A 55,833-nucleotide genomic window follows, 5' to 3' on the forward strand; every position below is an offset into this window, starting at 1 on the left:
CGGGAACGGCGTGGCGATTCCGGCGAGTTGGCCGTCGACCTTGATCTGGACCTCGCGGTAGGGACCCTGGTCCGCCTTGCAGGAGTAGGGCGCCGCGTCAGGCACGGTCAGGTACCAGTATTCCTCGCAGCCGCCGCCGGAGCCGGTGGCGTACACCTCGGCGACGATGCGTTCGCTGTTGCGCGGGGTGGTGAGGGTGGCGCCGTCGGTGAGGGTCAGCACGCGGTCGGGCGTCGCGGCCCGTCCACCCTCGTCGGACTCGTAGAAGGTGAGTGTGACCTTGACATCGATGACGCCGGTGTACGTGTCGTCGACGACGTTCCCGATGAGCATCTCGACTTCCTGGCCGCGACGGAACGTGTCGCTGTAGCGCGTGACGTCCTTCTCCACGGACCACTCGATGCCGTCGGGCGACGGCTCCGGTGTCGACGTACGGAAGATTTCCACACCGCCGACGTGCAGATAGCCGAGCCGGTCGAACTGCCGCCCCTTGACCTTGCCGTCGAGCCGCAGCACGACCTTGCTCCAACGGTCGCCGCAGCCGTCCGGGGGTGCGTAGGTGCCCTTGTACGGCGTGAAGTCACGGAACTGCGCCTCGGCGACGGTGACTTGGCAGGACTTGGCGTCCGGCTTGGCCACGGGCGGGGCGGCGGTGAGCGGGTCGTGCCAGTCGGTGCCGAACTCGGCGGGGACATCGGCGGACGGGGAGGGGGCAGCCGCGGCCTGCGCAGGCCCCGCCCCGATGAAGGCGCTCAGCAGGAGGGCCGCTCCGGTGAGCATGGACATGATGATCCGACTTCTCATGGCCGGTGTTCTACGGGGAGTTGGCCGCCGCCGCAATGAGGCCTCCCCCATGCGTACGGGACCCCCATGCGTACGGGACCCCCATGCGTACGGGACCCCCATGCGTACGGGACCTCCATGCGCTCTGGACCTCCGTGCCTACTGGCCCTCCACGGGTACTAGTAGGCCTCGAGGTCGGCCCTGTCTCCCATCACCACCACAGGATGCCGGTTCGGGTCGAGCGTGCGCAGCAGGTACTCCATGGCCGTTTTGGACAGGCTGACGCAGGCCGACGTACCGCTGCCGTGGTCCATGTGCAGCCAGATACTGCCGCCCTTGGCATCACCCTCGGGGCGGGTCGGGTCGTTCGGCGGGGTGCCCTTGACGCGGTTGTAGTCGATGGCGATGACGTAGTCGAAGTCGTGCCAGTGCGACCTGGCCCACCAGCGGGGGGCCGCGAAGTCGGCGGACCGGGTGTACGGGAGTACGGCACCGGGGTCCGCGAGGACCCCGCCGGCGTCGGTGAGCGTGAACACGCCGATGGGGCTGCGCTTGTCCCCCTCGCGGTGGTCGGTGGTCCAGCCCTTCTTGCCGTTGTGCGCGGGCCAACTGCGGGTGCGGTCCCAGGTGGAGCCGCGCTTCGTGTAGAGCACGACCGTGGAGTCGGCGGAGTCCCTGCCGTCCCCGTACACCGCCACGACCTGGCGGGACTCGGCGGGGATCCGCCGCTGAAGGCGCTCTGCGACGTCCGGGATGCGGGTCGGGTCCACGACACTCGAGCGGGTACGGTCCGCCTCGGCGGCGGATCCCGCCTCGCCACCGTGTCCCCCACCCGGACCGCTGCAGCCGGACAGTGCCGCCACGGTTGCCAGGAGGGCCAGGGTCGCCAGGGTCGCCGAGAGGTGACGGCGGGCCGCCGTCAGGACCCGCGCACGCCGTGCACCGCCACTTTGCATCGCCCCATCCTCGCATCACATTCCGGACGCTTGCGTCGGGTTGTGTACATCCAGGCCATGCCCGGCCGATCCGGATCGCTCGCCGTCGGTAGCCGGATCTGTGCGGCGCCCCGGAAAAACGGGTTGATTTTGACCACGCTCCGACGCGAACCTTGCACGGTTTGCTGCCGCGCCTCGCGGTTCCTTCGGTTTCCTTCCCTCCCCCCTTCCCTCCATCCCCTGACACGAGCCACTGGGACGTCATGCAGATTCAAGACCTTCCGTATCCCGACCCGGGTGTGCCGGACGCACGTTCGGGGCCCCGGTTCCTGTGGTGGCTCGGCCGGAACCAGCTGGGCGGTCAGTTCCGGGCGCTGGCCTGGGGACTGCTGCACTTCGTGTCCGTCTCGGCCCAGCCGTTCTGCGTCGGCTACGCCGTCCAGGCCGTCGTGGACCGCTCCGGCACCCGGCTCGCCCTCGCCGGCGGACTGATGGCCCTGTGCTGCGTCGGCATCGCCGTCGGCGACACGTTCCTCCACCGGGCCGCGGTCACCAACTGGATCACGGCGGCAGCCCGCGTGCAGCAGCTCCTGGCCCGCAAGGCCGCGCAGTTGGGCTCCGCGCTGACCCGGCGGGTCGCGGCCGGGGAAGTCGTGGCCGTCTCCACCGGTGACGTCGAGAAGATCGGCTGGTTCGTGGAGTCCGTGTCCCGGTTCACCGCGGCCGCACTCACCGTCGTGCTGGTCTGCGTGGGCCTGGTCGTCTACCAGCCCGCGCTCGGTCTGGTCGTCGCCGTGGGGCTGCCTGTACTGGCGCTCGCCGTGCTGCCACTGCTGCCCCGCGCCACCCGACGGGCCGACTTCCAGCGCGAGAAGGCCGGACGCGCCACCGAACTGGCCTCCGACACCGTCGCCGGCCTGCGCGTGCTGCGTGGTATCGGCGGCGAGGAACTGTTCCTCGACCGCTACCGCCGCGCATCGCAGGAAGTCCGCCACGCAGCCGTGCGCAGCGCCCGGATGTGGTCCCTGATCTCGGCGATCCAGGTACTGCTACCGGGTCTGCTGCTGATCGCCGTCGTCTGTTACGGCGTCCACCTGGCCCGCCAGGGCCGGATCACCGTCGGTGAACTGGTCGCGGTCTACAGCTCGGTCATGGTGCTCACCTATCCGCTGCGGCACTTCGAGGAGATCGCCATGGCGTACTCCTTCTCACGGCCCTCCGCCCGGCGAGCCGCCGGCGTGCTGTCGCTGGAGCGGATCACCGACACCGGGGGCTCGCGCGCGGCCGACGTACCCTCCGGCGACCTGTACGACCCGGACACCGGTCTGCTCGCACCCGCCGGCCGGCTCACGGCGGTGGTCTGCGGCGACCCGGACGCGGCGGGACGGCTGGCGGAACGGCTCGGCGGGCACCCGGCGGAAGCAGGCACCTCCGTCCTGCTGGACGGTGTGCCCCTGGACGAACTGCCCCTCGACACCGCACGGACGGCCGTCCTCGTCCAGGACAAGGACCCCGTACTTCTCTCCGGCTCACTGCGCGAACTGCTCGACGTACCCGCCTCGGGTGACGTCGACCCGCGCGAGGCGCTGGCAGCCGCACAGTGCGGGGACGTCCTGGAGGCCCTCGTCCAGGGCTCGTTCGACGCCGAGGACCCGATGGACGCCCGCATCACCGAACGCGGGCGTTCCCTGTCGGGCGGCCAGCGCCAGCGCCTCGCGCTCGCCCGGTCGCTGATCACGGACCCGGGGGTCCTCGTCCTGGACGAGCCGACCTCCGCCGTCGACTCGCACACCGAGGCACGGATCGCGGAGGGCGTGCGCCGGTTGCGGGCGGGCCGCACGACGGTGGTGTTCACCTCCTCACCGCTGCTCCTGGACCGCGCTGACCGGGTCGTCCTCGTACACGAGGGCGAGGTCGCGGCGGTCGGCGTACACCGGGAGCTGGTGCACACGGAGCCCCGGTACCGGGCGGTCGTGACGCGGGAGACGGACGAGGAGCGAGCCTTCGGCGCCGGATCAGAGGCCGTGCCGGAAGCCATGTCGGCCGTGTCAGCCCCATCGACCGCATCGGCCGGATCCGAAGACGAAGGTGCCTTCCGGGGCGCCCTGGAAGAGATCGAGGAGACCGCATGATCGGCGTGGCGCCACCGGCCTACGACCCAGCGGCCCCGACGACGGCAAACACCCTGCCTGTCGGCGCCCCCGCGACCGTACGCGCCTACGTGGCCGAACTGTTCCGCCGGCACCGCCGTGCCCTGCTGCTGCTCATCACGGTCAACACGGTCGCCGTGGTCACCTCGATGGTGGGCCCGTGGCTGCTGGGCAGCCTCGTCGAGAGAGTGTCGGACCGGGCGCAGGAGCTCCATCTGGAGCGCACCGCCGCCCTGTTCTTGATCGCACTGCTCGTCCAGGCCGTGTTCGTGCGGCAGGTGCGCCTGCGGGGCGCGATGCTCGGCGAGCGGATGCTGGCCGACCTGCGCGAGGACTTCCTCGTGCGGGCGGTCGGGCTGCCGCCGGGCGTCCTGGAGCGGGCCGGCACGGGCGACCTGCTCTCGCGGATCACCACTGACATCGACCGGTTGGGCAACGCCATGCGCGAGGCTGTGCCGCAGCTCGCGATCGGCGTGATGTGGGTGGCGCTGCTGCTCGGCGGGCTCGTCATCACCGCGCCGCCCCTGGCCCCAGCCGTGCTGGTCGCCGCACCACTGCTGGTGTTCGGCTGCCGCTGGTACTTCAAACGGGCGCCTTCCGCCTACCGCTCCGAAGCCGCCGGGTACGCCGCCGTCGCCGCCGCCCTCGCCGAGACCGTGGACGCGGGGCACACCATCGAGGCGCACCGGCTCGGGATCCGCCGCGTCGAGCAGTCGGAGCGCCGGGTCAAGGAGTGGACGGCCTGGGAGCGCTACACGCTCTGGCTGCGGTCGGTGCTCTTCCCGGTCATCACCGTCACCCATGTGACCGTGCTCACCTCCGTCCTGATGATCGGCGGGGTGTTCGTCCTGCACGGCTGGATCGGTGTCGGTCAGCTGACCACAGGTGCGCTGATCGCCCAGATGCTGGTCGATCCGGTGAACCTGATCCTGCGCTGGTACGACGAGCTGCAGGTGGCCCAGGTGTCGCTGGCCCGGCTGGTCGGGGTCCGGGACATCGAGCCCGACGCCGGAGAGGAGTCGGTGTCCCCCGACGGACGCGACGTCCACGCGGAGCGGGTGCACTTCGGCTACCGCGCGGGCGTCGACGTGCTGCGCGACGTGTCGCTGGCGGTCGCGCCCGGCACCCGGCTGGCGCTGGTCGGCCCGTCGGGCGCGGGCAAGTCCACGCTGGGCAGGCTGCTCGCCGGCATCTACGCGCCCCGGGAAGGCCGAATCGCCCTCGGGGGCGCCGAGCTGTCCCGGATGCCCGCCGAGCGGGTGCGCTCGCACGTGGCCCTCGTCAATCAGGAGCACCACGTGTTCGTGGGTTCCCTGCGCGACAACCTCCTGCTCGCCCGTACCCACGCGGCCGACGCCGAGCTGTGGGCCGCACTGGGCGCGGTCGACGCCGACAGCTGGGCGCGTGCGTTCGACGACGGCCTGGACACCGAGGTCGGCTCGGGCGGTCTCACGCTCACCCCGGCCCAGGCCCAGCAGATCGCGCTGGCCCGGCTGGTGCTGGCCGACCCGCACACACTGGTGCTGGACGAGGCGACCTCGCTGCTCGACCCGCGGGCCGCACGCCACCTGGAGCGCTCCCTGGCCCGCGTCCTCGACGGCCGTACGGTGATCGCCATCGCCCACCGTCTGCACACCGCCCACGACGCGGACGTCATCGCCGTCGTGGAGAACGGCCGCATCAGCGAGCTGGGCAGCCACGACGAGCTCGTCACAGCGGACGGCGCGTACGCGGCTCTGTGGCGGTCCTGGCACGACTGACGGTGGTGGGGGTACGGGGTACGGGGTACGGGTGGTCGCAGGGCGGCTGACAGGGTTCGGACATCGTGTCAGGGCCGCCTTTGCCGGACGACTGACCGCGGCGGGCCATGAGGGCCCTGTGCCTGAAGCGGGAAGGATCGTCGGGTCGGTCAGCCGGACCCAGCATGGAACGGCGCCCGTCGACAGGCCGGCAACCGGCTCTCGGCATGGAACGACGCCCGTCGACAGGCCGGCTCCTGGCTCCCGGCTCCCGGCGTGGAACGGCGCCCGGCGGCAGGCCGGCGACCGGGGCTCGGCGCGGATCGGGTGCACGGCTGACCAGGGTCCGACGTCAGCCGTGGGCGGCCGTGCGGGGCCGGCCGCCGCTCCGGGCGGAGTGGACCACCGGGCCTGTCCGCTCGGGGGCGGCCGGGAGTCCGGGTGCGGCTCGCGCGGGGGCAGTGGCAACGGGGGCAGTGGAAATCGGGGCCAGTTCCGGTAACGGGCTTCTCCTCGCCGTCTGGCGTTGCGCAGTCCCGAACCCGGGTGGAACGCTGGAAAGCGGCACAGGTTCGGGAAGCGCCCGGGAATCCACCGGGGCGTGCCGCGTGCAGCCTGCGCCCCGTGCGGCGGCGGCCCGTGGCCGACCGCGGTGCGAGCGGGCCCGTTCCCACCACCTGGAGGTACCCGTGAACAGCGCCGACGGATGGGGAGACGACGTCTACCAGCCCGACGGATCCGAGATCCAGGCTGACGCGGGGCTCCTCGACGTGGAAGACACGCTGGAGAACGACGGCGTCGGTGATCCCCTCGACCGAGGCTGGTCCCCTCCGGACCGACCATGGGCGGTGGAGCGCGCCGATGTCACGGCCGAGGAGCGGCATCGGGGCGAGACCCTCGACCAGCGCCTGGCGGAAGAGGTGCCGGATCTCGAGGTCCCCGACGGCGACGGCATCGGCGACTGCGAGGGCACCGACGGGGAGGCCCTGGACAACGAGGTCGGCGACCTCCGCTCCGGCCGGCTCGTGGCTCCCGACGAGGGCGCGCACGAGGACGAGGAGAGCGCACTGGTCGCCACGGACGTGGGCATCGACGGTGCGGCCGCCTCCGCCGAAGAGGCGGCGATGCACATCGTCGACGAGGACACCCTGTCCGGCTGAGCCCGCCGCCCCCGGCCTGCCGGATTCCCCACCGCCGCACGAGGAGCAGTCATGCAGCAGGACAAGCAGCCCGACTACCACCCCGTCGTCTTCCGCGACCGCGCCGCCGGCTACGCCTTTCTCACCCGTTCCACCGCTACCAGCGACCAGACCGTCGAATGGGACGACGGTGAGACCTACCCGGTCGTCGACGTGGAGATCTCCTCGGAAAGCCACCCGTTCTACACGGGCAAGGCACGGACAGTGGACTCCGAAGGCCGCATCGCCCGGTTCGAGCGTCGCTACGGCGGTGAGGGCGGGCAGGGCTCCGGCGGCGGGGCAACCTGAGCAGCCACCGGCGCAGCCGACGCCGCCGGCTGACTCCGTCGGACGATCAACGCCCCTCAGATGAAGTTGAGCGCCGCGGCGCCACCCACTCCGCCGAGCAGCATGAACACCGGCATCAGCACCCTGAGCTCGACCCAGCTGCCGGCCCGGAATCGCATCGCCTTCGGCGGCCCGAGCGGGTACCAGCGCTTGCGGCCCAACGGGATCGGCCACAGGATCGGGCAGCCGGAGACGGTCAGGGCGTCCCCGATGTCGTGCACCAGGGCGCCGAGCACGATCGGCAGTCCCAGCCACAGGTACTCCTGGCCCGGCGCCGTGAACAGCCAGTCCGAGCCGTTGCCCGGCTTGTCCAGGACACCGGCGAGGATCCACGCGCTGGTCGCGGCCAGCAGCCACACCAGAACGTCGCTGCTGGAACCGCGGGCCGCCCGCCACAGCAGGCCCTCGATGGCCAGCACCATGTGCACGAAGAGGATCGCCAGCACTGCCCAGCGGCCACCGGTGATCGCCACAGCCGAGGTGCCCGCGCCGATCAGGACCGCCCACAGCCAGGTGTGCGTGAGCGTGCGATGTCCACCGGAGCGACGCGGGTCGCCCTGCTTCTTCGTGGCCTTGTAGGCGGCGTACGAGAGCTTGTCGACGATCTCGCAGAGCCAGCGCGAGACCGGGCCGAACGCCCGGGAGATGGTGGCGGCCTTGTGGTCGAGGTCCGGGGCGAGCGCGGCGCCGGCGCAGATCAGAGCGCCGGAGAGCAGGACCGGCCAGGGCATCGGATGCCCGGCCGCGGCGGTCGCCGCCCCGACGCCGAGCCAGGCTGCGGCGCCCGACAGTGAGTGTGCTGGTCCCATCATGGTCGTTGCCCGCCCCATTCCTCGTGTGCCGCTGTCCAGTTGACCGGGTGCGTTGACGCTCCGTCGGCGACACAGCGTAGCGGTCGTGATCTTCGGACTCGCATCCGATTCCCGCATCGGGTCCAAGGCCAGGCAAGATGGGTGCGTGACCCTCATCGATCAGCTGCCGCCGACCCCAGACCCCGACGCCCTCTACGAAGCCTTCGAGTCGTGGGCCCAGGAGCGCGGTCTCACGCTCTACCCCCACCAGGAGGAGGCGCTGATCGAGGTGGTCTCCGGCGCCAACGTGATCGTCTCGACGCCCACCGGCTCCGGCAAGAGCATGATCGCGGCGGGCGCTCACTTCGCGGCGCTCGCCCGGGACGAGGTCACCTTCTACACCGCCCCGATCAAGGCGCTGGTCTCCGAGAAGTTCTTCGAGCTGTGCAAGATCTTCGGCACTGAGAACGTCGGCATGCTCACCGGCGACGCGTCCGTCAATTCCGACGCGCCCGTGATCTGCTGCACGGCCGAGGTGCTGGCGTCGATCGCGCTGCGCGACGGCAAGGACGCCGACGTCGGCCAGGTCGTCATGGACGAGTTCCACTTCTACGCGGAGGGGGACCGCGGCTGGGCCTGGCAGATCCCCCTGCTCGAACTGCCGCAGGCGCAGTTCGTCCTGATGTCGGCCACGCTCGGCGACGTCTCCTTCTTCGAGAAGGACCTCACCCGGCGCACCGGCCGCCCCACCTCGGTGGTCCGCTCGGCGAACCGCCCCGTGCCGCTGTCCTACGAGTACCGGTTCACGCCGCTCACGGAGACGCTCACCGACCTGCTGGAGACCAAGCAGGCACCCGTCTACATCGTGCACTTCACGCAGGCGCAGGCCGTGGAACGCGCGCAGGCGCTGATGAGCATCAACATGTGCACGCGGGAGGAGAAGGAGCAGATCGCCGAGCTGATCGGCAACTTCCGCTTCACCACCAAGTTCGGCCGCAACCTCTCCCGTTACGTGCGGCACGGCATCGGTGTCCACCATGCCGGCATGCTGCCCAAGTACCGGCGCCTGGTGGAGAAGCTCGCCCAGGCTGGTCTGCTGAAGGTCATCTGCGGCACGGACACGCTCGGCGTCGGCGTCAACGTGCCCATCCGCACGGTGCTGTTCACGGCTTTGACCAAGTACGACGGCAACCGTGTGCGCACCCTGCGCGCGCGTGAGTTCCACCAGATCGCGGGCCGCGCCGGGCGGGCCGGCTTCGACACGGCGGGCTTCGTCGTCGCGCAGGCGCCCGAGCACGTCATCGAGAACGAGAAGGCGCTCGCCAAGGCCGGCGACGATCCCAAGAAGCGCCGGAAGGTGGTCCGCAAGAAGGCGCCCGAGGGCTTCGTCGCGTGGGCCGAGACCACCTTCGACAAGCTCATCACCTCCGACCCGGAACCGCTGACGTCCCGCTTCCGGGTGACGCACACGATGCTGCTGTCGGTGATCGCCCGGCCAGGCAACGCCTTCGAGGCGATGCGCCGGCTGCTGGAGGACAACCACGAGCCGCGCAAGCAGCAGATCAGGCACATCCGGCGCGCGATCGCCATCTACCGCTCCCTGCTGGACGGCGGCATCGTCGAGAAGCTCGACGAGCCGGACGCCACCGGCCGCATCGTGCGCCTCACGGTCGATCTCCAGCAGGACTTCGCCCTCAACCAGCCGCTCTCCACGTTCGCACTGGCCGCGTTCGAACTCCTCGATCCGGAGTCGCCGTCCTACGCGCTGGACATGGTGTCCGTCGTGGAATCGACACTGGACGACCCGCGGCAGATTCTCGCCGCCCAGCAGAACAAGGCGCGCGGCGAGGCCGTTGCCGCGATGAAGGCGGACGGCGTCGAGTACGAGGAGCGCATGGAGCGTCTCCAGGACATCAGCTACCCCAAGCCCCTGGAGGAGCTGCTCTTCCACGCGTACAACACCTACCGCAAGAGCCACCCGTGGGTGGGCGACCATCCGCTGTCGCCGAAATCCGTGATCCGTGACATGTACGAACGTGCCATGTCCTTCACGGAGTTGGTCTCCCACTACGAGCTGGCGCGTACCGAGGGCATCGTGCTGCGCTACCTGGCCAGCGCCTACAAGGCCCTCGAGCACACCGTCCCGGACGACCTGAAGTCCGAAGACCTTCAGGATCTGATCGCCTGGCTCGGCGAGACGGTGCGCCAGGTCGACTCCAGCCTGCTGGACGAGTGGGAGCAGCTGGCCAACCCGGAGGAGATGACCGCCGAGGAGGCACAGGAGAGGGCCGACCAGGTCAAGCCCGTCACCGCCAACGCGCGTGCCTTCCGTGTCCTCGTCCGCAACGCCATGTTCCGCCGCGTCGAGCTCGCCGCTCTCGACCAGGTCGAGGAGCTGGGCGAGATGGACGCCGAGTCCGGCTGGGACGCCCAGGCCTGGGGCGACGCCATGGACAAGTACTGGGACGAGTACGAGGAGCTCGGCACGGGCCCGAACGCCCGCGGCCCCAAGCTGCTCCTGATCGAGGAGGAGCCACAGCACGGCCTGTGGCGCGTCCGGCAGATCTTCGACGACCCCAACGGCGATCACGACTGGGGCGTCAGCGCTGAGATCGATCTCGCGGCCTCGGACGCCGAGGGCCGCGCTGTCGTCCGCGTCACCGACGTCGGCCAGCTGTGAGCCAAGGAGAATCCCACGCATGACGAACCCGGCCGAGAGCCTCGTCGACCTGCTCGACCTGGAGCAGATAGAGGTCAACATCTTCCGCGGCCGCAGCCCGCAGGAGTCGCTGCAGCGGGTCTTCGGCGGCCAGGTGGCGGGCCAGGCGCTGGTCGCCGCCGGACGCACCACGGACGGCGAGCGCCCGGTGCACTCACTGCACGCGTACTTCCTGCGCCCGGGCCGGCCGGGCGTGCCGATCGTGTACCAGGTCGAGCGGGTCCGGGACGGGCGGTCGTTCACCACCCGCCGGGTCACCGCCGTGCAGCAGGGCCGCACGATCTTCAATCTCACCGCCTCCTTTCACAAGCCTGAGGAAGGTCCCTTCGAGCACCAGCTGCCGCCGGCCCGCAAGGTCCCGGACCCGGAGTCCCTGCCGACGGTCGCGGAGGAGATCCGGGAGCATCTGGGCGCGCTGCCCGAGCAGTTGGAGCGGATGGCGCGCCGCCAGCCCTTCGACATCCGGTACGTGGACCGGCTGCGCTGGAGCGCCGAGGATGTCGATGGCGCCGAACCACGCAGCGCGGTGTGGATGCGTGCGGTTGGTCCGCTCGGCGACGACCCGCTGGTACACACGTGCGCGTTGACGTACGCGAGCGACATGACCCTCCTGGACGCCGTTCGCATCCCGGTCGAGCCGCTGTGGGGTCCGCGGAACTTCGATATGGCGTCGCTGGACCACGCCATGTGGTTCCACCGCCCTTTCCGCGCGGACGAGTGGTTCCTGTACGACCAGGAGTCGCCGATCGCGGTGGGGGGCCGCGGTCTTGCCCGGGGCCGCATCTACAACCTCGCAGGGCAACTGATCGTGTCCGTGGTACAGGAGGGACTGTTCCGCAAGCTGGGCTGACCTGGGGTTTTACCGATAGTCGACCGGCCCGCGTCACGTCTTGCGACGCTCCGCGGGCCGGTCGTTACGACGTTCTTGCCGAGAACGAAGCAGGGGTCGTGGCCCGAGGCGCACCCCACCGCGTCTCATCGCGTTTCGTTGCACCCCACAGCGATTGTGCCAATAGTGTGCCAGCGGGGACGTATGGTCTAGTCCACTTCGCCTGACGCCCCGCCTTCCCGATCTTCACTGAGGGCATCGATGATGCGCTGCACCATCTGCTCCCGCTGGCCGTGGATGCACTTGTAGTACGTGTCCATCAGGATCGCCACGCTGTGGCCCGCCATCTCGGCCACCTCAGCGGCGGGGACACCAGAGTTCAGCCACAGGGAGACCGCGGCATGACGCAGGTCGTACGGCCTCCTTGCAAGGAGGGAGTCCACGAGATGTGGCGGGAAGGCAATGCGCCGCGCCTTGTGCCAGACATCGAGGTATCGCGTGGAGTCCAACCGGCCTCCGCTCGGGCTGCGGAAGAGCCGACCGTCCTCCGCCGTCCCGAACTCGTCGACGTACGCCCGCAGTATCTGCACCAGTTCAGGGGAAACGGGTACGAGACGTACGTCGCCGCGAGCCCGATGCTTGAGCCCTCGCTGCTCGTGCGCTCGTGCTTTCGCCCGTCATCCGTCCATGCGGAGCCGGCGCGTGTGCTGGCCTGATGCAGCGTGAGGAGGCCCGGCCCCTTCTTCGGGAGCTGGCAATCCTGAAGTCTCAGCTCGACCGCCTCTTCCGGCCGCAGGGCCGCGAAGTACAAGGTGGCGAAGAACGGCATGAGGAGTCGCCCTCGCCCGTGCGCCCAGGTGCCGACGTAGGTGACCGCGGTCAAGAGTTCTCTGGCCTGCCGTGGACTCACCACCACGCGCGGGTCCACCTGGCGAGTGAGACGTGGAGCACGTCCGCCAATCCTGCTGAGAGGGTTTTCCGGGAGGTCGCCCTTTTCCACCGCGTATTCGAGCGCGTTGTGAAACACAGCCCGGATCCGTTGTGAGTGGCTGGGACTCGCAGGCGTTCCGTCCAGACGGAAGCTGATGGACCGCAGGACATGACGACCGACATCAAGGTCCTTCAAATCCGCCACCGGCCACGAGTGTTGCGCGACCCATTCCAACGCGGCTGCCACGTCGGCTTCCGGTGCTTCGCTCCGCGCTGTCAGCCGGAAGGCCCAGTGAGTCAGGGCCCGACGCATTACTTGCGAGTCCGGCGCCACCACACCCCTTTTAGGTTCGACAAGCAGTTCAGTTGTTACACGAGCCAGCGCGGAAGCCGTATTCTTGCGCGTATTTGCCGCCGCACCCGACCATTTCATCTCTGCGTAGGCGCAAGCCAATTGATACCACGTCAGCGCCTCCGTCTCCGGCTGCATCGACACAGGGAGCCCTGTCTCGGTATCGAAGACCTCGCCACGGTTCGCAGCAGCGACAAGATTGACACGGAAGAGCTCAGCGTGGGCAGAGGAGCGGTAGGAGGCATAGAAGGCTTTTCCGTCAACAGCCCAACGAACCTGGTACGGCTTCGGCCGACCCTTTCTATTTTGAGTTTTCCAAAATTGAACGTTCGCGATTCGCAACTTCCACCATCAATGCAGAGGGGTTAGGTCCACAAGCATGAGCCTTACATCCACGCGGGGCGAGCGCTCAGCTCTCTAGGCTTTCGAACCAATTCTTCAAGTCACTCCGTCTGATGCGAACTTGACCGTTGGGAAGTCGCATCGTCTGCGGCCCAGGGCCAGTTGCCCGCCAGCGATGAAAACTCGATCGATGAATGTTTCCGCCCAGGAGCGCCAGGACTTCGGTGATGGTCAACAGGTCGTCAACGGGTTCGGCCACGTACGGCATTCCTTCCACTGGTGCATGCAGCCGCGCGATAGCACGCGGCACGATCCACTGCGTCCGCACGGCCCCACCGCCAAGCACAGCCGAGTGCGAACGACAACAATGATCTGGAGGATTCCCGGTTTCGCTAACCGGGGATCGTCGCCTATATTGCGCACCTCGACGGCGGCCAGGGTGCCAAGCGGTGCCCCGGAAGAACCAATGTCCTGCCGTCCGTCACCATGGCAAGGAATCCCTGATCGATGAGCCGGTCTGAGGTCACGCTTTGCGACGCGCTCAACAGGACCAAGCTTGGCGACCTGCCAGAACTCGGCACAGGGTAGGCGGCGATGTGCGCCAAAGCTGCGCCAGCGCGACGGTAGACGCGATACACCAGGTCTTCGGCAATGAGTCCGGTCGGGCAGCCACAGAGACACGGCGCAGTGGCCAGGGCGGCCCGGGCCTAGCCGTTACTGGGCGGTGAATGCGTTGAGGGCGTGAAGGGTGAACCGGATCGGGACTGTGAGATGTAGGGCCGAAGCGTGCCGTTGGACAGGTGGGCTCCTTGGGTCGGGCCTCAGGGGAGGCAAGGCTCGGTGCGCAGGCCAGGCGACATCAGGACACGAGGCGACGGCTGTGTTCGCCACAGACCCGGATGCCCGTGCTTCTTCGCTGACCTGGTGGTTTTGGGGGACGTTGTACGTTGACATCGTCCCAGCGGTAAGTTCCAGTCCTTTACGGCTCTTTCTCGTCTGCTGTAGGCGAATCGGTGTCCTTGGACAGCGAAGTCAGTCGCTTTGTCATCCAATCGGGCTGCTACAGCCTGGGCGACGACACCCTGTGGGGCACCACCCGCCGGCGCAAGGGCGCCGACCACACCCTGACCGCGCTGAAGAGCATCCGAGCCGCCCGGCCGGACGGCGCCCCGATCTACGTGATCGCCGACAACTGGTCCGGGAACAAGACCCCCGCCATCCGGGTCTGGGCCGAGAAAGGACGTCGATTCGTTGCCAAGGACTCCTGTCACTGAGCTCTTTCCGACTTGGCTGACAGGCGGGTGGCAGGGGTGGCATGTGCGGGAAGAGGCGAGCCTGTCCGCCTGGAGTTTCGTGTGGTTGTCTGTCCAGGGGAGATGGCTGGTGACACCATCGGGCGGATGACTGATGATGGAAAGCGTCCCTCGATCTTGCGTCATCGCGAGTTCCTGCTGTTATGGGGTGGCCAGACGGTCAGCGAGATGGGGTCGCAGATCACCGTTCTCGCTCTGCCGTTGGTCGCCGTCGTGTTGTTGGATGCCTCCGCGTTCCAGGTCGGCCTGTTGGCTGCGGCGGAGACGAGTGCGTATCTCCTGGTGGCGCTGCCGGCCGGGGCCATAGTGGACCGGGTCCCCAAGCGCCGGCTGATGATCTGGTGCGACCTCGCGCTGTTCCTGGTGATCGGCTCGGTGCCGTTTGCCCACGCCGTCGGGGCACTGACGCTCGCCCAGCTCTACGTCGTCGCGTTGATGTCCAGCGTGTTCTCCGTGTTCTTCTCGGTGGCCTACCAGGCGTATCTGCCGGTGCTCCTCGATCGCGACCAGCTCATGGACGGCAACGGCAAGCTCGCCGCCTCTCGGTCGGTCGCGCAGATCGCCGGGCCCAGTACGGGCGCTGGGCTGGTGACGCTGGTCGGTGCCGCGGGGGCGATGGCCGCCGACGCGCTCTCCTTCGCGTTGTCGGCGTGCTCGCTGACGGCGATCCGTACCCGCGAGCCCCGTCGGCCCCGGGCCGAAACCGGCCGGGGACCCACGCTGCGGTCGCAGATCCGTGAGGGCCTCGACTATGTCGTCCGGGATCCCATCCTGCGCAACTCGGTGGCGTTCAACGGCACCGCGAACTTCTTCGTCATCATGGTGGAGACTCTCGGCCCCGTGTTCCTGATCCGCACGCTGCACCTGCGTCCCGGCCTGGTCGGGCTGCTGCTGGCGCTGGGGGCCGTCGGCGGGGTAGCCGGCGGCGTGGCGGCACGGTACCTCGCGCAGAAGTTCGGCTCGGCGCGCATCAGCTGGATCGCGATGACCGTGCTGTCGCTGCCCGGCCTGCTCATCCCGCTTGCCGGGTCCGGCTGGTGGGTCCTGCTGTTCGGCATCGGCTGGATCTCGTGGACCTTCTCTTCCACCGTCGCGAGCATCTCGCTGACCAGCTACCGCCAGGCCGCCTGCCCTGCGGACATGCTCGGCCGCGTCAGCGCCGCCGCTCGTTGGATCACCTGGGGCACGCTGCCGCTCGGCGGTCTGGCCGGCGGCGCGCTCGCCACCGCCCTCGGCGTCCAGACCACGTTGTGGATCGCCGTCGTCGGCGGCTGCTGCGCTGGACTGTGGCTGTTCTTCTCGCCGTTGCGCGGCCTGCGCGACATCCCTCTCGGAAACCTTGAGCCCGAACCTGTCGGTGGAACTGTTGAGCAGCGGTGAGGGCCCAGCCTCGCCGTGAGTGTGCAAGAGAAATGACCGTACTGCTGTCCGCCGGTGGCGGTTTGGCTGACTGGTCCACCGGGATCGTTGCCCGAGGCAAGGTCGCCAGCCCATCGCAGTCCTGTGTCAACGGCGGGACGTTCACGGATCAGTAAGCCGCGTCGGGGCCGTTTTCTTCCTTTCTGCGCTTCCTGCAAGAATCACGTGTATGGGGCAAGGAAGTGTGCTGGTCTCCCCGCCCGACGAGCTGGAGCCATTGGTTGTCGTAGCGGCCGCGATCGTTCAGAAAGAGCGTCTTCTGGTGGTGAGCAAGCAGGCGGCTCCAGAGGTGTTCTACCTCCCCGGCGGCAAGCCTGATGCTGATGAAGAGCCGATGGAAGCGCTGACGCGGGAGCTGGATGAAGAGCTCGGGGTCCAGCCCTTGGAGCCGCGTTTCCTGACTGACGTCGAAGCCCTGGCAGCCCTTGAGGGTGTGCCCATGAAGATGACGGTCTTTGAAGCGCGCATCAGCCGGACACCCCAGCCTGCCGCTGAACTGGCGGATTTGAAGTGGGTTTCTGGCCATGAAAGTGATCTGCGGCTTGCTCCTGCCGTACGGGACCATGTTCTGCCGTTGCTCAGGCAGCGTGGCGTGCTGCCTTCAAAGGCGACATGAGACGGTCGGAGCCCGGATGTGTTGACCGAGCGGTGAACCCGTCAGGAACTCTCCGTCCTCCGGTCGTCCCATGACACGCCCCGGGCACGTAGTCGGCGGCGCCACGAAGGATCACAGGGCTCGGTCGATCCATCGGCGGAGCGCGACGTGGGTGGTGTCGTCCAGCGCGCACAGGGCCTCGATGGCGTCAAGGTCGCCCGGCGCAGGCGCGATGCCCGCTGCGGTGAGAGTGGCATGCAGCTCCAGCCGGCGGCGGTCGGCCGGCCGGCACTAGAGGATCGGACAGGTGCCTCGCCGGCTCCGGCGCGGGCAGAAGGTAGTCACCGAACTCCATGACGCCACGCCTCATGGACGACTCCTCGGGTCGGCTGTCGATGGGCACGGCGGGGAAGCGGTACGGGTCGAGATCCGGCAGCGCAGTGGTGCCTGTGGTGAAACTCTGGAACCCAGTCACAACTGCCTCCTTCAGTCGTCACGCAACTGAAGGAGACGACCGCAAAAGGACCGGGGGCAGTTGCGGCGCACGCGGTACTCCACCCGAATGTCCCCTACCCCATCTCGTCACAAGAGAGATGAACCGACGGACGCAGCCGCCCAACAGCCGGCCATCATCTGGAAGTCCCGGTGACATGCGGCGCCGGTACCACTGAACGACTCCGGCGAGTGCGGGATCAACCGCCTCAAGTGCCACCGTGCGGTCGCCACCCGATACGGGAAACTCGCCGTCCGCTACGAAGCGACCGTCCTCAGCGTAGCCATCGACGACTGGTTGTGGCCCTTTCATCTCGCCTGGGCGGGGTGTTGGATGCCACGAGCCGCGGCCGGGTGTCCCACGGAAGATCACCGATGCGGATGTCAAGCGGGTGAGCGTCAAACTTGTCTCCCCGATCACTGTCAGGGAGCTTGTTCTACCTCCTGATCAACAGCTGAGAGCAGAGGGCGTCGTACGTCCATCGCTCCCACTTGTCTGCGGGCCATGCGCGGTCACGGGTCAGGACCAGGAAGAGCTCCGGACTGAGCATTGCGTAGATGATGTCAGCCGCCTCTCCTGCGGAGAGGGCGGGGCGGGCGCCGGGCTTCACTGTCAGAGCCTTCGCGGCTGTCGAGATGACCGTGTAACGCGGGTCGCTCTCGTCCGGCCACAGCTCCCGGATCTCCGGGTTGGTCGCTGCCGCGGCGCGGACCATCTCGTCGATGGCCGCGACACGTTCGAGCGTCCTGAGGGTGCCGGCGACGAGTGCGGCGATGGCGGACTCGGCGGTAGGTGCAGCCGTGACTTCCGTGAACCAGGGCCGGTCCATCGTGGGCACGGGGTCGTCGTCGCCTGCGATGGCGACGTCGACCAGTTCCTTGAGCAGCGAGGGCTTGTTCCGGAAGACGAAGTAGATCGTCTGCACAGCCACGCCCGCCCGGTCGGCGATCTCCTGCAGCTTGGTCGCCCCATAGCCCTGCTCGACGAAGAGTTCGGCGGCTGCGTCGATGATCCGCCGACGTGTCTCCCGAGCCTTGTCGCCCCGTTTTCCCTTGACCTCAGTCACGACTGGAGTCTATATCTAGAGTTGGACTCTAGAGTTTGACTCTAGTCAATTGAGGGGTGAGTCATGCGCGCCATCGCCAACCGTCAGCAGGCACAGGCATGGAACGACTGGGAGGGCATCCACTGGGCCGAACACTCCGAGCGCTACGACGCGATGATGGGCTCGTTCAACGCGCCCTTGTTCGCCGCCGCGGGCATTGCGGCCGGTGACCGGGTCCTCGACGTCGGCTGCGGCACCGGCCAGACGACGCGCATCGCCGCGCGGCAGGCGTACGACGGAGACGTTGTCGGAATTGACCTGTCCGCGCCCATGCTGGAACGGGCCCGCCGTGACGCCGCCGCGGAAGGCATCGGCAACGTCACCTTCGAACAGGGCGACGCCCAAGTGCATCCGTTGCCCGGCCGAGGCTTCGACGTCGTCCTGAGCCGCGGCGGTGTCATGTTCTTCGCCGACCACATCGCAGCCTTCACTCATCTCAGGCACTCGCTCGTGCCCGCCGGGCGACTTGCGTTCCTCGGCCCACAGCCTGCGGGCCCGGACAGCGCCTACGCCCGTGCGACCGCTGCACTCTCCCCGTTCCTGCGCGAGGCATCCCCCGCCGCCAGGGGCATGGGGTCCCTCCTCGACCCCGCGCGCATCCGTCAGATGCTCACCGCCTCCGGGTTCACCGACATCGACGTAGCCCCCGCCGAGGCTCCCATGACCTTTGGCGCCGATGCGGGCGACGCCACCGACTTCATCCTCGCCATGGGCCCGGTGCGCTACAACCTGCGCGATGTCGACCCGGAGACCACCGCCCGTATCCGCTCCGAAGTGCGCGACGCCCTCGCGGAGTTCGAGACCATCGACGGTGTCCGCATTCCCGGGCACGTCTGGATCGTCACCGCATCGCCCGGGTCGACGCCGAGGGCGGCATCGCCTGAGACGCCTCGGTCGACTGAAGCGTGATACGCGCCGCCGCCGTTGGCGGATTGTGGGTTATCGAGCGGACCATGCCCTGCCCGACTGGGTATCGCCGGCTCAACCACCGCTTCGAGCGCAATCCTTGCAACTACCTGGCCTTTCTCGGCTTCGCTCAGCCTTGTGCCGCTACAGGCGGCTCACTCCGACTCACCGCGTAGGGCCCGGTTTCGCGCCGTGGCTTACTGGATTCGGGAGTGCAGGGTCTGTTCGAGGGTCTCTCTGCTCCGGAAGCGGAGAGCGGTCCAGCCTGCGGCGCGTGCTGCGTCGGTGTTGGCCGCGCTGTCATCGATGAAGAGGATGTCGTCGGGGCAAGCGCCCAATTGTTTCGCGGCGGCGTCGAAGGCTGCCGGGTCGGGCTTTCGGTGTCCGAGGCGGTAGCTGAACAGTAGGTGGCCGAAGCCGTCGAACATCGTGGGGTACAGCCGCATCAGCGCCTCCTGCTCCAGCGGGCCGTTGTTGGTGAACAGCGCCAGGGGCAGGGAGCCGCGGTGGCGCTCCAGTGCCTCCCGGACGGCATGGTCGGGCCGGAAGGCACTGCACCATGCGGCGTCGAGGTCATCGTCAGTGCCGGTGAAGCCGGTGGCAGCCCGGATACAGTCCCGGATCTCCGCCGCGTGCGGGTACTTGCCCGAATCGCAGTCGGCGCTGAAGCCGGACCGCCACAGCAACATGTCGATTCGGTCTGTGGGGAGCGCAAAGACATCGGCCAGGCGTTGCAGGCGATGGGCGTGGTCGAAATGGAACAGCACGCCGCCGAGGTCGACGACCAGGTGCTGAGGACTCATGAGGTGACCTCCCGCGCAGCGGCTCGGATTTCGTCGAGCAGGACGGTCAGGTCGTCCTTCGTGGTGCCCGGGTGGAGGACGCAGGCGCGCAGGGCCGCGGCACCCGAGATCCGCGTGCCGGTGAGGAAGGCGTGCCCACGGCGCTGCACGGCGGCCGGGATCGCCTCGTTCAGTGCTTCCGTGCGGTCTGTGTCGAGGGCTGGAGGACAGTGGCGGAATGCGGCGACGGAGGTGACCACCGGGGCGAGCAGCTCGAAGTCGTCGGAGGCTTCGATCAGCTCGGCGAGCGTGCGCGCGAGCCTGGTGGTGTGCTGCACCAGGTCAACGATGCCGTCCCGTCCGAGGTGGGCGATCGTGGCCCATACCCGCAGCGCGCGGAACGGGCGGGTCTGTTCGGTGCCGTACTCGGAGAACCAGCCCAGCTCCCCGGCGTTCTCGTCGCGCAAGTAAGGGGGAACCAGGCTGAAGGCGTCGCGCGGGCCGGCCGGTTCACGGAAGAGAATGCAGCCGGCATCAACGGGGACGCCAAGCCACTTGTGTGGGTCCAGAGCCAGCGAGTCCGCCCGTTCCAGTCCCGCATAGCCAGGTGCGGCGTCGTCGGCGAGGACGCCGAGCGCGCCATAGGCACCGTCGATGTGGAACCACAGTCCGTACTCGAGGGCGATCGCGGCGATGTCATCCAGGGGGTCGACGGCTCCGGTGTTGACCGTTCCCGCGCTGGCGGCGACGAAGAACGGCCGCACCCCGGCTCGTTGGTCGGCCGCGATCAGACGGCGCAGCTCGCCGGTGTCCGTACGAAAAGCCGCGTCGACCGGGACGGTGCGGAGGTACCGGGTGCCCAGGCCGAGAAGTTCTGCCGCCTTGCGCAGACAGCTGTGAGCCTCGGCGGACACGTAGAGCGCCAGCGGGCGATGCCCGTACAGGCCGGTCTCGCGCACGTCGTGGCCCTGGTCGCGGAACGCCTGGTGGCGGGCGGTGGCCAGTGCCACGATGGTGGCCATGGAGGCTCCGCTGGTCAGCAGCCCGGCCCCCGGGGGGTGGGGGAAGCCCACCAACTCCGCCAGCCACCGCACGGCGGTGCGCTCCAGTAGAACGCCAGCGTGGTCTCCGCCCGCGCAGCTGGGGTTCATGGCCGCAGCCAGGGGGGCCATCAGGACGCCGGCGGGGGACGGCGGGGAGTTGACCCAACCGAAGAACCGGGGATGCCCGTTGCCCATGGGATACGGCAGGATCCGGTCCCGCACCTCATCCAGTAGGTCCGCCAGCGGGCGGCTGCCGGCGGGCAGTGGTTGCCGGGTGAGCCATGTGCGGTCTGCCTCGGACACCGGCCGCCACACCGGGCTCTCGGCCACTCCTGCCAGGTGATCGGCTGCCAGGTCCGCTGCCGACCGGGCTGCTTTCCGCAGGTCATGCATCGTGCCCTCCCGGCTTGAGGTGGAGGTGGGAGTCGGCTGCCGGGGCCAGCGTCATAGCCAGGTAGTACACACACGCATCGGCGGAGTCGTTGGTGAAGGCGTGCCGGCGGTTGCCAGGGAAATAGGCTGCGTCCCCGGCCTCAAGCCGGTAGGCCACGCCGTCGACGGTCAGGTGCAAACACCCGTGTTCCACCGCCACGTACTCATGGGATCCCGGCGCGTGCGGGGAGAATTCTCCCGCGTCCACGCCAGGCTCCAGGGTGGTGCGCATGAACTCGAACTCGATGTCCGGCAGGACCGGGGAAAGGATCCGCCGTTCCCACCCGGCGGGGTCCCGTACCACGTGCTGCCGGTCAGCAGCCAGCACCACGACGTCGGGGCGCACCGGTTCGTCCAGGAGTCGAGCGATTGAGGTGCCCAGTGCGGTCGCCAGGCGATCGAGGACCAGCACGCTCGGTGTCTTAGCGCCGCGTTCCACCTCGGACACCATGCTCCGGCTCACACCGCTCAGCTCGGCGAGCCGCTCCAGGCTGATACCACGGGCCCATCGCTCGCCCCTGATCCTGGCCCCCAGCTCGGACATGGACAGACCGCTGGACAAGGTGATGCCGTCACTCATGTTTCCACGATAGCGAAGGGGATCCACTATTGAGAAGGGGTGGGATCCATGGCGCTCTACCTTGTGCCGCTCGGAAATACGAGTTGGTGCGGTGAGCTGTGGTGATGGGGTCCGGTCAGGCGGCGCGGGGGTACTCACCACCCATCACCCGCGTTAACAACGCTTCAGGTCAATACACCGTGCCGACCGAGTATCGGCCACTTTTCCCTCAGCTCGACCATCTGGTACGGGTGCGGATCCTTTCGGGCGGTGCCGGATGGGCTCGTTGATCGGGGAACTCGAGGCGAGGCAGGCGGCGGTTCGGGGCCGGGTGGAGGAACTCGAAGGACGGATCGCCGCGTTGACGGTCCGGTTGGAAGAGGAGCGGGGCCGACTGGAGCGGCTGACGGTGACGCGGGAGACTCTGGAGGAGCTCGCGGTCGAAGGGATCGTCCTCGATGCGTCGGCCCTGGCGGCGGAGCCGGTCGGGGCCGGGTCGTGGGGGTGCAGACCGTGACGGTCTGGCGGGAGGGGATGACCAGCGCGGATCTCCCGCCGGTCTATCGGGACATCGTGGACGTGGTCGATGACGCGCCGGGGCCGGTGCAGGCGAAGCAGATCGTGCCCCGGATCGGTCTGCCGGCCCAGACGGCGAAGATTTAGGGGACGCGGGGCAAGCTGAAACGGCTGGTCGAGCGGGGCTGGCTGGACGAACGGACTCCGGGGGCGACGATCGCCACCGTCCACGACACACACCCGGCCCTGCGCCGCCCGCACGACATCGTCCACCCGCCCGGCGGCCGCAGCGGCCTGCGCACACCGAGTCCCGGCCCGAAGGCCGTCAACCGGTGGTGCACCGCCTCCCTCATCCACGACCCGGCCGACGTGATCGCCGAGGCGTTCACCCAGGCCCACGACCGTGACCGGGGCCGTCACCGTCCCTGACTCGTCCTGGTCGATGGTGCCCACCACCAACTCGATCTCATCGAGGCCGAGGCGCGGCGCCGCAAGGCGACGATCCACGTCCTGATCGACTTCGTTCATGTCGCCGAATATGTCTGGACGGCCGCCCACGCCTTCCACCCGGTCGGCAGCGAGGCCGCGGAGACCTTCACTGCGGAGAAACTCACCGCGATCCTGCACGGACACACCGCCCGTGTCACCCGGGAGATGACCGCGCAGGCCGAGAAGGGCCAGCTCGGCGGTGCGAAACGGGGCAGCGTGGAGACCTGTGTGCGCTACCTGACCGGGCATCTCGACCGGCTCCGCTACGACATCGCGCTGGAGGCAGGCTGGCCGATCGCGACCGGCTCGGTCGAAGGAGCCTGCCGACACCTCGTGGGCGACCGACTCGATATCACCGGCGCCCGCTGGGGCCTGGACAGCGCAGAAGCCGTCCTCAAACTCCGGGCCGTCCAGGCCAACAACGACCTCAATGCCTACCTCGCCTACCACCACACCCGGGAACACCAGCGCACCTACCCCAACCAGCGTGACTACCAACTCAAAGCTTGATCAACGACCTTCCCCCAAAAGGATCCGCACCCAACGGCGAATGGGACACCTACGTCCTGAACGACGCCCATGTCCTGGACCGCACCTCACCCTGCGTGCAGGCCCATGTCACGCCCGACGAGAAGCAGTTCGCCGACACGCAGCTCGCCAACGGCTTCAAGGATCAGCGGGTGATCGACGCCGACCAGTTCGAGCTGACGTTCTCGTTGCCGGACACCGGTCCGCAGGCCGACTGCCTGAACGACCCCCCACCGATCAACTCGATTCCCAACGGCGACGGCTGGTTCTGGAACACCACCGAGGCGGTTCCTCTCGTCAGCCAGACCGACCCGGCGGGCGGGGGCGGACTGCGGCCGCCCGGGCGCAGGCATGCGTGGCGCGGGACCGCGGCAAGGGGACCGAAACCAGCAATGCCGTCACCGGCATGAAGGACGCGGAGGAATTCAAGAAGACGAACAACCTCACCTACGACCAGTCCCGGTGCCATCTCATCCCGAAGGTCCTCGGCGGAAAGGGCACGAGCAAGATCACTCGGTTCAACCTCGTCCCCTGCTGGCAGACCGGGATGAACACGGGCAAGCCCAGCATGCGGACCTACGAGACCATGGCGGAGGGCCTGGTCACGGGCGACATCGCCTATTTCGGAGCGAACGACGCGATCTTCTACCAGGTGACACCCGTCTACAAGGACGCGAACAGCACCATCCCGGTGGGCGTCACGATGAGCGCTGACATCCAACGGGCTGACGGGACGACCGAGGTACTGTTCCCCAACGTCTACGTCACCAACACCTACGCGAACACTGGGTTGTACAACCTCGGTAACTGATCCCACTCAGTTCGCGCCAACGGGAGCCGGCATGGGTTTCACCACCCCACCGCGGCCGTTCGACATCACCGCGCTCTTCCCTCAGCTGGCCCCGCTGGCGCGCTCGGCGACCCGGCTGCACCCGCGCCCCGGGTCGCCGACCGTGCACGACAGCTCCGTCGGCGGGCCGCTCCTGTGGCCCGCCGACGAGGCGTGGCCGTACTGCGACGAGCCGCACGACAGCCGCGCGGCGCCGGTGGTCCACTCCCCGGACGACATCCGGCTCCTCCGCCACGACCGCGCCGCAGCGGCCGAGCGACGGCGCCTCGACCCCGAGGCACCCCAGTGGACTCCCGAGGAACGGGCGACGTGGGAGCGGCTCGCGGACCGCCCGTGGTTCGACGGCCCGATCCCCCTCCTCCCCGTCGCCCAGCTCTACGCTCGCGACGTCGCCTTCCCGCGCCCGCCCGACGCGGACCTCCTCCAGGTCCTCTGGTGCCCCTTCGACCATGAGATGGCCCACCCTCGGACAGCCCTCTTCTGGCGCTCCTCCGCCACCGTCACCGACGTTCTCGACGCACCGCCCGAGCCGCCCATCGTCCAGCGGGACTGCTACCTCCCGGAGCCGTGCCTGTTCTCACCGGAGCAGGTCACCGAGTACCCCAACCCCTTGGACCTGGACAAGGAGCTTCAGGACCAGCTGGACGACATGAGCCGCTGGGAGACGATCGACCCCGCGCGGTACAACACGTACGCGGACGACCCGGGCGAGCTCTACCTGAACAACCTCTCCACCGCCCCCGGCTGGAAGACCGGCGGCTGGACCCGCTGGGGCCTCACCGACCCCGAGCCCCGCCCCTGCCCCGAGTGCGGCACCGAGCAGGTCCCGCTCCTCACCATCGCCTCCTGGGAATGGGACGGCGGCAGCGGGACCTGGATCGCCGAGGAGGAACCGACGAATCCGGCCCCGCCTCCCCTGGGCGCCAAGGCCGGCAACTTCACCTTGATCGACATCGTCGGCGGCTACAACCTGCAACTCCACGTCTGCCCGGCCAACCCGTCCCACCCCCACATCGAACTGGTCCAGTGACCGGTCGCGCAGGACCGAACCTGCCGATGCCGGTCGGTATCTGCCCCGCCTTTGATGCACAGCAGCGGACGCTGTCGCTCCTCGAACCGGCAGTACGGTCCACCCGGACCGTCGGTTCCTCACCGGCGAGCGTCCGCTCGGCGGTCTCGGCCTGACTGCCGAAGAGCACCAGGTTGCTCAACCTCGGTAACTGATCACAGCCAGTTCGTGCCATCGGGAGCCGACATGAGTCCCACCACCCCGCCGCGGCCGCTCGACGTCACCGCGCTCCTCCCTCAACTGGCCCCGCTGGCGCGCACGGCGACCCGGCTGCATCCCCGCCCCGGGTCGCCCACGCCGCACGACAGCCGGCGGGCCGCTCCTCTGGCCCGCCGACGAGCCGTGGCCGCACTGCGAAGGACCGCACGAGTGGGACCGGGTGAACGAGATCCTCTCGCCGGGAGACGTGCGCCGGCAGCGGCGCATCCGGGCAGCAGCGGCGAGCCGGCCGTACGAAGATCACCCACTGTCCCGGTACACGCCTGAGGAGCGGGCCATCGTGGAGCGGATCGAAGTGGGCCGCCCGTGGCCCGAAGGCCCGATCGCCATGCTGCCCGTGGCCCAGCTGTACGTACGCGACATCCCCCTGCTGCGCCCGCCGGATCGTGGCCTCCTTGCCGGTGGAGGAGGGGCTGGGACTGGCGATTGCCAACCGGCTCCGCCGCGGGGTCCCGGCCCAGCGCGTGACCAGCACCGACGCCGTGCCTTCAAGAAGCTGTTTCCCGACCGCGGCTGCGTACGGCCGAAAGATGCAGGAGATGTCATCGTTGACGGCGTCGGCGACCGTGTGGCCTGCGGTGGCGAGGGCCTCCATCCCGCCTTCCCGCCAGGCACGCGGCCAGCGTTCCACCGACCGCTCGCTCACCTGCAGATCCTTCGCGATCACCACGTTCTTCTCGTCGCGTGTGAACCGTTCGCCCGCCTCGTACCGGTTCCGCTCCCGAAACTGTCGCCGCTCGGCGGTCAATCCGCCGCCCTGCGCGTACCACATGCCACCGGCCTACCGAAGGGATCAGCACCCGACAACAACCCGAAAAGATCAGTAACTCCCCATCCCTCACACCAACGCGGGGGCGAGGTGCCGGGGGAGGCCTCGGTGATGTCGCGTCTCGCCGCTTCCCTCAGGCTGCCACCACAGGGAGCTATCCGCTCGTCCACCCGTTCGGCAGCACGCCGCGCCTGCGGGCCGGGGCACCCCTAGCATGCTGACTGTGCGACCCATTCTCCCGAAGATCGAGGGCGGCCGGGTACAGGGCCTCCTGCAGCTCATCGAGGACGGCATCCACCTCGTCGTCGCGGCGCTCCTCGTACTGCTCGCGGGGCTCCTGACCGTCGGGGTCGTCCACGACGTCGTCAGGTCGATCCAGGGTCCGTACCGCGAGGAGACGGTCGTTCTCTCCGCCCTGGACAACGGCCTTGTCCTGTTCATCGTGGCCGAGCTGCTCCACACCGTCCGCCTGACCATCAGGAACCAGACCCTGGACGCGGAGCCGTTCCTCGTCGTCGGCCTGATTGCCGGCATCCGCAAGGTGCTCATCGTGACGGCCGAGGCGGAGAAGTCCTTCCGGTGGAACGTCGAGGGGATCGAACTGCTCATCCTGGCGGGGCTGATCCTCGTGATGGCGACAGCGGCGTACGTGTGGCGGCGCTCGACGCGGCCGGGAGACTACTTCCCGCTCCAGGAGGCGCGGCGCTCCCCGTCGCCGGAGCCGTCACCCACCCCGGTGCGCGGGTCCTGATCCGTCACCTTCCGCCGCCACGGCCGCCCGCACCCGCTGCTCCTCGCGAGCGGAGCCGACGTCCCGTTCCAGGGGTGTGCGGCTCACGGCCGTCGCGAGGTCCTCCAAGGCTTGCTTCTGCAGTTCCGCCCCGCGCCGCACCACCGGGCTCCGGTCCCCGGCGGCGGCGCCCTCCCACGCATGGAGCGCCTCCTCCACGCGCCCCCAGTCCGGATTCCTGTGCTCGCGCACGTCGACTGCCGCCTGCGCGGTGTCCGCCTCCAGGGCCTCGGCGAACCGCTCCGCCTCGGGGACGACACGGCTGTCGGCCCGCGGGACGTGGCTCTCCATGAGCATCGCCGCCCGGCCGAACCCCTTGAGCGCCTCCTGCGCCTCCTCCGCCTCGCGCGACGTCAGACCCCTGGGGCGGACCGGTTCCTGCCTTGCCCGGTCGTATGCCTCCTGCCAGGCGGCACGTGCCTCCCTGCTCGCCAGCAGTGCCCTGCGCATGTCGGCGTGATGCTCCTGGGTCGGTTCGGCGTAGCTGCGGAGCACCGCGGCCGCGTAGCGGCCGTCGGCGGCGAGCCAGTCCGCAAGCCGGCCCGGCAGCCGGGGTGTCTCCCATGCGGGGAACACCACGTACGCCAGCATTGCCAGGGCCCCGCCGAGCAGGGTGAGCACCACCCGCTCCGGGACCGTCTGCTCCCATGCCTGGCCGCCCATGCCGAGCAGGAAGACGACGTACGCGGCAGTGAAGCACTGGGAGTAGGCGTAGCCGGTACGGTTCAGCGTGTACGACAGGCCCGCCGAGGCCACCGCCAGCGCGCCGAACACATGGGCGTCCGGGCCCAGGGCCCGCACCATCCCGGTGGCGAGCGCGACCCCCGCCAGGGTCCCGGCGAGACGGGCCACCGCGCGCGCGTACGTCCGGTGGAAGTCCGGCCGCATCACCATCACCGAGGTGATGGGCGCCCAGTAGCCGTGGCCCAGGGGTAGCCGGGCGGCGATCAGGTAGCCGAGCGTGGCCACCGCCGCCAGGCGGACGGCGTGCCGGAACACGGGCGAGTCCCGGCGGAGCTCACGGCGGACCGCCCGGACGACGACCGGGACCAGCCGGAACATTGTCGGGCGCACCAGGAACTGGGCGCTCGTCGAGCCGGGCGGCGTGGGCGTCCTCCCGGAGACGCTGCCGCTCCCGGCGATCTCCAACGCCTCGCCGAGCAGTTCCACGAGCCGCTCGGCGGCCTGCCTCGCGGGGCCCTCCAGCACCTCGTGGTCCTCGTCGACGCGTAGGACGTCCGTGCTCCTGGGCGGCACCTCGGCGGGGGTGCCGCGGCGGATCGAACGGGCGGCCGCATCCAGGACGTCGGCGGCCGCGTCGAGCAACTCCCGCGCGCGGTCCCGCCCGGGTCCCTCTGCCGGGGCGCCGACGTCCGGGTCGGCGAGTGCGGCGACGACCGGCCGAATGCGCTCGGCGAGTCCCCGGGGGCCGTGGAGGACGGGGACGGGTGCGGGCCTGTGATGGCGTCACGGCTGCCGCGTCCCGGGCTGTCATCAACGGTTCCGGGTCGAACGGGGCGGTCGGGTCGTGCCGCAGCCGGCGGGCGTAGTCCGCCACGGCGGCCAGAGCGTCGGCGAGCGCGTCACGATGCGCCCCCCAACGCCGGATCGGGAACAGCAGGATCAGCACGGCCTGCGCCACGCCTCCGAGCGCGATGACCCCGGCGTGCTCCAGGGCTCGCCCGACGCTCGTGGGCAGGGTGATGGTCACCAGCATGCTGCCGACGGTCGTCGCTGCGACGATCCCAGCGGTCGATCCGACGGCCCAGGCCATTCCCGCGGCAAAGGCCCATACGGCCAGCAGTGGGAGGAACGTCACGAGTCGCCCCGCCGCCAGGTAGCCCACGAAGGTGCTGAGCGCCAGGCCCGCGCCCGCGCCGAGCGCGATCACCTTGCGTGGACGCCAGGTGCGCTGGAAGGTGGCCCCACCCGCGGAGTAGGCGCCGAGGGCGGCGGACGCGGCATACGCAGGGGAGACCAGCCACAGCGCCGGCCCGATGACGATCGCCACCCCAGCGGCCGTGCGCAGCGCGAGCAGGGGCTCCAGCCGCGTCTCCTCGATCGTGAGCCCGGATCGCACGACCTCCCCGAAGGCCCGCAGCCACGTCACGGGTGTGAGCCTAGCCGGAACGTTCTGCCGGGTCGCGTCGGCCGCGCGCCCCCGGGCCGACCTACACCCACAAACCGGCACCCTCGCGTACAGGGCAATCGATGACCGCACCCCCAGCGTCGCCTGTTCACCCCCAGCGGCCGCGGCTCGACGTCGTCCTCGTGGCCGATCCGGGATGGCCGACGGAGGTCGCGAAGCGGCCGAGGAAGGGTGACGGACCTGTCCTACCGGGACAACACCCGCCCCGTCATCGCCATGATCGGCCCGCCGGAGCACATCGCGCTGCTGTCGCTGCCCATGCTCAGCCTGATGCGCGCCGCCCACCGGCTGAGGGGAGCGGCCCTCGGCGTGATCGGAGCGCTGATCCCGGAGTCCGGCAACGCCCTGCCACCCGGGTGGATCCAGTACACCAGCGAGGCACCGCACGTCCGCGGGCGGTTGCGGCTGCTAAGCAGGCTGGTCCGCGTCAACCGGCCCTGGCTGCTGTTCACCGGCCTCTTGCGAGCGCTCCCTGGCGTGTTCGCCACCGCGGCGTTCGGCTTCATGAGCAGTGACATCTGGAGGCTCACCCTTTACGTGGGGCCGCTCCGCGACGCGGTGTTCACCCTGCTGTCGATCCGCACGCCCGTCCGACTACCCGGGCAGTCGGACACCTGGGCCTGGCAGGGCAACACAGGGAGGCTAATCGGGCCCGACATGCGCATGCGTTCCCGCGTCCCGTCGGCCAGGCTGAATGGGAAGCCCAGGGGCCGGGAGCCACCCCGGCGCCCGCAGCCGGAGGTTGCCGTCATGACCGTGATGTCCATCGCCAGGTTCGAAAGGTTCTTCCGCGCGGCCGCTGGGCTGGACATCGACAAGAACGATCTCAAGCGCTACAGCGACTTCGTCGACGCCAAGCTCTACGATCTGCTGACCGTCGCCCAGGCCACTGCCAAGGCCAACGGGCAAAGTGGAACTCAAGCCGATCCTGGAACAGCTCGCCACCCACCCCGCTCTGGACCGCACGCCCGACGAGGAGACCGAGGCGGCCTATCCGGACATCATCGGCGGACTCAGCCTGGCCCTTGCCCAGAGCTTCAAGATCCTCCACCCCGACCTGAAGAACCCCCAGACCCAGCACTGGGACGAGGCCCGAGCCGTCTTCGACCTCCTGCTGTGAGTGGCGACCGGACCAGGCGGTGCAGGCCACGGCCACACAGCGTCAGCGCGCTCTGCTTCCTCGGCTGCCGCAACGATCCTGCTGGCCGCCGCAGGGCCTCGTCCACGTCCAGGGTGCTGCCAAGAGCGGTCGTGACCTCCGCCAGCAGCGCCAGGCGGTCCAGAGCCTGCGCTGCAGCGCCGCGTCCACGTCGAACTCGTCCTGCGGTGGAGCGCAACGCCCGACGCGCGCTGGGCAAACAGCCCTTGGGGCGGCTGACGCACCTGGTCGGTGAGCCGGCCGGGACCGCGGCGGGCACCCGCTGGCTGCTGGAGCAGACCGCCGTGCGGCTTGCGGGGATCCGCACGATCCCCGACCGGCTGGTGTCGTAAGCCGATCCCGAAGCCCGACCAACCGTAAGGGCAAGCCCCAACACCCCAGGCTGATCGGCCCACATCTCGGGTGTCGGAGGGCTCAGATTGTGGCGGCTCGACCTCGCAGGGATCATCGAAGGCATGGACAGGAACATGTCCGTCGGGTCCGGGGAGCGGCTGCTGGAGGAACTGGTCAGAGCAGCCCAGCTGGCATCACCTGCGGAACTGCCCGTGGTCCTGAACCGGTATGCCGAGGCCATGGGTCTGGGCAGGGCCGTTATCTATCTGGTCGACATCCAGCAAAGACTGCTGGTGCCGCTTGTCGAAAGCGAGCCGGAACTGGAGCTCGACACTTCGCTGGCCGGATGGGCCTACCGCACCGACTCTCTCCGAGTGGAAGAAGGCCCCTCCGGCGGGCTGAACGTATGGCTACCCCTGGCCGACGGGGCGGAGCGGCTGGGCGTCGTGGAGCTGAACATGAGCACCCTGGACGGGCTCAAGATACGGCGTTGTCGAACGACGGCGCTGCTCCTCGCACTGATCATCACATCCAAGCGCACCAACAGCGACACCATCGCGCAGCGCATGCGTACCAGGCCGATGCACCTGCCCACGGAGATGGTGAGGGCTTTTCTCCCTCCCCGGTCGATCGGCACCGGGCGGGTCGTTTCGACGGCGGTTCTGGAGCCTGCGTACGAACTGGGCGGCGATGCTTTCGACCATGCGTTCACCGAGGACGTTCTGCACGCCACAATCCTTGACGGCATGGGGCACGACCTGGCGTCCGGACTTGCCACCTCTGTCGCCATGGCAGGCTGCCGTAACGCCCGGCGCAGCGGGGCAGACCTGCACGAACTCGTGGGCACCGTGGACGAGGCTCTGGCGAAGTGGCTTCCGGAGCAGTTCTGCACGGGTGTCTTCGCCCAGTTGCACATGCCCACCGGTGTGCTGCGCTGGTGCAACTGCGGCCACCCGCCTCCGTTGCTCATCCGTCGCCACCGCCTGCTCCATAAGGCCTTGGAGCGGCCACCTGAGCCTCCTTTGGGTCTGCCCGCCAGTCTCGCCGGGACCGCCCGTCAGGTGCACGACGTCAGCCTCGAACCCGGTGACCGAATACTGCTCTACTCAGACGGCGTCGTGGAGTCACGCGATGATGCAGGCGAAGAGTTCGGCCTGGAGCGCTTCACCGACTACATCATCCGGTCGACCGCAGCGGGGCAGAGCGCCCCGGAAGTGCTACGCCTGCTCATCCATGCCATCCTCGAGCATCGGCACAACAAACTCAGCGACGACGCCACGATCTTGATGTTCGAGTGGCAGCCCACTGATCCGTGACCGCACGAGCCGGAGAGCGCAGCCGTGGCGCCGGTGTGATCTCGTCGCCCGCTGGGTGTCATGCGAGCCAAGCGGACTCCTTCGGACGGGTGTGCGGTGAGCTGTCGGTGCCGCCGTGCGCGGCCGTGTGGCCCAGGTAGCGGTGCACGAAGTGGATGCTCATCGCGCCTTCGCCGACCGCGGAGGCCACACGCTTCACCGAGCCGCTGCGGACGTCGCCGGCGGCGAAGACGCCAGGCAGGCTGGTCTCCAACGTCAGGCAGTCGCGGCCCTGGCTCTGCCACAGTTCGGGAACGGAGCACGCCTGCGCCTCCGCGCCGGTGAGCACGTAGCCGCGTGCGTCGAGGGCGAGCGCGCCGGACAGCCAATCGGTGTGAGGGTCTGCGCCGGTGAAGACGAACAGGGCCCGCACCGCGAGGTGGCGATGCTCGCCCGTACGGTGGTCGACCACGGTGACCGCCTCCAGCGCCTTGTCGCCGAATGCCTCGGTCATCTCGGTGTGCAGCAGCACGCGCACCCGCGGGTGGCGCTCGATCTGATCGATCAGGTAGCGGGACATGTGCGCCTCGAGGCTCGGCCCACGGACGAGCAGATACACCTGCGGTGCGTACCCGGCCAGGAAGAGCACGGCCTGGCCCGCGGAGTTGCCGCCGCCGACCACCGCCACCGGGTCGGTACGGCACTGCTGGGCCTCGTAGACGGTCGCCGAGTAGTGGACGCTCGCGCCCTCCAACGGTTCGATGCCGGGCGCATGGAGGCGGCGGTAGCGGGCGCCGGTGGCCAGGACGACGGTACGGGCGGTGATCTCGCTGCCGTCGGCGAACCTGACGGCGTAGTGGCCGTCCCGCGGTTCGAGCCGGGCCGCCTCCGCCGGGACGCTGATCCGGGCGCCGAACTTGCCCGCCTGGAGCACCCCGCGCTCGGTGAGTTCGGCGCCGGAGATGCCGGAGGGGAAGCCGAAGCAGTTGTCGATGCGGGAGGACGTCCCGGCCTGGCCGCCGGTGGCCATCGCCTCGACCACGGTCGTGCCGAGGCCCTCCGAGGCGGCGTTCACCGCGGCGGCGAGACCGGCCGGACCGGAGCCGACGATCAGGAGATCGCCGCGGCCGTTGCCCGACGGCAGGGGCGGCAGGCCGATGAACCGGGCCAGTTCGGCGTTGCTCGGATTGCGCAGCAAGGTCGTGTCCCGCCAGATCACCAGCGGCGTCTGCTCCGGACCGACCGCGAAGCGGCGCAGCAGCGCTTCGGCCTCCTCGTCCGTCTCCAGATCGATCCAGCGGTGCGGCAGCCGGTTGCGGGCGGCGAACTCGCGCAGCCGCCGGGTGTCGGGCGAGTAGCGCGAGCCGATGATGCGGAAACCGGCGCCCTGCCCGACGAGCAGGGCACGGCGGCCCAGGCAGGCGCGCAGCACCACATCACCAAGGGTGGAGTCCCGAGTCACCAGGTCACGCAGCTGCTCCATGGACAGGGTGAGGATCTCGCCGGGGTCCCTGACCACGGCGGTGTAGAAGGCCACCTGTCCGTTCAGGAGGCCGAGTTCGCCGATGAAGCGGCCAGGGCCGTGCACACGCAGCAGGCGTTCGCCGGGTGTGCCGTAGCCCTCGGCGATGGCGACCGAGCCACTGAGGACGACGTAGAACGTCTCGCACCGCTCTCCCTCCCGGATCAGCACGTCACCGGCGTCAACCGGGCGCCTCCGGCCATGGTGCGCCAGGCGGGCCATCTGGTCGTCCGGCAGGCGGGGATAGGCGCCGTAGATGTCGGGCGTCTCGAAGGGGACGCTCTCCTCCGCCTCGTCCGGCACAGGCGCTGCGCCCGGCCGCGTCTCGTCGCCGGGCATCACACGAACGCCTCGTGGACGAAGCACCACCGCCAGTCCTCGCCGGGCTCCAGCGACGCCACGATCGGATGGCCGTCGTCGGCGGCGTGACGGCGGGCGTGCCGGTTCGGCGAGGAATCGCAGCAGCCGACGTGGCCGCAGGTCAGGCAGAGCCTGAGGTGGACCCAGGGGGAACGCGTGGCCAGGCATTCCTCGCACCCCGGGGCGCGCGGGGTGACGGGGCGTACGAGGGCGAGGTGGGGGTCGGTCCGTACGGTCATGGCCGATCACCCTTTCCCGGCCGCTTCGCGGCCCGCGATCGACTGCTCCACCCACCGCCGCAGGGCAGGGGCAGGTGCGGCACCCGCCTGCCGGGCGATGGTCTGTCCTTTGTCGAGGACCAGCAGCGTCGGTACCGCCTGGACCTCGAACCGCCGCGCCAGGCGCGGGTTCTTGTCGATGTCGACCTTGACCAGCTTGATCGTTCCCGCGAGATCGGCGGCGACCTTCTCCAGCGCGGGGCTCACCATGCGGCAGGGACCGCACCAGGTGGCCCACAGGTCGACCACGACGGGGACGTCGGCCCGCTCGGCGACCTCGGTGAAGTCGTCGTCGCCCGCGTCCACCATCCACGGTAGGGGCTGCTTGCAGTGGCCGCACTTGGGGCGGCCCTCCGCGGCCACGGGCACCCGGTTGGTGCGCCCGCAGTTCGGACAACTGACGGTCGTCGCCTGCATCGTGCTCATGCCGCCCGCGCTCCCTTCACGTCCTCGGGCTGGGCGTAGGTGACCACTGGGTCTGTCCAGCCAACGGTGTAACTCGGGTGATGTGAGTTAGCGGCGGCCGACGGAGAGTCGGCCGTCGAAGGCGATGTCGAAGGCCTGGAATGCGGGCTTCCAACGCATGGTCCAGGGTTTGCGTCCCTGGCCCGTGGGGTCGAGGCTCATGACGGCCATGTAGACGCATTTGAGGGCTGCGGCCTCGTTCGGGAAATGCCCGCGGGCCCGGACGGCACTCCCGTGCTGGCGCCGGATCTGCGGGAGCTTGTTCGGGGGCGTCTTTACAACCGGCACCCGAACAGTGAGCCGCTGCCGCCGTACGACGAAATCGCCTGGGCAGGGCTGACCCGTGCGGCCCGAATGATCGCCAAGGAGTCCTGGGCTGCGTACCGGGCGGCCAGAGCAACGGCGGAGTCCAGCGCGGATCCTTACGCGCATGGCTGGACGCGGGAGAACATCTTCTGGTTGATGGTGCACCACGGCCCGGTGACAGCACGGGAGTTGGGGCAACGCGACGGATTCTCGTACGAGGAGATGCGCCACCGGATCGGCCGTGACCGTCAGCGATTCTTCGTGGAAGCTCGTGAAGCGCTCTTCCCCAGCCCCCGCGTCATCATCGCCTACCAGGTGCTGTTCGGCGTGTACAGCGGCATCGTGCCGGACGGCATCGCTGATCTGGGCGTCGACGGACTTGACTGGGCCGGCGACAGCACCGTCCTGGTCCGATACATCAAGGGCCGTACGTCCGAGGAGAGCATCACGCTGCCGAGCAAGGCGGTACGGCTGCTGGAACGGTGGCTCGAGTATGTCGAACTGACGAGGTCACACTGCCCACCGCAGCTGCGCAACGGGCTGTGGCTGTGGCTCGCCTACACCTCGCGTCGCACGGGCGAGGAGGGCCTCGGGCCGTGGCGGTACGGGCGCCCCTACAAGTCCACCACCGTCGACTGGTCCCGGAATTCGGAAGTGATCGACGCCAACGGGGCGCCGGTGACAGTGCACCGTCACCGGATCCGCACGACGTTCGAGTCACACCGGGACCGCTCTTCCTGGATCGGCAGCCGGCGCTCGACGATCGACCCCAACCACACCCCGGGAGTGGAAGGCGACCACTACCTGTCCTCCATGACCGAGGCCCAGCAGAACGCACTGGAAGACATTGCCGAGCAGGCCCAGGGCGATCTGCTCCGCAGGGGTCAACCGCCCATGGTGCTGTCGGACGAGCAGGTCGCCGACCTGGCCCGTCAGTTCCCGCAGCTGGTCAGCGAACTGCAGTTGGACGGGCGTCTCCCCACAAGCCCGGACACGGCGAGGGATCCCGTCGACACTGCCAACCGTGCTCCCTCGCCGTCCGCCCCCTCGTTTCACCGCGATCACACCTCGGAGGTTCCACCGGCTCGGACCCGGACCAGCACCTGGTCGGCCAACTTCTGCGGTGTCAACTCGCCATCCAGGAACACGGTGTCACCGGGCAAGGTGTCGGCAGCGGCCATGCACGGCGAAATCCTTTCCTTGCACCAGCGCCGAACCTTCTCGTCCTGCTCTGGGCTGTCCGGGGTGAAACTGCGGTCGTCGATCCGCTGCTCCAGAACCTCTCGGGAGACCTTAAGGAAGAAGTGGTGGACGTCGATGCCTGCATCCTTCAACGCGCCAAAGATCTCACCGACATAACCAGGATTCACCAAGGTCATCGGGATGAGGACCGGGCGGCGATACTCCTCGATCAGTCCCACCGCCAGGTCAGCGACCTGGCGCCGCCACAGCCGAAGGTCCTGGAAGTCGCCGGTCGGCACCTCCACGATCTCTCGCAGCACATAGCCGACCATCTCCGGGTCGTAGACCAGTGCCTCGGGCCAGCGCGCACGCAACTCGTCTACCAGGGTGCTCTTTCCGCTACCGAACGCACCGTTCACCCAGACGATCAACGCGATCCTCCCCGCCCCGTCGCCGTGCCCGCGACCCGGGCCCGGCATGGCGTACCGACGAAATGGGGCTGTGTGGGTGACGAAACGCAGTCCGTCGTCGGCCGGGCGATTGGGCTGACGCCGATCCCACCGAAGGCGGCTCCCGTGTGCGGGAACTTCTGCGTATCTGCGCGGGATGCACGCCCTGCTGGACTTGCTGGCCCACCATGCCAGCGCATTGCGTCGGTGGCCCTATCGCCCATGTGCATCGACGCGCAGTACCGCTGGCGAGCTTCCTTGACGTCCTCCGGGAAGGCGTCCACCAGGCCGAAGTCGGTGATCGAGTTGTCGAGCTCCTCAATCGCCGTGTGCACTCTGGAGGTTCGCCACGGTCCCAGTCTCGGGCAGTGCGGCCTCACGCCGATGGTCGGCGGCTCCTTACTCTCCCCCGTCGGCTGAATGGAGCTGGAAGTCGACGACGACGCAACCAACCTGTCCGTCATCGGTGCGGCCGATCCAGACGGGGTAGGCCCCGTCGCCCTGGCCGGCACGGAAGGCGATGAGGTTCGGCTCGGGCTCCGTGCTGGGCAGTTCGACGGTGAAATGGCTGTCGAGGGGTATGAACAGGTCCTCGTCCAGCTGGCCTTCGATCACCGTCCGAGTCGCATCCATGAAAGCCGCTGTGCCGGTATCCACGCCAACCCCGTAGAACTGGCCCTCGCCGAGCAGCCCCAGGTCCTCGTCGGGCCGGAGGGCCATTTCCCACTCGCGGGGCGGGATGTCCAGGAACGTCACCCTGGCCGCGGCGACACCGGCCCCGCGTGTCGTGCGCAAAAGCGACAGCGTGACCGGGAACTCGCCCGGTGGCACAGCGACGGTCCGCGGGGTCTCTCCGATCCAGCCGGGGTCCGAGACCGCCAGCTGCCCTGACGTGATCCGCAGCAGGCCGGCGTCAACGGGCTCGACGACGGCCGGCCCATCCGGAGTGTCACACGCGCCCGGACTGAACAGTTGCTCGATTCCGGTGGCGCGCAGCGGTCCCGATCCTTCGTCCACCGACACGTCGCTCAGGGCTACGGTCGTGGCGGGCTCGTGGCCCTGCTGGGCGAGGAACGGCGCGAACACCTGCCAGTCGCCGAATTCCGGTACGGGGCAGAGGAAGCTTTCGACGGGCGCCGGGAACCGCCGCACGGGGACGCTCGACGGGCCGGATGCTCGAGCGTGCAGTGGCTCCGTCGACGCTCCCCTCGGCCCGGCGAACTCGGACCTCACCTCGACCTGCCCGTCGGCCGAGACGGTCGTGGTCTCCTGAACATCCCACTTCCCGGACGAGTGCTCCTGCTCGTTGGAAAACTGCCATCGGGTGTTCCGGTGAGCCAACAACATCCCCGTGCTGTGCGGCTTGAGGTCGATCATCTGCATGCGCCAGGACCTGTCGTCGAACAGATACATACGCCACATCCGGCGCGGCCAGTATTCGACCAGTGCCAGCGGTCGCTCCCGCGCGGACAGCAGAACCGCGTAATCCATCCCGGCAGCATGTCTGCGTGCCGCGACCGCGCGCGACATCGGGTCCGGATGGGTCATTCCCCGATGGGAACCCCACATGTCGCCGTACGACACATCAAGACTGTCGAAGATCACAGCCGCGCATCTCCCCCCGTGGCACCAGCCACCCCCGAGCAGTGGCGCTCGACGGGTGACCCTGCCGCATCGCGCTGCCCTTCCGAAGCTTCGTTGTGCCGCCAGTCTGCCACTGAGGTGTGACACATAGGATTGTGGGAGGCCAGCAACCTGGGGTTACCGACGAAATGGGCCGCCCCAGGTGACGAAACACAGTCGGTTCGGCGGGCCCCATCGGTGATGCGTGCGTTCGCGTCAGCGCCGACGCTCAGGGGCGGGAACGTGGGCACTCCTGCGCGGGAATCCAACCCGGCGGAAGCCACGTTACGGCTGGTCAACGAATTCCGTCGGTTGCCCGGCATGTCGGATCAGCATGCCGCCTCCACCCGACACCTCTCAACCGATGACAACGCTCAATCGCTGCGAGAGGCCACCAACGCCCCCTACACGAGAGGCCCCTGTGGTCGAACCCATACCTTCGCCTATCGTTCCAGCTGACTTAGCACCCCCACGCAGACATGATCTCAGTCACGCAGCCGTGCAGGGCAAAGGGACAACATGCCTCGCTACAACGCGACACGACGAGGACCCTCGACCCTCGCGTAAAGCGACATGGCCTGCGTGGGACACGGCGTCTGCCGTCACAGACTGCGGGGCGGCTGGAGCAGGGCACTGCACGTCCTCGGCATGCGCGACGTCGGACTGGAATGGGACCAGTGGGCGTGCAAGGCCCGCGCTGCGGCTGGCCAGTTGACCATCCGCACCGACGTGGCGAGGTACCCGACCTGGCCCTTCATCGGCCGCACCCGCGGTGTGATCGCCTCGCCGCCGTGCCAGGCGTGGAGCATGGCCGGCAAGCGCCTCGGCCTGCTCGACCAACCGCTGGTGCACGCGGCGGTCGAGGACCTGGCCGCCGGTCGCGACACCCGCGAACGCCTCCTCGCCGCATGCCGCGACGAGCGCTCCCTGCTCGCCGCCGAGCCGATGCGCTACCTGTACGCCCTGAACACGGTCGGCGAGCCCGACTGGGTCGCCATGGAGGAAGTACCGGACGTCCTGCCCTTGTGGAAGGAGTACGCCGCCGTCCTGCGCGGGTGGGGATTCTCCGTCTGGTACGGAATCCTCAACGCAGCCGACTTCGGCGTCCCGCAGACCAGGAAGCGAGCGATCCTCCTGGCCTCCCGCGTCCGTACAGCGCAGCCGCCCACGCCCACGCACTCCCAACTCGCCGAGCTGGCGCTGTTCGGTCCGGGCCGCGCCCGCTGGGTCAGCATGGCCGAGGCCCTCGGATGGGGCGCGACCGACCGGCCCGTCCCCACCGTCTGCGCGGGCGGCGGGCCCGGCGGCGGCCCCGAACCGTTCCCGTCAGGCTCCCGCAAGACGCTGTCCGACGCCCGAGAGCGCGGCACCTGGATGCCCCGCCCGGACGGGGTGGTTCTGCAGTCCCGTCGCGAAGGCGCCGGATGGGCGGCCCGGCACGGCACACGCGAGAACCGGGCCGCCGACGCTCCGGCGCCGACGTTCACCGCCGAGGCGCACCGCTGGTCCTGGTCCCTGCGCAGCAACAACCAGGCCAACGCCACGGTCCGTCCGCTGTCCGAGCCGGCCGGCACGCTGTTCTTCGGACACCGCGCGAACGAGTGCACCTGGGTCGCCGAGCCCGCATCACCGTCGGCCGAAGAAACCGATGCGCCAGCCGTGCCCGAGCCGATCCGGATCACCGCCCGCGAGGCCGGCCTCCTGCAGACCTTCCCCGCCGACTACCCCTGGGCCGGCAACAAGGGCCAGCAGTTCTCCCAGATCGGCAACGCCGTGCCCCCGCTGCTCGCCGGCCACCTCCTCGCCCCACACCTCGGCGTCACCCTCGAACCCGACGACTTCACCCTCGCCGCCTGATGCCCCACGTCCCCGAACCCGACGAAGACGACCTCGACGCCATCGCACCGCCCCAGCCGGTGTTCCACGTCGAGCAGGCCCTCCTCGGGGCCCTCCTCCTCGACCCGCACCGTCTGGACGACGTGAGCGGCATCGCCGCCGACTCGTTCTCCACCGCCGCGCACGCCGCCTTGTACGCCGCGATCACTACCTTGCCGCGGCCCGACCCCGCCGAGCACGCGAAGAACACCAAGTGGCTCGACCGCGTACTCGCCACGGGCCGGGAGCAGGCGCGCGGGCTGACCGCCTCCTACCTGCACACCCTCGTCCAGGTCTGCCCCTGGCCCAGCCACGCCGCCACCTATGCCCGGATGGTCGAGAACACGCCCGCCGCCGCCTGCAGACGGCCGCCGAACGCCTCGTCCACACCGTCCACGACGCCTCCCTCCCGCACCCCGTGCAGACGGTGCTCGCCGAGGACGACGCGCTCGCCGCGGTCGTGGACGACATCGCGAACCGCTTCCCGCCACGCGCAGGCGTGCTGCCCCGCACCACGGCACCGCCGCCGCCCGCCGCGCCCGACCCCGCAGAGGCCGTCGAGGAGGAGCAGATCCTGCTCGCCACTGCCACGGCCTACCCTCCGACATCGAAGCCGTCCGGTGGCTGCTCCCCGACGACCTCACCCTGCCGCTGCACGCCGGCCTGTGGCAGTGCCTGACCGCCCTGGCCCGCCGCCGCGAGCCCGTCGACCCCGTCACGGTCCTGTGGGAAGCCCAGCAGCGCGGCCTGCTGGACGACGGCAGTGAACCGGGCGGGGTCCTTCGCCTGCTGGCCGAACCGGCCGGTTCCGTCGAGCACTGGGGCGAGCGCGCCCTGCAGCGCTCTCTCCTGGCCACGGCCGCGCACACCGGCCGGCGGATCGAGGCGTACGCCGGCGACCCGGCGAACACTCCGTTCCAGCTCGTCGTCGGCGCCCGCCGCGCCCTCGCCGATATCGGCGCTGTCCGCACCCGCTGGCAGCACGCCACCGGAGCCGCCCCGCCACAGCGGCGGCGACCGGCGCCCACCACGCGCGCCGGCCCGCCGACCACCTCGGCCGCGCACACCGCCCGCGCCACACGAGCAACCCGATAGCCCCCGCGTACACCGGTGGCCGGGGCCGAAGGCCCGGCCACCGGCAGAAGAGACGAGACCCCACCGTGACTCCCGCCATCGACGCCCACGTCCGCCTCGACACCCACCCCACTCATCCCAGCGCCGTGACAGCCGTCCTGACCGGCACCCAGGCCCGCGTCGCTCTCATGGCTCTGGAGGCTGCCGACTGGAGCGTCGCCGCCGACAACGTCCTGGTCCTGGCCCGCATCGATCATGAGGAGCCCTACTGGGCCGAGGACGCAGCCAAGCACCTGATCGCCGAAGGCATCACCGTCGAGATCACCCCTCGGCTCCGGGATGCCATGGACGAGGAATGGACCTGGGCGAACTATCCGATGCCGTGGTGCACCCGCAGCGAAATCCGCGAGGTCTCCAATCAGGCGCAGAAGATCCACGACGACATCCGCCGCGGCCAGCTCCTCATCCACGCCCACGCCCACGACGGCCACACCACCGTCGCGGTCGGCACCTACGTCGGCCCAGGCGGCAAGTCCGTCTACCTGCACGGCGAAGACCACCTGCGCCAGGTCGCCGACACCTTCGACTCACCCGCGCAGGCCCTGCTCGCCTTCGAGAAGGTTCACGCGGCCGAGATGCGCCCCGGCCCGGCGCCCCTGACCGACACCGAACGCGCCGCCATCGAGGCCCGCTCCGTCTTCGACATCACCACGGCCAGGTCCGAACCCTCCCGCCCTGAGCCGGAGACCGTCCCCGTCTACCTGGCCGACGCCGGCGACCACGACGCTCTCCTCGACGCCTTCCTCTACGCGCACGGCGAGTTCGAGAAGTGGCAGGCCTTCCCTGTTGAATCAGCGTGTTGAAGCTGATCCAACAGGGGTGGCTCCATGCCAGCTTGGCGGGCCCCGGTCGCTGTCACAGTGTGATGGGGCCGAGGTCGGCGGCGGTTTGGGCCAGTGCGCGGATGGTGGGGCTGTCAGCGCTGGTGCGCCAGGTGAGCGCCCATTCGAGGGTGGGGGCGTCGTGGAGGGGCAGGAAGACGATGCCGGGGGGCTTGTTGTAGCGCGCGGCGATTTCGCCCAGCGGGTGGACGCAGCGTCCGGCAGCGACCAGGGAGAGGATCTCGTGGAAGGTCCGCGCGGCAGGCCCGCGGGGGATACGGCGGCCGAGCGGGGTGCGGGTGGGGACCATGGAGGCGACCCAGTACTCGGGGGCTTCGGGGCCGAGGTCGACGACGTGGTCATCGGCGAGGTCTTCCAGGGACGCGGTGCCGCGTTGGACGAGCGGATGGTCCGCGGCCACGGCCAGCACGCGGCCTCCGGTGAGCACGGTGGGGCCGACGGTGAGGTCCGGTTCGGCGACGGGCAGCCACAGCACGTGCGCGTCGTGCTCTCCGGTGCGCAGGGCCGTGAACGCGTCGTTGCCGTTGATTTCGCGAAACTCGATGTCGCTGCCGGGGTAGCGGGTGCGGAACGCGTCGACGAGGGGGCGTAGTTCGTGTCCGGCGTGGCCGAAGACGCCCAGCCGCAGGGTCCGGCCCGCGCCCGGGCCGGCTGCTTGGGCGCGGGCGAGTCCTGCGTGGAGGAGGTCGAGGGCCTGCTGGAGGTCTTCACGCAGGCGTCGGCCGACAGGGGTCAGGGCCACGCGTCGGCTGGTGCGATCGAACAGGGCCACGCCAAGGCTGCGTTCTTGTCTGCGGATGGCCTGGCTGACCCGGGCCTGGGACACGTGAAGCCGTTCGGCGGTGCGCCCGAAGTGCAGCTCTTCCGCCAGTGTCAGGAAGATCTCGATGTCGCGCAGCTCCATACATAACCCCCACATTATGGATAGCTCCACGGACTCTACATTGCTCAGCCGCTGACCTGCATCGATGCTGGACACATCACCCACCGACAGGCGGTAGACGCCTGACTGACGCATCGGTAAGGCAGGGAAATTCGATGAGCGCTATGCAGGCCGTCGTCGATCGCTTCGAGATCGAGGGGCTGCGCGCCGAGGTCACCGACGCTGTGATGATGCGCGACTTCGACCGCGTCGCCTCGCTGTTCACTCCCGACGGCGCCATGCGATGGCCGCACATCGACAAGGAGTTCGTCGGCCGCGAGGAGATCCGCGCGGGGATCGAGTGGGGGCAAGGACTGTGGGAGTTCTTCATACAGCACGTCCACCCCGGTGTCATCCGGCTCGACGGAGACACCGCGGCCGGGCGCGTCTACATCCAGGAATTCGGGCGGATGCACGACGGCAGATCACACCTGAACTACGCCCTCTATCACGACCGTTACCAGCGCACGTCCGACGGCTGGAAGTTCAGCGAACGTGTCTACGAGGTCAGGTACCTCGACTCCACCCCGCTGACGGGCTCACCGCCCCGACACCTGGGGCACAGGCGCGTCTGACAACCACCGACGGGCCGACCGGGAGGCGCATCAACCACCCTGGCCGCATCGCGTGGCGACTGCCCTTCCCCGAGTCCACAGACACCCATTACTAGCACTCGACCCGATCGGGACGGCTCGCCATGACCGACGACCGGCGCATACCTCCATCCTCCGCGTCAACCGAACTCAGCATCGAGTAAAGGAGTAACTGTCATGATCCTGATAACTGGAGCCAACGGCGTCGTCGGGCGTCAGGTGATGAACCTGCTGCTGCAGGAGAGCACGGCCATCACTGCGGTCACGCGCGGTCCCGGCTCGGCCGCGCTCCCGGACAGCGTCCAAGCCGTCAGCGGCGACCTGTTTCGCCCACAGTGGATCGAGGCGGCGCTGGAAGGAGTGGAGGCCCTGCAGATCAGCCCGCGCGCCACCGGCCCGGGACTTGGCGAACTCCTGCGGCTCGCCGTCGGACAGGGCGTGCAGCGTGTGGTGCTGCTGTCGGCCACCACCGTGGAGTATCCCGCGGGGGAAGCCCGCTTCGCCGCGCAGTTCCGGTACGCCGAGGACCTCGTCAGCAGCTCCGGCCTGGACTGGACGGTCCTGCGCCTGGCCGACTTCGCGGCCAATGCACTGGCCTGGGCGCCGCAGATCAGGTCCGGTGACGTGGTGCGCGGCGCGTACGGCCGAGCCGCCACCTCGCCCATCCACGAAACCGACATCGCGGCGGTCGCCGCACGCGCCCTCCGCGGCAGCGTTCCCCCGGGGTCAATCCACACGCTGACCGGGCCACAGTCACTGGACCAGGTTGAGAAGGTGCGCCTCATCGGCGCCGCGCTCGGCCGGGCGCTGTCCTTCCAGGAGCTCCCGCCGGAGCACATACGCCAGGGCATGCTCGCGCAAGGGCTGCCCGAGGAGGTCCCCGACCGCCTGCTCGGCTCCCTGGCCGACTACGCCCACCGCCCAGGACCCACCTCCAGCACCGTGGAAGACCTGCTGGGCCGACCCGCGCGCACCTTCGCCGACTGGGCACGCGACAACGCACCCGCCTTCGGCGGCTGATTCGCCGCCGATTCCCACGACACCGCACTCACCTCACACAAGACTGGGAGTCCACCCATGAACCTCGCTCTTTGGATCGCTGCCGGACTGCTGACCGCAGTCGCCCTGGCCGGCGGCATCAGCAAGACCTTCATCCCCAAGGCGAGACTGGCCGCGCAGCACGGCGGGGAATGGACGCAAGACGCAAGACCCGGCTTCATCAAGACCCTCGGGGTCCTCGAACTCCTGGCCGCGATCGGCCTGACCCTGCCCGCCGTGCTCTGACATCGCACCGGTCATGGTGCCAGTGACGGCCGCCTGCTGGATCGCCCTCATGGTCGGCGCCATGCTCACCCACGGCCGCCTCGGTCAGTCCAAACTGGTGCTCCTGAACACGGTCTATCTCGCGCTTGCCATCTTCATCGCGTGGGGCCGCTTCGGCCCTTGGTCCTTCGGCAGCTGACAGAGGTCGTCGGTCCCTCGCACCAGTGTCGTCGGTTCCCACACCTCGGCCGCAGACGCACATCCGCGGCCCGCGCCGAGGTGACGTCAACTCCATGCCCTACTACAACGCCGAACCCAATTACCTGATCGTCCGCGGCGCCCTCGGCCGCAACACCGCCTACGCCGAGTTCGGCCCCCACCTGCCCTACCGCTTCACCTCGGCGCCGGCCCCTGCCATCGCCCTCCCCCCACCACGGCGACGTCCCCCGGACCCCGCTGCGGACGCCCGAAGGCAAACTGCTGGCAGACCTGCCCGTCAATACCCGTCGTACCCCCGCCCGGGGCACCACCGTGATCCTCCTCGGCGGCTGCGTACCCCTTGGCGTCCTGGGCCGCCAAGCGCCTGCCGAACGGCGAGCGCGTCCGACGCAACACCGCCTACCTCGACAGCCTCGCCCCCGGCGGCGACCTCATCGCCGTCACCGCCACCCGCAAGACCGGCGGCATCACCGACACCCCCGACCTGACCGCTGTCGAACCGCTGCTGCTGCTCACCCGCGACACCGCGGGCGGCTTCACCACGCGCCTGGACAACGCCGCCCGCTACGCGGGCCGTGACCGCCCTCAGCCCCGCGCTGACCCGAGTTCCACCACCCCCAACTTCAACACGCTGAACTTAGGGCCCGTAAAGAATCAACACGTTGCTTCACGGTCTCTCCGTCGTTGGTGTGGTATGCGCATACCGAGCGAGGTTCGTGATCAACTTGCCCTGAGGTTCGGGGCGTTGTTCCCTCAACAGATGTGACGACATCTCCGGTAGCCGTCCGGCTGAACCGCGGCCGTCCGCCGGACCGAGCGACAACCTACGGTAGCGCACCTGGCGCCAAGGGAGGCAGTACATGATCGACGTCGTCTTCGGAGTTGACGTTGGCACCTCCAGCACCAAGGGCGTGGTAGTCGACACTGCCGGCCGCATCCTGGGTGAGGCCGTACGCAGTCACGTGGTCGACCGTCCCCGGCCGGGGCACGTCGAGATGGACGCACATGTGTGGTGGGACGAGTTCGTCTCGCTCGCGGCCGAGTTGCTCGATCGCGACGACGTCACCGTCCGCGCCGTCGGAGTCAGCGGCATGGGCCCGTGCACCCTTCTGGTCGATGACGCGGGAGAGCCGGTGCGTCCGGCGGTGCTGTACGGGGTGGACACCCGCGCCGAGGAACAGATCGCCCGGCTGAACCGGGAGTTGGGGTCGGACACCGTCTTCCGCAGGTGCGGTTCGGCGCTGTCGTCCCAGGCCGTCGGGCCGAAACTCGCCTGGATCAGCGAGCGGGAGCCCGGGGTGTGGGCACGCGCCCGCCGCCTCCTCATGCCTGCCTCGTGGCTCGCCCACCGGCTGACCGGCGCCTACGTGCTGGACCTGCATTCCGCCAGCCAGTGCACCCCGCTGTTCGACATCCACGAGCAGCGCTGGATCCCCGAGTGGGCCGAGCACATCGCACCCGGCATCGAACTCCCCCCGCTGCGCTGGCCGGGCGAGGAGGCCGGCCGGGTGAGCACGCCCGTCGCGGGCGTCCCGGCCGGGACGCCGGTCATCGTGGGGACGATCGACGCCTGGAGCGAGGCCATCAGCGTCGGCGGCCACGGCGGCGGCGACCTGATGCTGATGTACGGCACCACGATGTTCCTGGTGAACACCGTCGACCGGCTCGTGACCAGCCCGTCGATGTGGTCCACGGTCGGCGCCCTGCCCGGCACCCGTTGCCTGGCCGGCGGTATGGCCACCTCCGGAGCCGTCACCGACTGGCTCGGGCACCTCTTCGGCGACGTCGACCTCGGCGTGCTGTTCGACGAGGCGGCCGCCTCGCCCCCGGGTGCGAACGGCCTGGCGATGCTGCCGTACTTCGCCGGGGAACGGACACCCGTCATGGACCCCGACGCCCGGGGCGTGATCGCGGGCCTGACGCTGGGTCACACCCGGGCCGACCTGATGCGGGCGGCGCTGGAGGCCACCGCCTACGGTGTCCGGCACAACGTCGAGACGATGCTCGCGGCCGGCGCCGACATCCGGCGGATCGTGGCGGTCGGCGGCGGCACCCGGGGCGGACTGTGGCCTCAGATCGTCAGCGATGTCACCGGTCTCGAACAGATCGTCGCCCGCACGACCATCGGTGCCAGCTACGGTGCCGCCTTCCTCGCCGCCGGGCTGATCGGCCGACCGGACATCGCGGCCTGGAATCCGGCGGAATCGGTGGTCCGGCCCGATCCCGCCACCGCGGGTGTCTACGACCGCCGGTTCACCCAGTACCGGGTCCTGTACGAGAGCACCACCGCGGTCACCCATGCCCTGGCCCACGACCAGAACACCGGCCGTGAAGTAGATACCCCGTGACGTCGCCCTACGCCCTGCCCGCCCCGTTCCGTGTCCGGTCCTGAAGCCGGACGACGAGTACCACACGCCGAACCACCGCTGAGCGCCGTACTCCTCGAACCGCTCCACCTCTGTGAACCCCGGCTTCACCGCGAGGCGCACCGAGGGGTCGTTGACGGTCTAGGTGCACAGCACCACCGGCTCGTCGGGAGGCGCGGCGAACCAGTCCAGTGCAGCTGTGCACGCCTCGGCGGCGTACCCGCGCCCCCACGCCTCCGGCAGGAACATGTAGCCGAGCTCGGCCTCCCCGGCTCCCGGAACCTCTCCCCGCAACTGCCGTCCACGGTTTTCCCGCCGGTGTGGGGGAACCGACCTCGCTCAACACTCTGCGGTTCTCGCTCCACGGCCTCCAGCCCGCCCCAAGATGGTCAGTCGCACCAATTGCGGCAGGTGATGAAGCGACCTGTCGCCAAGTCCCTTCGCCTCAGCTCACCTCGTCGGGACCGGCCTCCGCAATCGCTGACACAGGCTGCGATCAAGATCCGGGCCATGCTCGGGCCAGGGCCGACACACCGCTCCCTCAACCGCATTCGTGCTGCTCAGAGGCGCGCAGACCATGTATCACCAGCAGACGAAGAATCTGCTGGCTCCCCTCCGCGCAGGAAACCTGCGGCACTCACTCAGCGCGCCTACATGCAGGTCACCGAGCACTCGCCGCTTCTATCGCCGCCCACGCCATGTGGTTCCACCGCCCCTTCCGCGCGGACGAGTGGTTCCTGTACGACCAGGAGTCGCCGATCGCGACGGGCGGGCGGGGTCTGGCCCGCGGACGGATCTACGACCTGGGGCCTGTTCCGGGCGCTGTAGGTCAGGAGCTTCTGCGGCGCAGCCAGCCCAGCAGGCCGCGGGCTCGTTCCGGTTGTTCCGGCGCGTGCGCTTCGCTTCGGGGCTCGGGCTGGGCCTGGTGGGCTGCGGGCGTGCCCTTGTGGGGTGCGGGGCGCGGCGCGGGCCGGTGTCGGCGGGCATCCTCGAGGGTGCGGGCCAGGTCGGCCCTCAGCCAGCCGATCTCGTCCGGGTCGGCCGCCGTCATGATCTTCTCGGCGATGTGCGCGGATGGCGAACCCGGGGCAGCCTGGGCGGGTGGCCCCGGCCGGAACCGGTTCACGTGGGCGCGTTCATAGGGATCCGTGACGATCTCCGCGGTCTGGACGGGGTCGAGCAGGGCGGCCAGGGCTCCCGCGCGCTCCCAGGGATCGTCGGCCTTCCGCAGCAGGAATCCCAGGTGTCGTCCCCGCCAGTTCCGGGGCCGCAGGTCCAGTCCCGCGTCCAGCTGGTCCCGCAGCCCCTCAGGCGTACGCCCGCTCAGCAGCCGGGTGTTCTCCGGCCCGGCAGCGAACTGTCGCAGTTCGTCGGCGAGATACAGCCAGACCACCGCGCGATAGCGGTTCAGATAGAACTTCACTGGGATCACCAGGCCCAGGCGCGCCAGGCGTGTGAAGCGGGCGGCCGTCACGTCCATGAGGGCCGCGCCTTCCCTGGTCCCCACGACCTTGACACTGTCGCGGAGTCCTTCGGGAAAGTCATCCGCCGAACGCAGCCGCTCGATCTCGGTGTGCGCGACGCGACGCGCTCCGCCGCCTCCTTCGTCGGGTACGGTCCGGATGCGTCCGAGGTGTACGGCGAGATCGAACTCGCCCCGCTTGAGCCCCAGGTCCCGGGCGGCGCGGCTCGGCGCGCAGGTGAGGGCGTGCGGTTTCGTGATGGTGTGGCCGGGCATGATCGGTCTCCCCCGTGGAGTCGATGGCTCACGCCGTGTGCGCTCGCCGTGAAAAACGGTAGCCGCATCGGCGAATCTTGTGGCGGGCCTGTGGATAACTCCACGGGGGATGGCAAAGATGCAGGTCAGAGGTCTGCGGCCGGGGTCCGCTCGGGCTGGCGGGCGTCCACGCCGAGGTGCTCGCCGACCCGGTTGACGAGCAGTGTCATCTCGTAGGCGATCTGACCGATGTCAGCCTCCGCGCCACTGAGCACGCACAGACAGCTGCCGGTGCCCGCCGCGGTGACGAACAGCACGGCGTCGTCGAACTCGACCATCGTCTGGCGTACCCGGCCCGCGCCGAAGTGGCGTCCCGAGCCCTTGGCCAGGCTGTGCAGTCCGGACGACACGGCGGCGAGATGCTCCGCGTCCTCCCGCCGTAGCCCCGTACTCGCCCCCGTCACCAGTCCGTCGTTGGACAACACCAAGGCGTGCCGTACATGTTCGACACGCTCGGTCAGGTCGTCCAGCAGCCAGCCGAGTCCCTGGTTCTGCGCCATGATCCGGTCTCCCCGTACGATGTCTCCCCCTGTCCGGAGGATCTCTCCGCCAGCCTTCCCCACCGCTGGGCGCCGGGCAAGGAGGATGCGGGCATGGCACAGAAGATGACCGATGACGAGTGGCGGGCGTTCGTCTCGTACGGGACCCGCACCGGGAAGCTGTCGACCGTTCGGGCAGACGGGAGCCCGCACGTGGCGCCGATCTGGTTCCTGCTGGACGGGGACGAGCTCGTGTTCAACACCGGCAAGGAGACCGTGAAGGGGCGCAATCTGGCCAGGGACGGCCGGGTCGCGCTGTGCGTGGACGACGACCGGCCGCCGTTCGACTTTGTGGTGCTGCGGGGACGGGCCGGGCTTTCGGAGGATCTGGACGAGGTGCGGCACTGGGCCACGCGCATCGCCGCCCGGTACATGGGTGAGGAGCGAGCCGAGGAGTTCGGCGCCCGCAATGGTGTCCCGGGGGAACTCCTCGTCCGCGTCACGATCGAGAAGGTCCTGGCGGAGAAGTCCCTCGCCGGCTGACGGCGCCGCCAGTCCGGGGGCCTTGCGCTCACCCCACCGAGTCGAGCAGCCGGGCGGTGTGCATCCGCCCGGCGTACTCGACGAGCCGGATCAGCACCTCCTTCCCCGAGTCGCGGTCACGGGCGTCACAGAGCACCACGGGCGTTCCCCGGTCGAGGTCGAGGGCCCGCGACACCTCTTGGGCGCCGTAGGTCCGGGCGTCCGAGAAGCAGTTGACGGCCACCACGAACGGGATGTGGCGGTGCTCGAAGTAGTCCACCGCGGGAAAGCAGTCCTCCAGCCGCCGGGTGTCCGCGAGGACCACGGCCCCGAGGGCCCCTTGCGACAGCTCGTCCCACAGGAACCAGAAGCGGTCCTGGCCCGGTGTGCCGAACAGGTAGAGGGAGAGGCCGGAGCGGATGGTGATGCGCCCGAAGTCCATCGCGACGGTCGTCGTGACCTTCTGGTCCACCCCGTCGGTGTCGTCCACCAGCTGGCCGGCTTCGCTGAGTAGTTCCTCGGTGCGCAGCGGCCTGATTTCGCTGACCGCGCCCACCAGGGTGGTCTTGCCCACGCCGAACCCGCCGGCGACCAGTATCTTCAACGCCAGGGCGGCCGTCTCGCCATCCATGGCATCGGAGTGCTCGGAGACCATCGATCACTTCTCTCGGGAGTGCCGGCAACGGTCGACGTCAGTACGTGTGTGCCGCGCCCGGGCGGAAGGTCCGCACGCGGCTGCTGGGCGAGTGCGCGAAGTCAGCATCATGACAACCACGCCCTCTTTCCGGAGGATTCGACCGCTTTTCGTCCGATCCGGCCGACTCACGCCCGCTCGATACACACAAGGCGGCTGAAGTCGGCGCTGTACGCGTCCATACGAGTCCGCGTGGTTCTGAACGTTCATCTACAGTGCCCGCAGCCCCTCGATCACTTCGCGCAGGATCCGTTCGTCGGGCAACTGCGCGGGCGGCACCGGACGGCTGACGGTGACGCAGCCGAGTTCCAGCAGGTCGCCGAGGAGCACCCGGACCACGCCCACGGGAAGGTCGGCGTCCGCGGCGAGTTCGGCCACGGACTGTGTCTCCGTGCGGCACAGGTCGATGAGGGCCCGGTGCTCCGGACCGAGACCGATGTCGTCGTCGACTCCGGGCGCCCCCGGGTCCAGAGTGACGAGCGCGATCAGGTCGAAGCGCACCCCGGTGGGGCCGGGCTTGGTTCGGCCGCCCGTCATGGCGTACGGGCGCACGAGGGGCCCGGCCTCATTGTCGTACCACTGGCTGCCCTGCTCGCGCGGGGCGTCTCGCATGCCTTCGGTCATCTCCGCGGACCGCTCTCTCGTCTCACCCGGCGGCCGGCGGCCGCGCGCCGACCCGCGGCGCGCTGTGGAGGTGCTCGCCGACACGCTTGACCAGCCGTGCCATCTCGTACGCCACCAGACCGATGTCGGCGGTCACGGCGGTCAGGACGGCAAGGCAGGAGCCGTCGCCCGCGGCGGCCACGAACAGGAAGCCGTCGTCCATCTCCACCATCGTCTGGCGCACACCGCCGACGCCGAAGTGCCTGCCCGCGCCCTTGGCCAGGCTGTGGAAGCCGGAGGCGACCGCGGCTAGGTGTTCGGCGTCCTCGCGGCGGAGGCCGGTCGAGGCACCCACGGCGAGGCCGTCGTTGGACAGCACCACGACGTGCCGTACTTCGCTCACGCGCATCACCAAGTCGTCCAGCAGCCAGTCGAGCTCGCCGGATCGTTGGGCGGCCCTCATGCTCGGGTCGTGGATCATGCGGGATCTCCTTCGCCTCTGTCGCTGCCCGGTGCGGAGTCCGGGGTGGCACCACGGCCGGGTTGCCTGCCGCCGCCGCGTGTCCAACCTGCGCGGTAGGCCGCCATGCGGTCCCGTACGAGTTCTGGGGTGCGCTGGTCGTCGCTGCGCGGGTCGGCCGACTGCGCCGGTTCCTCGGAACGCCGCTCGCGCAGTTGGGGGGCGAGGCTCGCCTGCCGTACGCGTCGCGGGAGGTCGTCGGATCCCTGGGAGTCGTCCGGGGGACGGTGCAGGCGCAAGGTGGTGACTCCGGGGGGTGGGTCTTCGGTCCTGCTGTCCGCCCTGCTGTCGGCCGCGGCCCGTACGGGGGCGACCAGCGCGGGTCGGTCGGCGGGCGGAGGGACGGCCTCCTGGTGTGCGGCTGCGCCCGCCACGCGCGCGTATTCGCGTTCCGTGGGGCGTTGGGCTTCCTCGGTCTCACGGAGGGAACGTTCCGGCGTGCCGCTCTGCAGCAGGGCGGTGGGCAGCAGGACGACCGCGGTGGTGCCGCCGTAGGGCGAGGTCTGCAGGTGCACCTTGATGCCGTGGCGCGCGGCGAGTCGGCTGACCACGAAGAGACCGAGCCTGTCGCTGTCGAACAGATCGAGGGCCTCGGACTGTGCGATGCGCCGGTTGGCCTCGTCGAGGGTCTCCTTGCCCATGCCCAGTCCGCGGTCCTCGACCTCGATCGCGTAGCCGTTGCCCACGGGTTCGCCCGTGATGCGCACGCGCGTGTGGGGCGGCGAGAACTGGGCGGCGTTCTCGACGATCTCGGCCAGCAGGTGGGTGAGGTCGGCGACGGCGACGCCGGTGACGGACGCCTCGGGGAGTTGTCGTACCTCCACGCGCGCGTAGTCCTCGACCTCGGAGACAGCCGCGCGGACCACGTTCGTCAGGGAGACCGGCATGCGCCAGGCCCGGCCGGGAGCCGCTCCGGAGAGGATGATCAGGCTCTCCGCGTGGCGCCGCATACGGGTGGTGAGGTGGTCGAGCCGGAACAGGTCACTCAGTTCGTTGGGGTCGTCGGACCTGCGCTCCATGCTGTCGAGGAGGCTCAGCTGGCGGTGGACGAGGACCTGGCTGCGCCGCGCGAGGTTGACGAACACCCCGGAGATGCCGCTTGCCAGTTCGGCGCGCTCCACGGCGGCCCGAAGCGCGGCGCGGTGCACGATGCCGAGGGCCTCGGCGACCTGTCCCGTCTCGTCCTCCGCGCGCGGTCCGGGCGGCGCTTCGGCCCGTACGTCGATTTCCTCGCCGGCGCGCAGTTTCCGCATCGTCTCGGGGAGTTTGCGCCGGGCGATCTCCAGGGCACTGTTGCGCAGGCTGACCAGTTCGACTACGAGGCCGCGCCCGATGCGCACCGAGATGACGAGCGACGCGGCGACGGCGGCGAGGCCGAGGAGCACCGCGGCACCGGCCGGGGTGAGCAGACCGCGGGTGAACGGGTCGGCCCGGTCGGCGACGCTGCGTCCGGCGTCCTCCCCGATCGTCCGCATTCCGCCCTGCACGCGCGTGTGGGCCTTGTCCCAGGTGGCCTCCGGTGCCGCATCGATCGCCCGTGGGCCCGGGCCGCTCGCGAGGACCTTGTCCTCGACGGCGCCCACGCTGGTGTAGGCGCTGCTCTCGGCGAGGTTCTGCCAGGCGGCGCGCTCGGAGCCGCGCAGGTCCGCAACGGCGGCTTCCGTGAGGGCGCGGCGGGTATCGACGGCCCCGGTGAACAACCTCAGCCACTCTCCGTCGAGCCGGCCGGCGAGGCGCGCGCTGGAGAGCACCGCGTCCTCCTGAGCCAGTGCCTCTCCCGCGCGGGAGAACTCAAGCAGTACGCGCGCGTCGGAGCCGAGGTCGGCGTCCTGGATGCCGGTCAGCGCGCCGCCCACGCGGAAGGCCTCCGTGATGCTGTTCGTGTAGCGCCCGTACGCCTCGTCCCACCCGGCGCGGCCGCCGAGCACGTCGGTCCGCAGCGAGCGCAGTTCCTCCACGCCAGTGACGAACGCTTCGAGTCGCCGGGCGACTCCGGCGGGCAGCTCCTGGCTGTCGGCGACGGTGTTGTGGTCACCGAGCCGCAGCTTCGCGACAGCCCGGTCCGTGCGTTCCGTGAGCTTCCGGTAGTCGCCGCCCGGTGTGGAGGCCGGGTCGGTCGCGTAGCGCACGGCGGCGGCGCGCTCGGCCTGGAGTGCGGCGACCGCGGCCGCGACGGGGGCCCGGACCTGGGAGTCCACGCGCTGCAACTGCCGCAGCCTGGAGACGTCCTGGGCGGTACTGACGGTGGCGGACGCCCACAGCGCCAGCAGCGACACGACCGGCACCATCAACAGACAGACGATCTTGGCCCGGACGGTACGCGGCCGTATCCGCCAGCGCCCCACACGCGTGTGCACGCTGTCCGTCGGAGCGGCCGAGGACTCGTCGGGGCCCTCGTCGGCGGGTGGTCCGGCGTGTGCGCGGCGACCGCGCGCGGGGGACGGGGGCGGCGTCTCGGCGCCGGCTGTGGCGGTCCTACGGGGTGTACGCATGGCCTCCTCGCTCGGAAGTGGTTCGGGGCGTTCCGTCCGGACCGGCGCGCCGGTCCGGAACGCCGCTAGCGGGCGACGCTCTCGACCGGCTGCTGGGCCGAAGCGGATGCCTCGCGCTCCCCCGTCGTCGGCGACAACGCGACGAAGGCCGAGGTCAGGAAGAGATAGGACCCGAGGCCCACGGCGAGGGGGAAGATGAACTGCATCGCCGTGGCCCCGGGCAGAACCCCGCCGGAGGGCGTGACACGCACGCTCACCGCGAACATCCCTGTGTAGTGCATGCTGCTGACCGCGGCCCCCATGACGAGCGAGGCCACGGTGACCGCGACCGGCGACTTGATGTTGAGGGCCGCCCACAGGGCCGCGGTCGCCGCGACGACGGCGATCAAAACGGAGAGCCCGACGAGCACCGGGTCATAGGTCACGTCACCGTGCAGTCGCACCGCGGCCATACCCAGGTAGTGCATGCTCGCAACGCCCAGCCCGGTGGTGAGTCCGCCGATGAGGAGCGCGCGCGTGCGGTCGCGGCTGTAGCCGACGACGAAGACGCCGACGGAGACGACGATCATGGCGACGAGGAGGCTCAGTACGGTGAGCGGCACGTCGTAGCGGATATCGGTGCCGCTGACGCCGAAGCCGAGCATGGCCACGAAGTGCATGGTCCAGATGCCGGTCCCGATCGCCGAGGCCGCCGTGACGAGCCAGTTGCGGCGCGAGCGCCCGGTGGCGCCGAGCGCGCGGACGGTGCAGCGCAGACCCAGCGCGGCGCCTATACAGGCCATCACGTACGACAACGCGGGGGTCAGCCAGCCGAAGGTGGCGTGGTCCAGGTGTCCCATGGCCCGTGGACGCTAGTCGGGGCATGGGCGCACAAAGGGGGCGCATTTCGAAAGGTGTTGGAAAGTGGCGCAGAAATGTTCCTGCGCGATCGTACAACGCTCGAACATGTGCGCCGATTCGTCGTCCGTGTCGGTGAGGGATCACGCCGAACATGACCGAACACCACACACACATCCAGAAGTTCTTCACCACCCGGGCCGCCGACCGGGACACCCGGTTCCCCGACGACGACCCCGCCCATACGGCCGCGATCGCCGCCCTCCGGCTGCGCGAGGGGGACCGCGTGCTCGATGCGGGCTGCGGCACCGGGCGTGCCATACCGCCCCTGCGCGCCGCCGTGGGCGCCTCGGGAGTGGCCGTCGGGCCGATCTGACGCCGGCCATGCTGGAGGCCGCGGCACGGGCCGGGAGGGGCCGTGACGGGCGGTTGCTGCTCACCGACGTCGCCGCGCTTCCTCTGCGCCCGGAGTCGATCGATGCCGTGTTCGCGGCGCGCCTCGTCTCCCATCTACCCGATCCGGCCAAGAACCTGCGGGAGTTGGCGCGCACGGTGCGCCGCAGCGGCACGTTGCACTGTTCCACCCGATCGGCAGGAAGGC

Annotated in this window: 46 protein-coding genes and 14 pseudogenes (2 of these 60 running past the window's edge); 34 read left to right on the plus strand and 26 right to left on the minus strand. The window is 69.6% G+C overall.

Annotation, left to right across the window (positions count from 1 at the left end):
- Positions 1 to 804 carry the 5' end (the start) of a peptide-N4-asparagine amidase gene (locus tag ABT114_RS37905; protein WP_351148048.1) on the minus strand. The gene continues 819 nt to the left of window position 1, outside the view, so 804 of the gene's 1,623 nt are visible here — the first part of the coding sequence; it begins with the start codon at positions 802 to 804; the stop codon falls past the left edge of the window.
- A gap of 158 nt (positions 805 to 962) precedes the next feature.
- Positions 963 to 1,739 (minus strand): L,D-transpeptidase family protein, encoded by a 777-nt coding sequence (locus tag ABT114_RS37910; protein ID WP_351148051.1) that lies wholly within the window; start codon positions 1,737 to 1,739, stop codon positions 963 to 965.
- A gap of 242 nt (positions 1,740 to 1,981) precedes the next feature.
- Between ABT114_RS37910 and ABT114_RS37915 the strand changes: the two genes are divergently transcribed.
- The 4 genes from ABT114_RS37915 to ABT114_RS37930 all read left to right on the plus strand — a co-directional run bounded on the left by ABT114_RS37915 (position 1,982) and on the right by ABT114_RS37930 (position 7,094).
- A complete protein-coding gene (locus tag ABT114_RS37915; protein ID WP_351148054.1) occupies positions 1,982 to 3,850 on the plus strand; it encodes an ABC transporter ATP-binding protein in 1,869 nt (622 codons plus the stop codon).
- Positions 3,847 to 5,628, plus strand: coding sequence for an ABC transporter ATP-binding protein (locus tag ABT114_RS37920; RefSeq protein WP_351148057.1), 1,782 nt, complete (start codon positions 3,847 to 3,849; stop codon positions 5,626 to 5,628). The genes ABT114_RS37915 and ABT114_RS37920 overlap by 4 nt, the downstream gene beginning before the upstream one ends.
- Before the next feature lie 668 nt (positions 5,629 to 6,296).
- Complete coding sequence (locus ABT114_RS37925; protein WP_351148060.1) at positions 6,297 to 6,767, plus strand: DUF5709 domain-containing protein; 471 nt, start codon at positions 6,297 to 6,299, stop codon at positions 6,765 to 6,767.
- Between the two features lie 51 nt (positions 6,768 to 6,818).
- Positions 6,819 to 7,094, plus strand: coding sequence for a type B 50S ribosomal protein L31 (locus ABT114_RS37930; protein ID WP_351148062.1), 276 nt, complete (start codon positions 6,819 to 6,821; stop codon positions 7,092 to 7,094).
- Positions 7,095 to 7,150: 56 nt separating this feature from the next.
- On the opposite strand, the gene ABT114_RS37935 is transcribed toward ABT114_RS37930, so the two are convergent.
- Positions 7,151 to 7,945: a metal-dependent hydrolase gene (locus ABT114_RS37935; RefSeq protein ID WP_351148065.1), complete on the minus strand. Its 795-nt coding sequence runs from the start codon at positions 7,943 to 7,945 to the stop codon at positions 7,151 to 7,153.
- A gap of 145 nt (positions 7,946 to 8,090) precedes the next feature.
- Between ABT114_RS37935 and ABT114_RS37940 the strand changes: the two genes are divergently transcribed.
- Positions 8,091 to 10,604 (plus strand): DEAD/DEAH box helicase, encoded by a 2,514-nt coding sequence (locus tag ABT114_RS37940; RefSeq protein ID WP_351148068.1) that lies wholly within the window; start codon positions 8,091 to 8,093, stop codon positions 10,602 to 10,604.
- Positions 10,605 to 10,623: 19 nt separating this feature from the next.
- Complete coding sequence (locus ABT114_RS37945) at positions 10,624 to 11,493, plus strand: acyl-CoA thioesterase (protein ID WP_351148071.1); 870 nt, start codon at positions 10,624 to 10,626, stop codon at positions 11,491 to 11,493.
- Positions 11,494 to 11,681: 188 nt separating this feature from the next.
- On the opposite strand, the gene ABT114_RS37950 is transcribed toward ABT114_RS37945, so the two are convergent.
- Together ABT114_RS37950 and ABT114_RS37955 are read right to left on the minus strand one after the other, a co-directional pair.
- Positions 11,682 to 12,062, minus strand: a complete 381-nt coding sequence (locus ABT114_RS37950; protein ID WP_351148074.1) for a site-specific integrase — start codon at positions 12,060 to 12,062, stop codon at positions 11,682 to 11,684.
- 1,101 nt (positions 12,063 to 13,163) lie between these two features.
- Positions 13,164 to 13,364, minus strand: a complete 201-nt coding sequence (locus ABT114_RS37955; RefSeq protein WP_351148211.1) for a helix-turn-helix transcriptional regulator — start codon at positions 13,362 to 13,364, stop codon at positions 13,164 to 13,166.
- Positions 13,365 to 14,151: 787 nt separating this feature from the next.
- On the opposite strand from ABT114_RS37955, the pseudogene ABT114_RS37960 reads away from it, so the two are divergent.
- The 3 genes and pseudogenes from ABT114_RS37960 to ABT114_RS37970 all read left to right on the plus strand — a co-directional run.
- Positions 14,152 to 14,334: pseudogene (locus ABT114_RS37960) on the plus strand (IS630 family transposase); the annotation flags it as partial.
- 162 nt (positions 14,335 to 14,496) lie between these two features.
- On the plus strand, positions 14,497 to 15,789 hold the full coding sequence (locus tag ABT114_RS37965; protein ID WP_351148077.1) for an MFS transporter: 1,293 nt from the start codon (positions 14,497 to 14,499) through the stop codon (positions 15,787 to 15,789).
- Positions 15,790 to 16,012: 223 nt separating this feature from the next.
- The gene (locus ABT114_RS37970) at positions 16,013 to 16,444 is read left to right on the plus strand and encodes an NUDIX hydrolase (protein ID WP_351148080.1); all 432 of its coding nucleotides are present in this window, start codon (positions 16,013 to 16,015) and stop codon (positions 16,442 to 16,444) included.
- A 908-nt stretch (positions 16,445 to 17,352) separates the two neighbouring features.
- Here the strand turns inward: ABT114_RS37970 and ABT114_RS37975 are convergent.
- A complete protein-coding gene (locus tag ABT114_RS37975; RefSeq protein WP_351148082.1) occupies positions 17,353 to 17,982 on the minus strand; it encodes a TetR/AcrR family transcriptional regulator in 630 nt (209 codons plus the stop codon).
- Positions 17,983 to 18,045: 63 nt separating this feature from the next.
- On the opposite strand from ABT114_RS37975, the gene ABT114_RS37980 reads away from it, so the two are divergent.
- Both ABT114_RS37980 and ABT114_RS37985 read left to right on the plus strand, forming a co-directional pair.
- A complete protein-coding gene (locus tag ABT114_RS37980; protein ID WP_351148085.1) occupies positions 18,046 to 18,930 on the plus strand; it encodes a class I SAM-dependent methyltransferase in 885 nt (294 codons plus the stop codon).
- A gap of 26 nt (positions 18,931 to 18,956) precedes the next feature.
- Positions 18,957 to 19,084: pseudogene (locus ABT114_RS37985) on the plus strand (IS5/IS1182 family transposase); the annotation flags it as partial.
- Between the two features lie 40 nt (positions 19,085 to 19,124).
- Here the strand turns inward: ABT114_RS37985 and ABT114_RS37990 are convergent.
- From ABT114_RS37990 to ABT114_RS38000, 3 genes are read right to left on the minus strand one after another with little or no spacing between them, the layout of a single operon-like run.
- The gene (locus ABT114_RS37990) at positions 19,125 to 19,730 is read right to left on the minus strand and encodes an HAD-IA family hydrolase (protein ID WP_351148088.1); all 606 of its coding nucleotides are present in this window, start codon (positions 19,728 to 19,730) and stop codon (positions 19,125 to 19,127) included.
- Entirely contained in the window at positions 19,727 to 21,145 is a 1,419-nt protein-coding gene (locus tag ABT114_RS37995) for a pyridoxal phosphate-dependent decarboxylase family protein (protein WP_351148091.1), read from the minus strand. The genes ABT114_RS37990 and ABT114_RS37995 overlap by 4 nt, the downstream gene beginning before the upstream one ends.
- Complete coding sequence (locus ABT114_RS38000; protein ID WP_351148093.1) at positions 21,138 to 21,764, minus strand: helix-turn-helix domain-containing protein; 627 nt, start codon at positions 21,762 to 21,764, stop codon at positions 21,138 to 21,140. Before ABT114_RS38000 ends, ABT114_RS37995 begins: the two co-directional genes overlap by 8 nt.
- Before the next feature lie 256 nt (positions 21,765 to 22,020).
- On the opposite strand from ABT114_RS38000, the gene ABT114_RS38005 reads away from it, so the two are divergent.
- The 7 genes and pseudogenes from ABT114_RS38005 to ABT114_RS38035 form a co-directional block, all read left to right on the plus strand.
- Positions 22,021 to 22,260 (plus strand): hypothetical protein, encoded by a 240-nt coding sequence (locus tag ABT114_RS38005; RefSeq protein ID WP_351148096.1) that lies wholly within the window; start codon positions 22,021 to 22,023, stop codon positions 22,258 to 22,260.
- Positions 22,257 to 22,406: a hypothetical protein gene (locus tag ABT114_RS38010; RefSeq protein WP_351148099.1), complete on the plus strand. Its 150-nt coding sequence runs from the start codon at positions 22,257 to 22,259 to the stop codon at positions 22,404 to 22,406. Before ABT114_RS38005 ends, ABT114_RS38010 begins: the two co-directional genes overlap by 4 nt.
- A pseudogene (locus ABT114_RS50730) lies at positions 22,407 to 23,258 on the plus strand (ISKra4 family transposase); the annotation flags it as partial.
- Entirely contained in the window at positions 23,255 to 23,686 is a 432-nt protein-coding gene (locus ABT114_RS38020) for a hypothetical protein (RefSeq protein WP_351148105.1), read from the plus strand. The pseudogene ABT114_RS50730 and the gene ABT114_RS38020, both read left to right, overlap by 4 nt.
- A complete protein-coding gene (locus ABT114_RS38025; RefSeq protein ID WP_502988459.1) occupies positions 23,683 to 24,087 on the plus strand; it encodes a DNA/RNA non-specific endonuclease in 405 nt (134 codons plus the stop codon). Before ABT114_RS38020 ends, ABT114_RS38025 begins: the two co-directional genes overlap by 4 nt.
- Before the next feature lie 31 nt (positions 24,088 to 24,118).
- A complete protein-coding gene (locus tag ABT114_RS38030) occupies positions 24,119 to 25,156 on the plus strand; it encodes a hypothetical protein (protein WP_351148110.1) in 1,038 nt (345 codons plus the stop codon).
- A 225-nt stretch (positions 25,157 to 25,381) separates the two neighbouring features.
- Positions 25,382 to 25,802 (plus strand): annotated as a pseudogene (locus ABT114_RS38035) (hypothetical protein); the annotation flags it as partial.
- Positions 25,803 to 25,958: 156 nt separating this feature from the next.
- Here the strand turns inward: ABT114_RS38035 and ABT114_RS50735 are convergent.
- Positions 25,959 to 26,186 (minus strand): annotated as a pseudogene (locus ABT114_RS50735) (helix-turn-helix domain-containing protein); the annotation flags it as partial.
- Positions 26,187 to 26,397: 211 nt separating this feature from the next.
- On the opposite strand from ABT114_RS50735, the gene ABT114_RS38040 reads away from it, so the two are divergent.
- Positions 26,398 to 26,934 carry a phosphate-starvation-inducible PsiE family protein gene (locus tag ABT114_RS38040; RefSeq protein ID WP_351148113.1) on the plus strand — a complete coding sequence of 179 codons (537 nt, stop codon included), beginning with the start codon at positions 26,398 to 26,400 and terminating at the stop codon, positions 26,932 to 26,934.
- Here ABT114_RS38040 and ABT114_RS38045 read toward each other — a convergent pair.
- A pseudogene (locus tag ABT114_RS38045) lies at positions 26,908 to 29,083 on the minus strand (FUSC family protein). The gene ABT114_RS38040 and the pseudogene ABT114_RS38045 overlap by 27 nt on opposite strands.
- Positions 29,084 to 29,872: 789 nt before the next feature.
- Here ABT114_RS38045 and ABT114_RS38050 point away from each other — a divergent pair.
- From ABT114_RS38050 to ABT114_RS38060, 3 genes and pseudogenes are all read left to right on the plus strand, one after another.
- A pseudogene (locus ABT114_RS38050) lies at positions 29,873 to 30,242 on the plus strand (DUF1931 family protein).
- Between the two features lie 197 nt (positions 30,243 to 30,439).
- Positions 30,440 to 30,672: pseudogene (locus ABT114_RS38055) on the plus strand (ISNCY family transposase); the annotation flags it as partial.
- A 64-nt stretch (positions 30,673 to 30,736) separates the two neighbouring features.
- A complete protein-coding gene (locus ABT114_RS38060; protein WP_351148115.1) occupies positions 30,737 to 31,930 on the plus strand; it encodes a PP2C family protein-serine/threonine phosphatase in 1,194 nt (397 codons plus the stop codon).
- Positions 31,931 to 31,988: 58 nt separating this feature from the next.
- Here the strand turns inward: ABT114_RS38060 and ABT114_RS38065 are convergent, their stop codons facing one another.
- From ABT114_RS38065 to ABT114_RS38090, 6 genes and pseudogenes are all read right to left on the minus strand, one after another.
- On the minus strand, positions 31,989 to 33,770 hold the full coding sequence (locus ABT114_RS38065) for an FAD-dependent oxidoreductase (RefSeq protein WP_351148117.1): 1,782 nt from the start codon (positions 33,768 to 33,770) through the stop codon (positions 31,989 to 31,991).
- Positions 33,770 to 34,030 (minus strand): UBP-type zinc finger domain-containing protein, encoded by a 261-nt coding sequence (locus tag ABT114_RS38070; protein ID WP_351148120.1) that lies wholly within the window; start codon positions 34,028 to 34,030, stop codon positions 33,770 to 33,772. Before ABT114_RS38070 ends, ABT114_RS38065 begins: the two co-directional genes overlap by 1 nt.
- Before the next feature lie 6 nt (positions 34,031 to 34,036).
- A complete protein-coding gene (trxA, locus tag ABT114_RS38075; RefSeq protein WP_351148123.1) occupies positions 34,037 to 34,495 on the minus strand; it encodes a thioredoxin in 459 nt (152 codons plus the stop codon).
- Positions 34,496 to 34,582: 87 nt separating this feature from the next.
- A pseudogene (locus tag ABT114_RS38080) lies at positions 34,583 to 34,759 on the minus strand (IS256 family transposase); the annotation flags it as partial.
- A gap of 1,142 nt (positions 34,760 to 35,901) precedes the next feature.
- Positions 35,902 to 36,453, minus strand: a complete 552-nt coding sequence (locus ABT114_RS38085; RefSeq protein WP_351148126.1) for a P-loop nucleotide/nucleoside kinase family protein — start codon at positions 36,451 to 36,453, stop codon at positions 35,902 to 35,904.
- A gap of 417 nt (positions 36,454 to 36,870) precedes the next feature.
- The gene (locus ABT114_RS38090) at positions 36,871 to 38,055 is read right to left on the minus strand and encodes a DUF4241 domain-containing protein (RefSeq protein WP_351148129.1); all 1,185 of its coding nucleotides are present in this window, start codon (positions 38,053 to 38,055) and stop codon (positions 36,871 to 36,873) included.
- 846 nt (positions 38,056 to 38,901) lie between these two features.
- Here ABT114_RS38090 and ABT114_RS38095 point away from each other — a divergent pair.
- The 3 genes and pseudogenes from ABT114_RS38095 to ABT114_RS38105 all read left to right on the plus strand — a co-directional run.
- Positions 38,902 to 39,951: a DNA cytosine methyltransferase gene (locus ABT114_RS38095; protein WP_351148214.1), complete on the plus strand. Its 1,050-nt coding sequence runs from the start codon at positions 38,902 to 38,904 to the stop codon at positions 39,949 to 39,951.
- A pseudogene (locus ABT114_RS38100) lies at positions 39,951 to 41,064 on the plus strand (DnaB-like helicase N-terminal domain-containing protein). Before ABT114_RS38095 ends, ABT114_RS38100 begins: the two are co-directional and overlap by 1 nt.
- 65 nt (positions 41,065 to 41,129) lie before the next feature.
- A pseudogene (locus tag ABT114_RS38105) lies at positions 41,130 to 41,897 on the plus strand (DUF317 domain-containing protein); the annotation flags it as partial.
- Positions 41,898 to 41,958: 61 nt separating this feature from the next.
- Here the strand turns inward: ABT114_RS38105 and ABT114_RS38110 are convergent.
- Positions 41,959 to 42,849 carry a LysR family transcriptional regulator gene (locus tag ABT114_RS38110; RefSeq protein ID WP_351148131.1) on the minus strand — a complete coding sequence of 297 codons (891 nt, stop codon included), beginning with the start codon at positions 42,847 to 42,849 and terminating at the stop codon, positions 41,959 to 41,961.
- Positions 42,850 to 42,983: 134 nt separating this feature from the next.
- Between ABT114_RS38110 and ABT114_RS38115 the strand changes: the two genes are divergently transcribed.
- The 6 genes from ABT114_RS38115 to ABT114_RS38140 all read left to right on the plus strand — a co-directional run bounded on the left by ABT114_RS38115 (position 42,984) and on the right by ABT114_RS38140 (position 47,290).
- Positions 42,984 to 43,442 (plus strand): nuclear transport factor 2 family protein, encoded by a 459-nt coding sequence (locus ABT114_RS38115; protein WP_351148133.1) that lies wholly within the window; start codon positions 42,984 to 42,986, stop codon positions 43,440 to 43,442.
- Between the two features lie 195 nt (positions 43,443 to 43,637).
- Positions 43,638 to 44,480, plus strand: coding sequence for an NAD(P)H-binding protein (locus ABT114_RS38120; protein ID WP_351148136.1), 843 nt, complete (start codon positions 43,638 to 43,640; stop codon positions 44,478 to 44,480).
- A gap of 57 nt (positions 44,481 to 44,537) precedes the next feature.
- On the plus strand, positions 44,538 to 44,744 hold the full coding sequence (locus ABT114_RS38125; protein WP_351148143.1) for a DoxX family protein: 207 nt from the start codon (positions 44,538 to 44,540) through the stop codon (positions 44,742 to 44,744).
- A gap of 13 nt (positions 44,745 to 44,757) precedes the next feature.
- Positions 44,758 to 44,922 (plus strand): hypothetical protein, encoded by a 165-nt coding sequence (locus ABT114_RS38130; protein ID WP_351148146.1) that lies wholly within the window; start codon positions 44,758 to 44,760, stop codon positions 44,920 to 44,922.
- Between the two features lie 360 nt (positions 44,923 to 45,282).
- Positions 45,283 to 45,708, plus strand: coding sequence for a hypothetical protein (locus ABT114_RS38135; RefSeq protein WP_351148149.1), 426 nt, complete (start codon positions 45,283 to 45,285; stop codon positions 45,706 to 45,708).
- A 94-nt stretch (positions 45,709 to 45,802) separates the two neighbouring features.
- Positions 45,803 to 47,290, plus strand: coding sequence for an FGGY-family carbohydrate kinase (locus ABT114_RS38140; RefSeq protein ID WP_351148152.1), 1,488 nt, complete (start codon positions 45,803 to 45,805; stop codon positions 47,288 to 47,290).
- 60 nt (positions 47,291 to 47,350) lie between these two features.
- Here ABT114_RS38140 and ABT114_RS38145 read toward each other — a convergent pair.
- Positions 47,351 to 47,596: pseudogene (locus ABT114_RS38145) on the minus strand (GNAT family N-acetyltransferase); the annotation flags it as partial.
- Positions 47,597 to 47,967: 371 nt separating this feature from the next.
- Here ABT114_RS38145 and ABT114_RS50740 point away from each other — a divergent pair.
- Positions 47,968 to 48,159 (plus strand): annotated as a pseudogene (locus tag ABT114_RS50740) (acyl-CoA thioesterase II); the annotation flags it as partial.
- Here ABT114_RS50740 and ABT114_RS38155 read toward each other — a convergent pair.
- Together ABT114_RS38155 and ABT114_RS38160 are read right to left on the minus strand one after the other, a co-directional pair.
- Positions 48,138 to 49,046 carry a DUF6397 family protein gene (locus ABT114_RS38155; RefSeq protein ID WP_351148155.1) on the minus strand — a complete coding sequence of 303 codons (909 nt, stop codon included), beginning with the start codon at positions 49,044 to 49,046 and terminating at the stop codon, positions 48,138 to 48,140. The pseudogene ABT114_RS50740 and the gene ABT114_RS38155 sit on opposite strands and share 22 nt — an antisense overlap.
- Before the next feature lie 125 nt (positions 49,047 to 49,171).
- Entirely contained in the window at positions 49,172 to 49,585 is a 414-nt protein-coding gene (locus ABT114_RS38160; protein ID WP_351148158.1) for a roadblock/LC7 domain-containing protein, read from the minus strand.
- Positions 49,586 to 49,678: 93 nt separating this feature from the next.
- Between ABT114_RS38160 and ABT114_RS38165 the strand changes: the two genes are divergently transcribed.
- A complete protein-coding gene (locus tag ABT114_RS38165; RefSeq protein WP_351148161.1) occupies positions 49,679 to 50,107 on the plus strand; it encodes a PPOX class F420-dependent oxidoreductase in 429 nt (142 codons plus the stop codon).
- 28 nt (positions 50,108 to 50,135) lie between these two features.
- Here the strand turns inward: ABT114_RS38165 and ABT114_RS38170 are convergent, their stop codons facing one another.
- From ABT114_RS38170 to ABT114_RS38190, 5 genes are all read right to left on the minus strand, one after another.
- A complete protein-coding gene (locus ABT114_RS38170) occupies positions 50,136 to 50,741 on the minus strand; it encodes a GTP-binding protein (RefSeq protein WP_351148164.1) in 606 nt (201 codons plus the stop codon).
- A 249-nt stretch (positions 50,742 to 50,990) separates the two neighbouring features.
- Positions 50,991 to 51,392: a DUF742 domain-containing protein gene (locus ABT114_RS38175; protein WP_390649521.1), complete on the minus strand. Its 402-nt coding sequence runs from the start codon at positions 51,390 to 51,392 to the stop codon at positions 50,991 to 50,993.
- A gap of 34 nt (positions 51,393 to 51,426) precedes the next feature.
- Positions 51,427 to 51,864 (minus strand): roadblock/LC7 domain-containing protein, encoded by a 438-nt coding sequence (locus ABT114_RS38180; protein ID WP_351148170.1) that lies wholly within the window; start codon positions 51,862 to 51,864, stop codon positions 51,427 to 51,429.
- A complete protein-coding gene (locus ABT114_RS38185) occupies positions 51,861 to 54,395 on the minus strand; it encodes a sensor histidine kinase (protein ID WP_351148173.1) in 2,535 nt (844 codons plus the stop codon). The genes ABT114_RS38180 and ABT114_RS38185 overlap by 4 nt, the downstream gene beginning before the upstream one ends.
- A 65-nt stretch (positions 54,396 to 54,460) precedes the next feature.
- Complete coding sequence (locus tag ABT114_RS38190) at positions 54,461 to 55,234, minus strand: MHYT domain-containing protein (protein ID WP_351148176.1); 774 nt, start codon at positions 55,232 to 55,234, stop codon at positions 54,461 to 54,463.
- Positions 55,235 to 55,386: 152 nt separating this feature from the next.
- On the opposite strand from ABT114_RS38190, the pseudogene ABT114_RS38195 reads away from it, so the two are divergent.
- Positions 55,387 to 55,833, plus strand: a pseudogene (locus tag ABT114_RS38195) (class I SAM-dependent methyltransferase) (it continues 151 nt past the right edge of the window).

This window comes from Streptomyces sp. NPDC002088, from assembly GCF_040296605.1.
GTDB lineage: Bacteria > Actinomycetota > Actinomycetes > Streptomycetales > Streptomycetaceae > Streptomyces.

Excerpts from the sequence above, each read along its gene's own strand:
- ABT114_RS38065 (WP_351148117.1), bottom strand. The coding sequence starts at position 33,770 with ATGCCCGGCGACGAGACGCGGCCGGGCGCAGCGCCTGTGCCGGACGAG.
- ABT114_RS38120 (WP_351148136.1), top strand. The coding sequence starts at position 43,638 with ATGATCCTGATAACTGGAGCCAACGGCGTCGTCGGGCGTCAGGTGATG.
- ABT114_RS38185 (WP_351148173.1), bottom strand. The coding sequence starts at position 54,395 with ATGCGTACACCCCGTAGGACCGCCACAGCCGGCGCCGAGACGCCGCCC.
- ABT114_RS38095 (WP_351148214.1), top strand. The coding sequence starts at position 38,902 with ATGGCCGGCAAGCGCCTCGGCCTGCTCGACCAACCGCTGGTGCACGCG.
- trxA (WP_351148123.1), bottom strand. The coding sequence starts at position 34,495 with ATGAGCACGATGCAGGCGACGACCGTCAGTTGTCCGAACTGCGGGCGC.
- ABT114_RS38060 (WP_351148115.1), top strand. The coding sequence starts at position 30,737 with ATGGACAGGAACATGTCCGTCGGGTCCGGGGAGCGGCTGCTGGAGGAA.
- ABT114_RS37980 (WP_351148085.1), top strand. The coding sequence starts at position 18,046 with ATGCGCGCCATCGCCAACCGTCAGCAGGCACAGGCATGGAACGACTGG.
- ABT114_RS37965 (WP_351148077.1), top strand. The coding sequence starts at position 14,497 with ATGACTGATGATGGAAAGCGTCCCTCGATCTTGCGTCATCGCGAGTTC.
- ABT114_RS38110 (WP_351148131.1), bottom strand. The coding sequence starts at position 42,849 with ATGGAGCTGCGCGACATCGAGATCTTCCTGACACTGGCGGAAGAGCTG.
- ABT114_RS38130 (WP_351148146.1), top strand. The coding sequence starts at position 44,758 with ATGGTGCCAGTGACGGCCGCCTGCTGGATCGCCCTCATGGTCGGCGCC.
- ABT114_RS38155 (WP_351148155.1), bottom strand. The coding sequence starts at position 49,046 with ATGCCCGGCCACACCATCACGAAACCGCACGCCCTCACCTGCGCGCCG.
- ABT114_RS38025 (WP_502988459.1), top strand. The coding sequence starts at position 23,683 with ATGAAGGACGCGGAGGAATTCAAGAAGACGAACAACCTCACCTACGAC.
- ABT114_RS38175 (WP_390649521.1), bottom strand. The coding sequence starts at position 51,392 with ATGCGAGACGCCCCGCGCGAGCAGGGCAGCCAGTGGTACGACAATGAG.
- ABT114_RS37990 (WP_351148088.1), bottom strand. The coding sequence starts at position 19,730 with ATGAGTCCTCAGCACCTGGTCGTCGACCTCGGCGGCGTGCTGTTCCAT.
- ABT114_RS37935 (WP_351148065.1), bottom strand. The coding sequence starts at position 7,945 with ATGATGGGACCAGCACACTCACTGTCGGGCGCCGCAGCCTGGCTCGGC.
- ABT114_RS38165 (WP_351148161.1), top strand. The coding sequence starts at position 49,679 with ATGGCACAGAAGATGACCGATGACGAGTGGCGGGCGTTCGTCTCGTAC.
- ABT114_RS37995 (WP_351148091.1), bottom strand. The coding sequence starts at position 21,145 with ATGCATGACCTGCGGAAAGCAGCCCGGTCGGCAGCGGACCTGGCAGCC.
- ABT114_RS38170 (WP_351148164.1), bottom strand. The coding sequence starts at position 50,741 with ATGGTCTCCGAGCACTCCGATGCCATGGATGGCGAGACGGCCGCCCTG.
- ABT114_RS38030 (WP_351148110.1), top strand. The coding sequence starts at position 24,119 with ATGGGTTTCACCACCCCACCGCGGCCGTTCGACATCACCGCGCTCTTC.
- ABT114_RS37955 (WP_351148211.1), bottom strand. The coding sequence starts at position 13,364 with ATGCCGTACGTGGCCGAACCCGTTGACGACCTGTTGACCATCACCGAA.
- ABT114_RS38040 (WP_351148113.1), top strand. The coding sequence starts at position 26,398 with ATGCTGACTGTGCGACCCATTCTCCCGAAGATCGAGGGCGGCCGGGTA.
- ABT114_RS37915 (WP_351148054.1), top strand. The coding sequence starts at position 1,982 with ATGCAGATTCAAGACCTTCCGTATCCCGACCCGGGTGTGCCGGACGCA.
- ABT114_RS37930 (WP_351148062.1), top strand. The coding sequence starts at position 6,819 with ATGCAGCAGGACAAGCAGCCCGACTACCACCCCGTCGTCTTCCGCGAC.
- ABT114_RS38140 (WP_351148152.1), top strand. The coding sequence starts at position 45,803 with ATGATCGACGTCGTCTTCGGAGTTGACGTTGGCACCTCCAGCACCAAG.
- ABT114_RS38180 (WP_351148170.1), bottom strand. The coding sequence starts at position 51,864 with ATGATCCACGACCCGAGCATGAGGGCCGCCCAACGATCCGGCGAGCTC.
- ABT114_RS38160 (WP_351148158.1), bottom strand. The coding sequence starts at position 49,585 with ATGGCGCAGAACCAGGGACTCGGCTGGCTGCTGGACGACCTGACCGAG.
- ABT114_RS37910 (WP_351148051.1), bottom strand. The coding sequence starts at position 1,739 with ATGCAAAGTGGCGGTGCACGGCGTGCGCGGGTCCTGACGGCGGCCCGC.
- ABT114_RS38000 (WP_351148093.1), bottom strand. The coding sequence starts at position 21,764 with ATGAGTGACGGCATCACCTTGTCCAGCGGTCTGTCCATGTCCGAGCTG.
- ABT114_RS38070 (WP_351148120.1), bottom strand. The coding sequence starts at position 34,030 with ATGACCGTACGGACCGACCCCCACCTCGCCCTCGTACGCCCCGTCACC.
- ABT114_RS38115 (WP_351148133.1), top strand. The coding sequence starts at position 42,984 with ATGAGCGCTATGCAGGCCGTCGTCGATCGCTTCGAGATCGAGGGGCTG.
- ABT114_RS37945 (WP_351148071.1), top strand. The coding sequence starts at position 10,624 with ATGACGAACCCGGCCGAGAGCCTCGTCGACCTGCTCGACCTGGAGCAG.
- ABT114_RS38005 (WP_351148096.1), top strand. The coding sequence starts at position 22,021 with ATGGGCTCGTTGATCGGGGAACTCGAGGCGAGGCAGGCGGCGGTTCGG.
- ABT114_RS37920 (WP_351148057.1), top strand. The coding sequence starts at position 3,847 with ATGATCGGCGTGGCGCCACCGGCCTACGACCCAGCGGCCCCGACGACG.
- ABT114_RS38190 (WP_351148176.1), bottom strand. The coding sequence starts at position 55,234 with ATGGGACACCTGGACCACGCCACCTTCGGCTGGCTGACCCCCGCGTTG.
- ABT114_RS38125 (WP_351148143.1), top strand. The coding sequence starts at position 44,538 with ATGAACCTCGCTCTTTGGATCGCTGCCGGACTGCTGACCGCAGTCGCC.